The organism is Paenibacillus xylanivorans, from assembly GCF_001280595.1.
In the GTDB taxonomy this organism is placed as follows: domain Bacteria; phylum Bacillota; class Bacilli; order Paenibacillales; family Paenibacillaceae; genus Paenibacillus; species Paenibacillus xylanivorans.
Genome location: NZ_LITU01000060.1, coordinates 1 through 57,671, shown reverse-complemented (window position 1 = coordinate 57,671; position 57,671 = coordinate 1). Strand labels below are relative to the sequence as shown.

The following is a 57,671-nucleotide window of genomic DNA, read 5'->3' as shown; positions in this document are numbered from 1 at the left end:
AAGAAGCACTATGACAAGAAAGATTATCACCGCGTAATCTCCCATCAGGAAATCCCTTCCGAAGCTCACATTTACAATATTATGGCCTTTTCATTGGATCCCGCTCAATTGCAGCAAGGACGCGAATACTTCAGCTCTCGCTCCGATGTAGCCATGGTGGTATCCTCTGAGCACAACTTCGAAATGCAGCATCCTGATGTATCCAAAGGTAACGCTTTAACTAAACTGGCCGCTCATCTGAACATATCCATGGAAGATACAGCAGCCATTGGTGATAATTTCAATGATGTATCCATGCTGGAAATGGCAGGACTCGGTATCGCCATGGGCAACGCTGAACCGGAGATTCGGGCGCTTGCCAAGGCTGTGTCTTTGACCAATGTGGAGCATGGTGTCGCACATGCCATTCATTGTGTTCTTGAAGGCAAGCCCGTTTCCCAGCAGGAGACCGTCATTGAAGGCGGTCAGTAATCGCTTTTCGTGATGGTTCGGCATTGCGACCTAACGACCTAACGACCTAACGACCTAGCGACACCTTGGGCTCACCTCATATCAACGGATCGAACGTGAGGCACATCCTGCAATAAAATAATTAATTGCTCGGCCCGATATGAACCAGGCAATTGCAGAGTGAATTCAAGCACAGTCTCCTCTCCGGAGTCTGTGCTTATTTGCTGTTCTGTTTTGAAGCCGATCACCGAGATTTTTTCCTGTCCCAGCAAAGACAAAACGGTTTTGAGGGTTTCCCCTTCCTGCAGCAGACGAATGGTCAACGTCTCCGTTCTCGCGGACACCAACCAGCGTGTCGGCCGATGCAGCAGCATCTGGGCCACAACAATAAGCAAAGTCACCCCCGCCCCTGTCCAATACAGTCCCGAACCAACAGCCAGTCCCATCCCTGCAGTCGCCCAGATTCCCGCTGCTGTCGTCAATCCCCGGACCGTGTGGCGCTGTGTGAAGATCATCCCGGCCCCAATGAAACCGACCCCACTAACCACCTGTGCGGCAATCCTCGATGGGTCGAGCGACAGATTCGCCCAGCCTGCCTGATCCTGAAAGCCATATTTGGATACAATCATCATCAATGCTGCACCCACAGCAACAACAAAGTGAGTACGTATCCCCGCTTCCTTCATTCGATTCTTGCGCTCATATCCGATCAACACGCCGCATATGCCAGCTATGAGTACACGCATCAAGTATTCCATTTCCATGTTCATCACCTCTCTTATGTATATGCTTACATGTATCTTTCTTTACTATTTACCCATTCCCTGCTAATAAAATAGCCGAACTCATATATTCCCCGAATGAAGTCTCAAATGAATTCTTAATATAGGCAGAAAGAAGCGGCGCCTTAACTGACCCCACCTCTTATATTCTGGATTACTTATTGGTTGTCTATGCTATTCAAAGTCCAAATACATCACTTCTCTGCCCGAAAACTCTCCCCATGCCTCTCTCCAAGTCCATAATAATGTCTGAAATTATAAATTAAAGGATTCCATTTCTCTGGGTTAATCTTGTTCAAACCGGATATTAGGCGGGTATGAGCGTGTACCTTCAACGTTTTCACTTCCACAATCGCCATGAAAGGTGTATGTTCCGGAATACGAATGTGCTGTACTGCGGCTTCAATCTGGAGCGGACATTCCGCTATTTTATCCGGCTCAACCTGAACTGAATTTTGAGGTGTCAGTCCAGAGGCAGCAAATTTATTATAGCAAAATTCAAACCCCATCTTCCTTTTCTCTACAGGAACGGGATATATCCCGGTATAACGCCCCAGCACCTCAACCTGCTCCCACATGGATGCATCCGGCAGATTAATCACACATTCGGGATGGCGGCTCAGGTTCTCAAAGGCTTTGCCCTGAATCCCTATTCCAAGTACCAAGCAGTCGCCCAGTGCCCAGGATGAAGAAAGTGGAGACAGATTCGTTGTCCCATCTTCATTTAACGTGCTCAGTAACAATACAGGTGTGCCATAGTACAAAATACTTGGAGTCATCACCTCATGCTGCATCAACTCTCTGTTCGAGCCTCGATGATTCTCTGGTTTGGGACCTACTTTCGTCCTGTCATTTGTATCCATTGCTTCTTCCTCCATTCTTCAATCAATTCAATCGGTCTGGTGGGTTGTATTTCATGCACAATTGAATTGTAATACACCAATAGTTCAGGTATCATCGAAGTATGAATACATATCCGAATATTTCTGTAGTTGCGTCGTTAATTGCTGATCCCAGTCGTGCTATTTTTCTGGAAGCTTTGTTGGATGGTCGTGCCCTTCCTGCAGGCGAACTTGCTTACATGGCGGGTGTTACTCCTCAAACGGCAAGCAGTCATCTCGCGAAGCTGGTCGAAGGCGGGCTGCTCGTCGTTGAACAGCAAGGACGACATCGATACTATCGTCTCGCAGGCAAAGAAATTGCTTTCCTGATTGAAACGATGGGTAGTATCGCCGCACCAGTTCAAGTGAGATCCCTCAAACAATCCAATCAGCTTCAACATCTGAGCTTTGCTCGAACCTGTTATGGGCATCTGGCCGGAAAATTGGGGATATCGTTGTGCGAAGCTTTATTGCGGGAAGGTTACCTCGAAGAACCTCAGGATGAGCAGGCCAAGGATTACCACATTACAGAGAAAGGGGTTCAATGGTTCACTTCTTTTGGCATTATACTTGAAGGGAACGCCGGATCTCGTCGCGCTATGGCTCGCAAGTGTCTGGACTGGAGTGAGCGTCGTCACCATATCTCCGGTGTACTGGGAGACGAACTCGGACGCCGCTTGTCTGAACTGGATTGGACCCGCCAGAAGGTAGGTAGCCGTTCAGTTGAAGTTACGGAAGCTGGCAAGAAGGGTTTATACGAGGTATTGGGCATTTCATTGTAGGGCGGCAAATGGGTATACGTGTGTACATTGGTAAAATGACGATACATCAAAAATCCCCCTCTTCACGAACCGTTAATGGTTCGTGAAGAGGGGGATTTTGTTTTGCTTTATTCAGAACGGAGAGAGAGGGATTCGAACCCTCGCACCGCTTACGCAGTCTAACCCCTTAGCAGAGGGTCCCCTTATAGCCACTTGGGTATCTCTCCAAGAATGGCTCCCCGAACAGGGCTCGAACCTGTGACAACTCGATTAACAGTCGAGTGCTCTACCAACTGAGCTATCAGGGAATATCAATCTTGAATAACCTAAATTTATCATGATTAATATTCCAAGTCAACATCTGGAGTGACTTTCTTGGAAGCCTTGGATCTTTCATTTGGACGCATAGAAAAGTCGGTGATACGCTTATTTTATTGCTTCTGCTGCGGTGTATTTTGGAAAATGGACCGTCACTTTAAACAGATCGCCATCAATCTCGATGTTCATTCTTCCTCCATGCAGCTCAACAATACTTTTCGCAATGGATAAACCTAGTCCTGATCCTTCCGTGCTCCGGGAATCGTCGCCCCGCTTGAAACGTTCAAAAATTTCATCTGCTGCAAACTTCATTTCAAATGTAGAAACGTTTTTGATACACACTATCACATACGCATCATCTTCTGATAATTCAATAAACACCCTTGATTTCTTCATTCCGTATTTAGTGACATTACCAAGCAAATTCTCGAATACACGCCATGTACGTTTTCCATCCAACTGAGCGTACATCGGACCATCCCTGCCACTTACTCTGAAAATTAAACCGGACTGTACGATAGACTCACTATATTCCGCCAAAGCCTGATGTAATAAGGCTGCAACATCAACTTGCTCCACATGCAACTCCACATCTCCACTGGCCATCTTGGCCGCCTCAAATAAATCTTCAACAAGTACACTTAGCCGCTTCGTCTTGCGTTGCAGCACCTCAATATATTTTGCCTTTTCCTCGTCAGTACCTTCATTACGTTTTAACAAATCCACATAACTCACCAGCGAGGTCAGCGGCGTTTTTAAATCATGTGAGACATTGGTAATCAGCTCCGACTTCATTCGCTCACTTTTCACTCTTTTTTCGACAGTACTCTGAATTCCTTGTTTCATGCCGTTCATATGCATCGTCAGTTGGTCAAGCATACCGTTTGTCTGCTGAGGAAGCTGAACGTCCATACGTCCCAAAGCCATGGCTGAAGCAGCTTGTGTTAATCCTTGCAAACCATGAATGATTCGCACGATCTGACCTAGGATAATCACACTGCACGCCACGATTACCAGCAAGATTGGAAACCTAAATTCCTCTAGCACGAACGCAATGATCAGCAATACGAATTGAGATACAAACCAAACGATAAGTGTTTTGATGATCCTATTTTCAGTTGGGGTCGCATGTTTCAGTTCATCCCGCAGCATATGGATCGTCTTGCGTAACCATAATTGATTGACGGTCTGACGAAACGCGGCTCGATCCGCGATCATCCGAATCCCCGCCCTACCATACTCCCCCGCAAAACAGAGCAGCACGGATGACAAAAGAAATGCAGATATATACATGACAATGTCGTTGATCCACTCATGTTGGCTAACCCGTATGCCGTTCCCCTGCATGACAATAACCGTTCCACAGAACAGCGGTATACCAATGACAAAATAAAGCAATATTTGTACATCCATAGCCACTCCAACCGAAATCCAATTCTTCATCTTCACATATCTGCTACCCTTAGGCAGTGGTAATCGGTTGCTAAACACAAATAAAACAGCGATCAGTAACAAACATATGATTAAAGACGGATCATTCTGAATACCCCAGCCTCGAAAAACAAAATCAATATTCTGGAAACTTCGTGAGATGACATAAAAAAACATAAGGGTACTGCAGCTGATCAAAACAAATCGAATCATATAAGGGACCACATTAACCTTCCATCTTGTAGCCAATGCCCCACACCACCTTTACATACTTCGGTTCTCTGGGATTAAACTCAATTTTCTCCCTGATTCGGCGAATATGCACAGCCACCGTGTTTTCTGGCTGAAAGGCTGGCTCTTTCCAAACACGTTCATAGATTTCATCAATGGCAAAAACACGTCCCGTATTCTCCATCAACAATTTCAAAATATGAAACTCCGTTGGAGTCAATCGAATCTCTTCACCGTCCAGCGTTACTTTTTTCCTCCTATTGTTAAGCACCAGTTCCCTGACCTCAATTTCTTGTTCATCGTCCCGATCGATTTGCTGTGTTCCAAGCCCTGTAAATCGACGCAACTGGGATTTCACTCTGGCAACCAGTTCCAAGGGATTGAAGGGTTTGGCTATGTAATCATCAGCTCCAATATTTAGACCAAGAATTTTGTCGTAGTCCTCCGTTTTGGCAGACAAAATAATAATCGGTACATTGCAGTTCTCACGTATTTTGAAAGTTGCCTGTATCCCATCCAAATTGGGCATCATTACATCCATTACAATGAGGTGAACTTCTTCTTCCCTGATTTTTCTTATCGCTTCCTGCCCATCTGCTGCCTTGCACACTACAATTCCTTCACTACGCAAATAAATCTCAATCGCATTACAAATATCGGGATCATCATCCACAACAAGTACATTATATACTGTCATTCCTCGCTCCTCCTTAGTCCATGCAATTCATTATCCGGACTACACCAGCTTACTATGAAATAATGACAAGGAGGTTTATAAAAATATTACAATTTTCTTAAGATCGCTTATATATGATTCGGAAAACAATATTTTCATTATATTTCGCGCAATAGCAACTTTCCCGCACAACGACCGCAGCGGTAACGCTTCGGGTCAACTTTGCGTTTACGCAAATATTCCGTGCCACAGCTCTTGCACACCAGCTTGTAGCGATAGGGTAATGGCTTTCTGCCCTTTCCATCCGGAAGGGACTGACAGAACCGGGAACCGCCCACCTTCTGCAACAAGGCTTTGAATTCAGGGTCCCGGTGTTGGTATCCCCGTCCACGGATGTGCAGATGGTAGTGACACAGTTCATGCTTGATGATCTTCTCAACCTCTTCCCGCCCATAGACTTCGAGCTGATGAGGATTAATTTCGATGCGGTGACTCTTGAGCATATAACGCCCACCTGTAGTGGTCAGACGACGGTTAAACAGTGCCTCGTGAGTGAACGGAACCCCGAAATGATCCAGTGACACCTGCTCAATCCATTGCTGCAATTCCTCATTTTCCATCGGTTTTCATTCCTTTCTCACCCTTGGGGCCATTTGTTTTCCGCCATAATACTTGAATTTTAACCGTTTCGTAGGCTACACTGTCAAGTAGAATGTATGAGGGGAGATTATTACTCGTTATGCCTACAATGCGCTACGTCATCCTGCAGCAGGAACAGCACTTGCAGTTTGTGGAAATGCCCGCCGATTACGCTTATCAACTCAGTGCGCTCAACCTGCGCCTGCACAAAGAAATTGACAAACTTACCGCAGCAGATGTACCTGTTCTGCCTTGGGCAATCGCTGAATGTGACAATCTTGACCTTCTGGACGAGCAACTCTCCATCATCGGAGGCCTTGATTACATCAATGCGCTTGAACAAAGCTTCGCAGCACTTAGAGAGAGTGAATATCCTTTGATTTCACTGCTCACTGAGATCCGGGCGCTTCAGGCCCAATTAGAGCAATGGTATGAAGAAGAGATGGAATCACTCTAATCCACTTATGAACTTTTTATTAATTCAGGATGGAACCAAAAGCATATCTCCTAAAAGCGGGAGTTGTGCTTTTTTTTTCGCCCTTTAATCCATATCCGTATAGATATTGAATTTTCCGTGTTCCTCACTGGTTAATCCGCACAGTCCAGGCTATTGCCACATATGCTAACGTACAGATGAATTATGCAAGAGGAGGAGATACCCTTGCCTCAATGGCTTTGCAATCAACTGATGCGTGCATTTCACAAAAAGGACAGCAGACAGATCAAGCTGCTGAACGAATGTTGGTTCTTTTACAGAAACAAACCGACAAGTGGCACCCCGCGCAGCGCGGACAGCGAACTTTAAGCATCTGACACCACTCACTTTCGTCCACTTCAAGCTCTCACTTCTTTCATAAAATCCCTTCGATGAATACAGTACGGGCAACAGTACTATTATAACTGACAACAAACAGCCTTCCCATTCACAGGGAAGGCTGTTCTCCGATCATTGTGTTGCATTAGGAAGACTGCTTAGAAGAAGTAGGCTTCTTCATCGTGAGGCCGACACGGCCTTTTTTGGTATCCACGTTCATAACCCAAACCGTTACATTATCCCCGACAGATACAACATCCATCGGATGTTTGACGTAACCGTTGCTCAGCTGTGAGATATGGACAAGTCCATCACTCTTGATGCCGATATCTACAAAAGCACCAAAGTCAATCACGTTACGAACCGTACCTTGCAGCTCCATACCTTCCACCAAGTCCTCAATTTTGAGCACATCGGTGCGGAAGATCGGTAGCGGCATTTCCTCACGCGGGTCACGACCCGGACGCTGCAAGCTGTCCAGAATGTCACGCAGTGTAGGCACACCCACATCCAGCTTCACAGCCAGCTGTTCCGGTTGTTGCTCAGACAAGAGTACAGACAGTTCCTTGCTTCCCAACTTGTCCAGCGCAACCTGAAGCTCCTTAAAGAGCTGATCAACGACCTTATACGATTCAGGGTGAATCGGTGTGCGATCCAGCGGATTCTCGCCTTCCCCAATCCGCATAAAGCCTACGCATTGCTCATAGGTTTTGGCACCCAGACGCGGTACCTTCTGCAACTGGCGACGATTCGTGAATCGGCCGTTCTCTTCGCGGTATTTCACGATATTTTTGGCAATGGTGGCATTTACGCCTGCAACATAAGACAGCAGTGAAGGTGAAGCCGTGTTCACATCCACGCCCACATGGTTAACTGCGGATTCTACTACAGCCTTTAAGCTTTCTTCCAATATTTTTTGAGATACGTCATGCTGATATTGACCTACACCAATGGATTTTGGATCGATTTTAACCAGCTCAGCCAGCGGGTCTTGCACTCGGCGGGCAATCGAAGCAGCACTTCGCTCTGCAACGTCCAGATCCGGAAATTCTTCCTGCGCCAGCTTGGAAGCGGAATACACACTCGCCCCAGCTTCATTGACGATCAAATACACGAGACTCTCATCGCCGTTCTCCTGAATGATCTCAGCAACAAATTGTTCCGACTCACGGGATCCGGTACCATTACCGATAACAATCAGTCCAATATCATATTGCTTGATCATCCGATGGAATACTTCGGCAGCTTCACGCTTTTTGTTATGTGGCGGTGTTGGGTACGTAACGGCCACTTCAAGCAGCTTGCCCGTATCGTCTACTACAGCAAGCTTACAGCCAGTACGATAGGCTGGATCGACACCAAGCACCCGTTTGCCATGAATGGGAGGTTGAAGCAACAGATTGCGCAGATTAGCCGAGAATACGGATATCGCCTGATTCTCCCCTTTCTCCGTCAATTCCGCACGAACCTCACGTTCAATCGAAGGAGCAATCAATCGTTTGTAAGCATCTTCAATCACGGCACGCAAAATGTCCTGAACCGCAGATACACCCTTGATGATTTGTCCTTCCATATGACGGTGAGCCGGTTCAGACTGCACGTCCAGACCCACTTTCAAAATGTTTTCACGTTCACCGCGGTTAATTGCGAGAATGCGGTGAGGAGGCATTTTTTTGGCTAATTCACGATAATCATAGTAGTTCTCGTAGACTGACTCCTGCTCAGCATCCTTCGCTTCTGAAGTCAGCATGCCATGATCAAGCGTATAACGACGAATCCATGCACGAATAGCAGCATCATCTGCAATATTCTCAGCCAAAATGTCTTTGGCTCCCTGAAGTGCTGCCTCTGCATCTTCTACCCCAAGCTCAGCATTGATATAACGCTCAGCTTCCTCCAGGGCATTCCCTTGCTTCGGTTGACCCCATATCCATACAGCGAGTGGTTCCAGACCTTTTTCCTTCGCTACACTGGCACGGGTTTTCCGCTTCTGACGAAACGGACGGTACAAGTCCTCCACTTCCTGCAGCTTAACTGCCTGGGTGATGGACCGTTTCAGTTCTCCGGTCAGCTTGCCTTGTTCCTCTATAATACGGATGACTTCCACTTTGCGGTCTTCCAGATTACGCAAGTATACGATGCGTTCTTCAATGAGCCGCAGCTGGTTCTCATCCAGCTCTCCAGTCATTTCTTTACGGTAGCGGGCGATAAATGGAATCGTATTGCCTTCGTCCAGAAGCTCCGACGTTGTGCGGACCTGCTTCAAGGACAGTGACAGTTCCTTGGCTACCTGTTTGATGATTCGTTCATGGCGTTCTGCCTTTATTGTTTCTTCATTGGGTTCCAGAACCGTTTCCTGTTCAGACAAATAAATCCCTCTTTCCTTCCTGAATCGTTCAGTTGAAGCTTGTTCAGGGCAGCTTTGCTGCTGTAATCACAGTATTGAACCTGCATTCATGCAGATTCCTCTCCCCTATATTATCACAAAATCCCGTTCAGATTTCCAGCATTCGTCCAGGTTACAAGTTCTTACAATTGAGATTACGTATCAAACCTTCGTCTCAGTCATGAGAAAAGACCGAAAAACGTCTGCCCGACGTCTTCCGGTCTCCCCTGACAAACACTGCATTCACGCCAGTTTATTATACCCGTTCGAATCGGAACATTTCACTCAGATAGTCTCCAGATATACGGCCTACGGAGATCCCTCCATACATCAGCGCATCCCCGGTAAACGTCTCGGAACCACCTTTCAAGCGGTAATCCGCATCAGGGTCCAGGCCCTTCAGCTTCAGACGTTGGAGCGGAGCATTCGGTTCAGACAGCACACGGAAGTAGAATACGACGGCTTCGCTGCCATCTGGAGCAATAAACATCCATGCCGTTTCATTCCCCTCAAACGGACTTAGCAAGCGACGGAACGTCCCATATTGAATGGTTCCCCGAATTTCCTTGTACAGCTCAACCTGGGCCTTCACGATGGCATTCTCTTCCTCTGTGAAACGAGTCAAATCCAACTCGTATCCAAAGTTACCGGACATGGCGACATGTCCACGAATCTCCAGAGAAGTAATTCGATTAACCTGGTGATTGGGAACCGCTGAGATATGTGATCCCATTGAACTTACCGGATATACCAGACTTGTACCATACTGAATACGCAGACGGGATATCGCGTCCGTATTATCGCTGGTCCACGTTTGCGGCATGTAATACAGCATACCTGGATCAAAACGGCCGCCACCACCTGAACAGCTCTCGAACAGGATATTAGGGAATGCTGAAGTAATACGTTCCATGACTTCGTACAATCCAAGCATATAACGATGCGCAGTCTCACGCTGTCTGTCTGCTGGCAGCAATGCAGAACCTACCTCCGTCATATTCCGGTTCATGTCCCATTTCACATAAGTGATAGGCGCAGATCCAAGGACATCGCTTAGCATGCGTACAATCTCATCACGCACATCCTGACGGGAGAAATCGAGTACCAATTGTTGGCGCCCTTCCGTCCGGCGGCGATCCGGCACATGCAGACACCAGTCCGGATGAGCACGGTACAATTCGCTGTCTGGCGAAATCATCTCAGGCTCGAACCATAGTCCGAACTGCATGTCCAGACTGGTTACCCGGTTGGCCAAATCATCCAAACCTTGTGGCAGTTTGTTCTTGTCCACAATCCAGTCACCGAGTGAGGAGTTATCGCTGTCCCGATGTCCGAACCATCCGTCATCCAGTACGAACAGTTCAATGCCAAGCTTCTTCCCTGCCTGAGCGATCTGCTCAATCTTATCTGCGTTGAAGCCGAAATAGGTCGCTTCCCAGTTATTGACCAGAACCGGACGCTCTGCATTACGGAACTTGCCACGTGCAAGGCGCTCGCGATACAGTTTATGATACGACTGAGACATGCCATCGAGACCTGCATCCGAATAGACCATAACCGTCTCAGGTGTCTGGAATGACTCCTGCGAATCCAACTTCCAGCTGAACTCAAACGGATTAATTCCCAGCGATACACGAGTGGTGTGGAACTGATCCACTTCTGCCTGTGCAGTGAAGCTGCCGCTATATACAAGGCTGAACCCGTAGACTTCACCCTGATCTTCGTCTGTACCCGGTGTCATCAGTGCAATGAACGGGTTCTGCTGATGACTGCTTGAGCCGCGACGGCTCTCGATGCCTTGCAGGCCGGAAGCAAGCGGTCTGCGAACGATGTCCCGTTCACGCGTCCATGCTCCTGACAGTTGCAGCAATTCGTAATCGGCATGCGGGAAATCAACGGAAGAACTGAGCGCACGTGCAATATTCACCGAGGTAGCGCTTTCATTAACGATACGCATGGAACGCGTAATCGCATTAAATGTTGTAAAGGCCGTGTAGCTAAGTTCAATCTTGATCCCTGCAACACGGTCTTCCAGTTCAACGATGAGTGTCTCGGCCTCATCGTCAGACTCAACATAAGTTGCCGGCAGCCCGGCAAGCGCTGCCTTTCCTTTGATCAGTTGATGTCCTGTATACGTAAACTCCGAAACCGTTGAACCGTTCTCAAGCTCCAATTGGATTGCCGGATTACGGAAATCACTTGTACCGTATACTGGCAACTCTTGCGCCAACGTGTCGAAGGAGATCGTCCGGTCTTCCGGTACCGGATTGGGACTGAAAGAAGCACGCTCCGTGCGCACGTGAAGCCAGCTCAGATCGGTATCACGCAGTCTTTTGCCATAATACAGATGTACCAAATACCCCGAAGGCAGTACCTGAAATACGTAGCTAGCCTTTGGAGTCTGTAGATGAAATTGAAGCTTCTCCTGATCAATATAAATGCTCATATGTCTCCTCCACCTCTATATATGTCGATTAACGTAAACGGTTTCTCAGGTATCATTATAACGAAAAGCCTCTAAATGTTCTACGCTTTCATGAAGCTTTAATCAAAAGAGCGTACCCCGGCCGTTAGGCTGTTGTACGCTCTTTTGATTGCTGTCTGAAATTGTGTGTTCCTGCAAGGAACATCCATTGCCTACGGGTGGCACGGCAGAACCAAGAAACAACTGCCTTATACCTTAAAAATCGATTAAACCCAGGCTGATCTGTAAGGCTTCGTTGACCAGTTTCATGGTCTCCTCGTCCAGATGGGTAATCTTGTCGGTCAGCCTCTGCTTATCAATCGTCCGTATTTGTTCGAGCAAAATAACCGAGTCCCGGTCAAAGCCGTGTGCCGCCGCATCAATTTCCACATGCGTCGGCAGCTTTGCCTTTTGGATCTGGGCGGTGATCGCCGCCACAATACAAGTAGGACTAAATCGGTTGCCAATGTCGTTCTGGATGACCAGAACCGGCCTGACTCCACCTTGCTCGGAACCGACAACGGGAGAAAGATCCGCAAAAAAAACGTCACCGCGTTTTACGATCAATGTCTACACCCCGCTAACTAAGCGGTCCAGAGTGCTGTCCGCATCTTCCTCCGCGTGAAAGGCCTCGGATGCCATGGTGAGGTTAATCTTCGCCATCTCCATGTACCCTCGCTGCATCGATTCACGGATGTAACGTTTCTTACGCTCCGTCAAATACAGCTTCATGGCCTGCCTAATCAATTCGCTGCGGTTGGAATTCTCCAGCGCTACGATGCCATCCACTTCTTGCAAAAGATAATCAGGCAAACTGATCATGATCCGCTTGGTGTTCTGCAAGTTGGCCACCTTTCTTCCACCCCCACAAACCTTTCGCCATTGTGAACCAGTATTACGTTTTTCCAGAACTTTTATACAAAGGAATATATATGCCCCGAGTATATCAAGTATGCTGTACTCCATTATAAACACGGGGAACATTATTCGTACAGACCAAACATCTCTTTTCAGGATTTTTCATCCCAGTCATCATTCATAATTCGAGATGCTCCGACAGTTTTCCTTCTATTCTGAAAAAAAGTTTATTGGAAATAGCGTCCAGTTAACCTGTTAGAATGTCAAAAGAGGATTGATTCTGGCGATTACTGCTCCACTACGGGTATAGACCCGAGGGATTCGATGCGCCATCATGCAGATCACTTCGTAGGGAATCGTACCGAGCTGAGATGCCACCTCTTCTGCAGTTATAACTGCATCCAATTGGTGACCGATGAGAACAACCTCTTCGCCGGCTTGAATTTCTTCTGCTTCTGCTGCAAAAGATTGTAGCGACACCATACACTGATCCATGCAGATCGTACCGACGACGGGAACACGACGGCCGCGTACAAGCACTTGTGCTTTACCTGACAGCATTCTTGAAAATCCGTCTGCATAGCCGATAGGCAGGGTCGCTATTCGTTCGTTCCCTTGTGTTACATAACGGGTTCCGTAGCTAACACCCCAGTGGGGTGGTAGCGTTTTGACCAGAACCGCCTTCGTCTTCAGTGTCAATACCGGAGACAGCTTTACTACCTGATGATTCACCTCTGCCGAGGGATACAATCCGTACAGGCTGATCCCTACACGAACCATATCATCCGACAATTCCGGTGTGTCAATGGTAGCGGCGCTGTTCGCCGTATGTATAATCGGGATGACACATCCCTGATCCCGCAGCGCATCAACCACGCCTTGGAACCGTCGATACTGCTCCAGTGTATAGGTCTTGTCTTTTTCATCCGCCTTGGCAAAATGGGTAAACATACCTTCCATTATGACCTGCTTCAGCTTGGATGCTTCCTGAATGAAAGCGAGTGCCTCTTCGCCAGGCAACAGGCCAAGCCTGCCCATGCCGCTGTCGATTTTGATATGAACCTTTAGCTTGCGAGTGGATATGCCCGTCTCCAGATGTTGAATGGCGTCGAGTACTTCCTTACTGAACAGCGTAATGGTTACATCATGTTTCCATGCTTCAGCGATGCCTTCTGGCGGCGTGTAACCCAATACCAGAATCGGAAGGGTAATTCCGTGTTGTCGCAATTCAAGCGCTTCGTCAAGAAAAGCTACACTTAAGTAATCCACGCCAACTCGTTCCAGTTCTCTGGCCGTCTCCACTGCCCCATGTCCATAGGCGTTAGCCTTCACACAGGCGAGCAGTTTCTTGCCTTGCGGCAATGCTTCACGGAAAGCTTCTACGTTGTTGCACAAATGATCCAAATTGATTTCCGCTTGGGTCGGCCGATATTGTTCTTGCACGTTAAGTCACCTTCTCTAATCATCTTAATCCGGCTCACGTCAGACTCCATCGTAATGCTCAAGCATGTGACTGTCAAATGAACGGCAGATCTGCAGTCCAAAACACATACAGGAACGCTAACCTGAAGCCGGGAGCAAACGCAGAATAAGACTTATAAGCCAGACCATGAATGAGATATTCATCTCTCCATAACTTAACTTATCTGCTTATAACGTATTATTTACCCGGTTCCTTCCGCGTAGAAGCGTGTTTTGCATTATTGGGTGCACTGGACCTATTCCTTGCTTATCTTACGCAGGATTATTGCCTGTTGATACTAATACCTTCAACTGAAATTAAATCCTGCAAATTACTGATATAAAACAGGAACAATGACCTGTGTATGCAGCAAAGCACCGGAGAAATCATCTCCGATGCTTCTTAGCATTCCTTATGTTAGGACGACTATACTTTCCAAATCATTTCCCTGACTCTTCCTGCATCGATGTCGCGATCTGTACCATCTCATTTTCTGGCAGATCTGCGCTTGTAATTCGGTATTCCACTCCATCTGTCATCCACGTGAGTGTCTGCAAAGCATCCCCGCTCATCATTCCCAAGGTGAATCCAAGATCCACAACACGAGATGGCGCAAGCGATACGGCTCTGTCCTGTGGCCGTGCTTCAAAAATTGTATAGTTATACGTTCCTTCGTAACGAAGCATCACTGAATAGTCTCCTGATCCTTCTACGATCTGATCGTCTTTCAGTTTGACTCCTTCCGGTGCATAGGTCGGCTGAATTACCCCGAAGCTGCCTGTACCTTCCGGCTCTGTCGATGTCGGTTCTTCCGTGCCTTGCCCACTGGCTGGGTCTTCCGAACCTTGCTGCTCGGCGTTATCGCTTACACCCGTCTGTCCATCACTAACGGTTCCGCTTGGATTCGATGCAGAACCTTTCTCTGTTGCAGCTTGAGGATTGGTAGTCTCTTTACCATCCCCAGCAGGAGCCGCGCCTGAGTCAGTACCGGCCTTGCCACCATTTTCTGAAGCAGCTGTCATATTACGCTGCATGTCAAAAGCGTCTTTCTCAAATTCGGCACCAAATTTGAAGCTATCGAACTTCACATCCACGACCACATTGGCATTCGAATCAGATACTTCTACCTGCTTCGGTGCGTAATCGCTTTTGTTTAACCATATTTTCTGTCTGACCAATGCATGTGTATTGTAGTTGGCAGCTACATCGAATACATAGCTTTCCTTCTCATCGGCAAACTGGCGGGTCGAATCACCTGTTATGCTGCGGATCAGCGTCTCGTAGAGGTAAACCTGGCCTTGGTTATCTGGCCAGTTACTCTGGAAACGGAAGCTTTTGTTCTGGCTCGGCGTCAGGACAAATACGCCTTCATCATTGCGCAGTACAATTTGCGTTACATCCTTTTTGGCATTCGTTAACGCGATACGATAATACGAAGGCTTTTGATGCCATACCTCGACCTTGTACTGCTGCGGCGTATCTCCGGTATGCAGCGTCATAACGCCTGCCCCCTGATAACTTTCCATTTCTCCTACGACTTCGTTCAGATCTTTGACCACGGCTGCCGCATCCTTCTTCCCGCAGGCGGCAAGTAAGGTCGATAAGACCAATACCATGGCAAGCATCCATGATATTCGGCGCATGACATCATCCCCTTTAGCACATGTTTTCACTTCAGGATTGTGCGTACAGCAGAACCCCTACTTGATTAGTACATGTTATGAGGGACTTGTTCGATATATGCGGACTAGTTTGACAAGCATTCCCTTTTCAAATGCCGCAATACTCTATTGGGTAACAAAATCAGTCTCGGGTAGGATGTAAAATTAAACCAGATTCTTCATAGTAAATACAGATAACAACTCAACCAAAGTAATTACATACTCATACGATGCAGCTTAATGATGTACAACTCTATTTTAAATTGGAGGAAAATAATGAATACAACCTATCATCACTCATTGCTGAATGGATTGGATGATTTTGTGGAAGAGCAGCTTCAACGTTGGAAAGGAGTAGGTGTGGCGGTAGCGGTTATCCACAAGGATGAAGTCATTTTGCAAAAAGGATACGGTTATCGCGATCTGGAGTCCAAGCTTGAAGTTACACCCCATACACTATTTGCGATCGGTTCGAGTACCAAAGCCTTTACAGCATCAACTGCCGCCCTGCTCGTCGATCAGGACATTCTAAAGTGGGACACGCCTGTTAGAACGTATTTGCAAGACTTCAAAATGTTCGATCCCGTAGCAACAGAACGCCTGACCATCCGCGATATGCTCTGTCATCGCTCCGGACTTCCAAGGCACGATTTGATGTGGTACAACTCACCACGGAGCAGAGAAGAACTCCTAAACGCACTTCAATATCTGGAGCCAAATGAAGACTTTCGGAACAAATGGCAATATCAGAACCTGATGTATATGGCCGCAGGTTATCTGGTGGGGCAACTCAAAGGAACTTCATGGGAGAATGTTGTCCAGGATTCCCTGTTTAACCCTCTCGGGATGAATTCAAGTGTCTTCTCTGTCGATGAGATGCAGAATCAACCTGACTTCGCCTTCCCTTATATGGATCAAAACGGAGAGAGTACACGGATACCTTTTCGAAAAATAGATGCCGTAGGCCCTGCTGGCTCCATTAACAGCAATCTGGTCGATATGATTGCCTGGGTGCAATTTCAATTGAATCAAGGACAACAGGGTGGGAAACAACTCATTTCCAAAGAACAGTTGGCTGTTATGCACAGCCCGCAAATGGCTTGTGATTCACCATTCCACAGCAAAGAGCTGCCTGTTAGCACGTACGGTCTGGGCTGGATGATTGATTCTTATCGCGGACACGCCATGATTCATCACGGCGGAGCAATCGATGGATTCGCTTCACAGGTCGCCTTTTTACCGGAGGAACAGATCGGTGTTGTTGTCCTTTGCAATACCAATGGGAGCGTTCTTCCCTACACGATTTCTTTTAACGTTATTGATCGTCTGCTTGAAGTGGAACCTGTGGATTGGAGCCGGAGATTAGCCAAATTAGTGGCTGGAGAATCGAATGAATCTGAAGCAGCCACAGATACCATAGAAACACCAACTACTTCAGAAACCTCTGTTGAGGAAAAACCAGTGGAAACCCAGGTTCATCCCCATGATCGTCCTTTACATGCGTATGCGGGAAGCTATATCCATCCGGGTTATGGCGAAATCGTTATTCAACAGACGAACGATGGGTTACAGGCCACCCTCAATGCCATAGAAATGCCTATGGAATACACAGGGAATGATACTTTTTCCGTGGAGCTCACCCTATTTGGCCTGAAGATCACTTTTACGTTTAAGACGGATGAACAAGATACCATAAGCTCTCTATCCATTCCATTGCTGCTTGAACCGGGCACGAATCCAATTGAATTTATAAAGACACCTTCAGTATAAAAACATCCCCTCACTGGCTTATCCCATTGTGTAGTTACATACTTTACCACAATGGGATATACGCCGGATAACTCGAATTCTCTTCTTCTGTATTCAGACTTCTCTTCACCTACATTCGAAGCAGATCTGGCATGCCGAATGCAACTACACGATAATCCTGTAGCAAAGAATGATGTGCATGTTCCTCCCTGATCAGCAATTGGGCCTGGCTGCTACTATCTTGAAACCTTTCGTGCCAGTAATCAGTAATAAACAGGGAGAGTCATTTTACAAAATTTTCTTTAGAAGGAGCGTTTACATGCATTTATCCAATCGAAGCACCCGCTTCAGGCTCACCTCCCTAACCGGGGCGTTCATGGCGTTTGTCCTGTCACTCAGTCTATGGGCACCTGCCGTTCAGGCGGAGACCGCACCCGCTGCGGTCAATGAAAAGGGGAAAGCAACAGCACTGACTACTGAATCCGCTGCAGCTTTTCTCGATACATTTTTCGATTCCGCCGAAGCAAAGGCCCAGTATGTTGGTGCTTCCGTAGTTGTTGTCAAAGATGGAAAAGTCGTGGCAGAGAAAGGGTATGGATATTCCGATCTGGAGAGCAAAACGCCCGTTGATCCGAAAAATACCACCTTTCGTATCGCCTCGGTTTCCAAAACATTCACCTCAGCCGCTGTCATGCAGCTTGTGGAGCAAGGCAAGGTAGATTTGAAGGCTGATTTTCAGACCTATGTAAAAGGACTGGAATTCGATAATCCTTTTGACAAACCAGTAACGGTGGAGAATCTGCTCACACACACCACCGGATTCGAGATTCGCGACCCACAGCAGGAAGACATTCATAATGACTTCGATAAAAGCGTATCGATGGAGGATTATGCCAAGTTACATATGCCACCTGTCGTTCGAGAACCTGGTAGCGCCTACATGTACGACAACTTCTCCTTCCTGCTGCTTGGCATGATTGTGGAGAATGTCAGCGGCGAGCCGTTCGAAACGTATATGCAGCAGCATATCTTCAAACCTCTGGGTATGGATAACAGCAGCTTTATGCTGAACGGCAAGTTCAAAAACCAACTTGCAACAGCCTATGATGCGGCTCATAATCCACTTGGCCTGTATACCCTTTCCCCAACACCTATGCCTCAAGGCGGCATGCTCTCAACGGCAGAGGATATCGGGAATTTCATGATTGCTTTCCTGAATGATGGTGTGAAGGATAACGAACGAATTTGGAAAGAATCTACGGTAAAAAGTATGGAACAATACCGTTCTTCCATTCATCCGCTGCTACCAAATACCACTTATGGATTCGAAGCTGCTTTTCAGCTTCCCGGTGCAGGCAGCAGTTCCAAAATTATTACCAAAGCTGGCGACCTAATCGGTTTTAGCTCTTATCTCTTCCTTATACCTGAGCAAAACACAGGTGTCTTCCTTACCTACAACCAGACGGGAGCACTTCGCAATTTCTTCTACCCGGCCTTTATCCAAACGTTCTTCCCGCAATATGCGGAGCCGGTCAAGTTCAAGGAATATACGCCTAAATCTGCGGATGAGCTGCAACGCTTCGCTGGGCTTTACGCGGATCTGCGACTGAGCACCATTGTCAGCTCCCTGAAAGATGGCGGCAAAGAACCCGGAAAATTAAGCATTTCCGACGTCTTCCTCGGCCCACGTACCCTGACTCAGGTTGAAGAAAATCTCTTCAAGGATGAGTTAACAGGCCAGTTCACGGCGTTCAAGGAGAATGCTGATGGAACCATCTATATGAAAGAACCTTATCTTAACCCAATGGGCTATGAGAAAAAAGGGCAAAAGCCTCAAGGTTTCCGGGATGTTCGTGAGAACAGCCCTTATGCTGAAGCCATCTATGGATTACAGTCGCTTGGATACTATACCAATGATGCAAGTGAAGCTTTCCAACCCAAAAATGCCGTTACACGGGCTGAATTCATTGAGGACGTCCTTAAAATGAGCGGGCTGAAAGCCAGCAAAACGACGCCACCTGCGGATACCGACTGGGCAACTCACCCTGCTGCCGGTTACATTCAGCTAGGTTATGAATCTGGCATGATCACGGGTGCGGATGAGAAACAGTTCAAACCGGATCAGGTCATCACCCGTCAGGAAGCCATGGTGATGATCTGGAGAACTCTCCAGCTGCAATATCCGAACGAACTGTTCGAGGATGTGAAGCTGGCCGGGCAGACAGATGCCTGGGCTGTGCCTGCGATCCAAATGATGGTTAAGCTCGGCATTCACGGTCCTGAAGTGAAGGTGCTGGACGACGGATCAGTCGACTTCCTTTCACGCAAACCCCTGATCCGCCAGGAAGAAGCAGCAATTATGTACCAACTGTTTACACAGCCAACTGACAAGATCGTAGCTGATCTGATGACAAACCAGCCTCCAACGGAGCCTTTAACAGATGTGGAACCTACCGAAGATACAACCGCGCCTGCAACTGTGACTCCTGAATAACCTGAATAAAAACTTATATTCACGGTAGAAAAAATGATAAACAGGCTTGTTCAAAGGAGAATAACCCTCCTTCTGAACAAGCCTGTTTTGGTTAGATGCGATGACCGTTTGGAGTACCCTGCTATGCATACGATATTATCCGAGTGGTCTTCACTTTGTGATCACGTTTTGAAGAAATCCAATGGTATATAACAAACTCAGTACACGCTATCCGGTGGAATTCCACCATCTCAGGGTTGTAATGAAACTTAGCAGCATAATACTGGCTGATAAGGTGTGGTCAGTTCCTAGCGCAGTTTAGTAGAATAAACTAACTATACCTCGCTCAACATGGAAGAGACATGTTGATTGCCATTTCGTCGATCATATTTGTCTGCGGCTGATTTGGCATACGCCGCAAAATAATCGGCCAGTTTATGCAAATCTCCCGGATCTCCTTCATAAGGGAATGAAGCAGGAAGCCGCAATCGGTATCCTGGAGATTCATCAGCCCAGCGGCGTAACAGTTGTGCTGCTCTGGCATAGAACATCATTTTGGCAAACGGATCTTCATGATCCATCGCGAGCACCAGACTTTCTTCCAGTACATCAATACCCTTTGCCGGGTTTGTGCGTGCAAGGTAATCCATCTGCTCGGCAAAGCTCTGCACAAAATCATTATGTCCTTTGATCATGCGGTAGCCTTTGGGCTGATGTTTGTCAGCTTCATCCATCTTTCCAAGTCGGTATAATGGCATCAAAATCTCCGATAAGGTCAAGTGTGGAATTTCCGCACAACTCATCCGCCCTTTCAAAATGGGCTTCGCCGCTTCCAGTACCTTCTCATTATCTCCAACAAGTATCCAGTAACGCATAATCTCGTCCTGCTCACAGGCTTCGCAATCACTCATAAAGTCACGATCCATACTTCGGAACTTCGTATAGCTGTTTCCAGCCTCCTCCAAATCCCCAAGATCCATGGATATGCGGAACCGATAATACCAATACGAACGCTCGCTGTACCCGAATGACTTAAAACGACGTCCAAAGTCCTCCAGCAGCTCCATCATTTTATCGCGAGATACTTCCGGAAAACTGGATAACTCGCCCAAAATCCATTTATACGACCACATTAACGTTTCTTCGTCATAGCGTTCAGGCTGTTGATCAAACTTGCCCAGCTGCCAAGAAAAAGCAATCAGTGCTTTCATCGGATAACCGCAGAATGTCGCAGTCTCCACGATCTCCGAACGCGCTTCGTACGCTTCCTCCTCCATGCCGTTCACATCGGCTACTCTTGCCGCTTCCTCCAGCATGCCCAGCTTCGCTGTTCCATTAGGAAGGCCATAGGCCTCATCCATCAAATCCTCAAAGTCCATTTCGGTCTTCATCAGGCATCCCCCTTACGATCTGTATTTGCACGCAAACCCCAATCTATAAACCGAACGATACCCTGATTGAGCACCTCAAGCTCCTGCCGATTCATTGCATAATGCCCCATCATCAACGCGTTGACATACAACATCTCAATGGCAATCGGCGTCATTTGGGCATCTGGTGAAGTCAGGACCCGCTGAATAATTGGATTGCTGATGTTTAGGTACAGGGTCGAATAACCTGCTGAACTAATGCCGGATGACAATGATCCAAGGACGGAAGAGAACAACTCTGTACTCTCCTCACTTGCTTTTTCCAATGCACGCAGCGTAGAAGATTCCTGCGAGAGCGTGAACAGCACCGGCAAATCGGCTGGCTTGAAACCCTTGACCTCTGCACGGCAGCGGAAACGTTGCAAAGCAGAATCAGCGAGGCGCAAGGCATCATAATACTGATTCCGTTCAGCCGGCGGCACGTCGGTGAAACTCATGGATACTTCATCTGGCTGTAATCGTTCCGTCTGTGCATGCTGCACCGCCAATGGCAGCATGGCCATCAAATCGCTGTCGTAGATGTATCCACCGTTAATGACCAGCATCGATTGGGCTGAAGCGACATGATGAATCTGACGATACTCATCCACCGTGGTAGTGAAGTACAACGTCTCTCCCTCACTCATCAGCTCGCCCAGTTCCCGATGACCGCGGGTGCTTTCAAACGGCAGCCAGCGGTGAATCATGGCATAGAACTCCTGATCCTGCACAGCCAGTGCCTTCATCGACAGCGCATGTAGGCGAATCAGCTTCTGCAGCCGCTCCGTCTGGCTCTCAGCCATGTCGGCCAATCCCTTACGAAGGGCATCGCCGAGCTCAAATCGTACGTCTTCCAGCTTTTCATTTTCATAAAAGTGTTCCCGCGAAGCCGTCGGTTGAAGCTCGTCTGTCCAGATCAGGCATTTCACGAAGAACGCCCAATCCGGCAAAATATTTTCTGCCTTCTCCGAGATCAGCATTCTCTTCAGATACACCCGATGGGAACGCTTGGCATTCAGATTGACTGCATGCGGCAAAACAAAGGCAATGCCCCCTGTACGACCTGAATCCGTCGTCAGTGGAATGAAATCTTGAAATTTCTCTCCAAGTAATCGTTCACCAAAAGCCAACACTTCCGCTCTGCGTCCACGTGCGAGTTCGGGCTCCATTAACCAAATCGGTGACTCGCTATTTACGATATGTTGAACACCGTCGCTATGCAGGATGACTGGATAAGGCAGTAGCGCTCCATAATAAAACAAGGCTTCCTGTACATATTCCGTTTCAAAATAATGAGCTGCATCCGGCGTACATCGCAGATACACTTTCGTTCCCGGAGACAATTGTGTCTCCAATTGCCGAATCGTATAGGTGCCATCAGGCTTGCCCCGCCACTCCATGGAAGGTCCACCCTTCGCGGATTGCGTCAGCATGACAATTTCATGACTCACCATGAAACAGGACAATAATCCGATTCCGAATCGCCCGATAAACGAAGTTTCTCCATCCAGCAACGCCTGCTGACCACGCTTGGATGATTGACCAATCATCGCGAGAAACTCATGGATATCCGCTTCCGTCAAGCCAATGCCGTTGTCCTCCACCATCATCGTACGTTGGTCACCCGTTCCGGTCAGTTCCACACGTACTTCACCCTGAAATCCCGGTTCCGCCTCTGTTCGAGCTGTAATGGCATCAGTCGCATTTTGCATTAGTTCACGCAAAAACACTTTGGGGCTGCTGTACAAATGGTTCGATAAAATCTGGATCATACCGCTCAGGTTTACCTGAAAGCGATACTCATTGGATGCTGTCATTTCGCTCACCTTCCTCTGGGTCCAAACACAACTGATGCTCCTAATTGAAGTGTTCATCTGATGTGTTAGACGAAATAGTTATGTAGTCACAAGAATGGAGACGTTCCATTGATGGATACGCCAAGTAACGACGTCAAACCGGCCTTGGCTAACCAAGACCGGCGTTAGATGAATATTCAGGCGTTCATAATATGTAAGAGGCCTTAAGTCTAATTACCACGTTATGGATGGCAATGAAACGGGATATTGCATCCTTTTAACCAGAATACATGGTATAGACCACAGTGAAAACAAACCTGAGACCCGATTTACCCGGACTTTAGGGTGAAGTTACTGCCTGTGTTTGGGACTAAAGACGGAGAAATTTTATTTTCCGGCCCATCATTTGAACGATATGGCTCTTCTGAACGTATAATCTCCAAACTCAGATCGGACGGTGAAGGAACATGATTGAAGTTCGCAACATTTCCAAGCAATTTAAAGTACATCAGGCACTGAACGATGTCAGCTTCACGGTTGAACAGGGTAGTGTTACCGGGCTGATTGGGCCCAACGGTTCGGGCAAAACCACCCTGATCCGTATTATGAACGGCGTTCTCGGCGCCTCGGGCGGGCAAGTACGAATTAACGGTCTGGACCCCTTCCATGAAACGGAGAACGTACTAGCTATATGCGGAACATTAACGGAGCAAAGTGGATTGTATGAAAATATGAGCGGACGGGACAACCTGATCTTTTTCGCTGAAGCTTTTGGTGTACAACATGCCAAAGCACGGATAGACGAGCTCGTGGAACTGTTCGAATTGCATGAATATCAACATCGAAAAGTGGGCACCTACAGCACAGGTATGAAGAAACGAGTAGGTCTAGCGCGAGTGCTTTTGCACCGCCCTTCCATTCTCTTTCTGGATGAGCCAACCAATGGGCTTGATCCGGACGGGATTCAGATGGTCCTCCGTATCATCCGTCGGCTAAATCAGGAGGAACAGATGACGATCCTTGTATCGTCTCACGTGTTATCCCAGCTATCAGCCGTATGTGACCGGTATATTTTTATGGAAAAGGGGCGCAAGGTTGAGGAAGGTACGGAGCAGGAAATCATCAACCGTTACCTAACTTCACCCCGAATTGAAGTTGAAGCGACCATGCCGAATGGATGGCAAACGGTAACAGGTTATACACCGGAGATGTTCTCCGCAAACAAAGCGGTATTCCAGCTTCAAAGCCGTGAAGATATTCCATTGCTACTGCGACAGCTGACCGAGCGTGGACAAGTCTATCAGGCCCGGATTACGGGCAGCGATCTGGAGAGTATTTATTTTGCCATAAGGGAGGCACACCATCATGAATAACCGACAAGCCATACGCGCACTTGTTCGCAAAGATATTCGAGCCATTACAGCCAGCGTGCAGCTCTGGCTGCCCATGTTGATCGTTCCGCTGGTTATCGGAATCATCATGCCTGGGATACTCATCTGGGCAGCCTCAAGGATGGAGCTTGCTTCCCTCGGCAATATGAGCTTCCTGCTTGATACGCTGGATAGCCTAACCCATGCCGGGCAGATTCCACAGCTCGCTTCGATGCCTACGGATAACCATCGTATTGTCTATTACCTGGCGTTGTACATGTTCGCACCGCTGTTTCTCATCATTCCGGTGATGGCATCCAGCATTCTGACGGCCAACAGCTTTGCAGGCGAGAAAGAGCGCAAGACCCTAGAAGGTCTTCTGTTCACTCCGATGAGTATGGATACTTTGTTTAAAGGCAAGGTGTTAGCAGCTCTTATTCCTTCTCTGTTATTATCCTGGATTACCTTCATTATCTACGGAATTATTGCCAATATCCTGATGTACCCCATGTTCGGAGCGTTGATGTTCCCCAATCTGAACTGGATCATTCTGGTTCTATGGGTTGTTCCAGCGTGCAGTCTCGTGGTCATTCTGTTGAATGTACTGATCTCGGCGAAGGTGCGTGGATTTCAGGAGGCCTATCAACTGGGAGGATTGGTCGTGATTCCATTGCTTGCGCTGATTGCCGGTCAGGCGAGCGGCATGCTGCTTATCAGTCCTCTCATGCTGATTTTAGTTGGAGCAGTGCTTCTGCTCATCAGTTTCGCTCTGCTTCGTCTGGTCACCTTGTGGAACAGCCGTCAGCAGCTCGCTGAAAGTCAGATTTAAGTTTCGCACCGCGTGCATCTCCTTGCGCGCGGTATATTGTTGTTTGCCGCAAGTCAGACGATAGGCTATGAGCATGCGCAGATGCCTTCCAGCGTGGGATTTTAATGAAATTCAATTTCATACCTGTTCATTTTATCCGACTGAGATGTATAACATATTTTCCATAGTTTACCGATATAACTTAAGGTGTTAAGGTATTTATTACATACATAACGAAGAAGGGTGACGATTGATTTATGAACAAATGGTTTACACGCATGCAACGCACGGTTTGCACCCTGCTGCTGTTTACACTGATCGCGGCAGCAATGCTTGGAGGCGGAGCCGGTGCTCATGCAGCTTCCCTCAGCCAAACTACGGTATATTATGATTCCGATGGTGTATTGTACAAAGTATCCGGTGACGGCAGTGGAACCACAGAGGTATTGCTTGATTTCGAAGGAGATGGCCTTGCTGCGGCGGGATCCTATCTCTATTACACCCGTTCCGAGTCTTCCACAACGCTGCTTCGCGTTCCCAATGACGGTTCCAGCGATTCGGCTGAAACGTATGCGACAGATGTGTTGAGCTACTTTACGGATAATGGGTTCATCTATTATATGGATTCCAAAGGAACGATCTATCGTGCAAATAGCAATAGCGAGGTTTCCGCTGCCACCAAAATTGCAGACAAAGCGGATACCGATTTCCCGCTACTCGCTGTAACGAAAGGCCGTGTATATTATAACGGGCTCGTTAATGGAAACCCCTGGATCGTTTCCAAAGCGTCCAACGGTAGCGGAGCCGTGCAGCGGATTGCTGCTGGCGCAGTAGAAAGTCGTTATTTTATGAATGCTGCCAAAAATGAACTGCAACTGATGGTTAACACTGACCCGTACGAGCAGTTTTACTCTACCAACGCCATTCTCATGTACAAGGTAAACTACAATACAGGCAAGGGTACAGCCGTTAATCCAAAAGCAAAGCTGGATGTTAACGCTGTCTATGCCGGCGGTTGGGGCAACAATCTTTATGTGTATAACAAAGGCATCAAGCTGGACAGCAACAAGGATTATAATTACTCAACAGGTAAAGCCTTTGCATTAACCACTTCCGGCAAAACACTTCAGATTCATAGTAAGAGCATCCGGGAGGTCAGTCCACTGGGTACGGATAAGGTTGTCGTTGTGGATGCAGACAAAAAGGCATATGCCAAAACCATCGCCGGAAACAAGGTATCCAAATCTGCCAACCTGAATTTGAACAGCGTTTCTTTCGTAACTGCACAGTTGACCAACGGAACATCAACGCTTGCATATCTATCCGGTACAAATGGTCTTTATTCCGTGAGCACAGCTCTCAAAGTAACCAAGCTTGCTGGAGAAGAATGGGCAACGTTCCAGCTTCATGACGATGTGCCAGGAATGTTCTACATTAACGCAAATGATCTCTATCGTCTGTATCATGTTCAAGCCAATGGCACTGGCAAAAAGGTGCTAAGCGACGTTTTCCTGGATGATATCCTGTTGGTCGTGCCACAATAACCCACGCATGTTGATAAAGGCTCATAGCCATCTCAACATTTTGTCCAAAATTAAGAGGATACCCCTGAAGCCACAACGGCTCTTGGTATCCTCTTTTTTCATGTCCAAAACTATTTTTCAAAAACATCTTCCATATGAGAATGATAATTGTTATCATTAAGAAAATAAGACAAAAGGATGGTCCGTATGACTGAACAGCTTCCCTTCATTTCTGAAACCTCATCTCTACCGCTCCTCTCTTCCATGTGCCGTGTACGGCGCGGGGAGCATTTCCGTATGCAAGGCAAGACGGTGTCCCGGCCCATGCTCTGTCTTATTTTACAAGGAGACGGTGTCCTGGTCCTCAACGATACGGTCTATACAGCCGAAGCCAATCAACTGTACGTTCTGAAGCCAGGAACAACGATTGAGGCGGCTGCACGCTCGGCTGTTACGGAGTTTATACTACTTAGCATGGATACGGTATGTCTACAGCAAGTGCGCGGTCAATGGAAAATGTCCTCCTCCTCTGGTTTCCCGCTGGATTGGGAGACAGGCAGACTGATGGTTCGCCATGACCAACAAGTCAGAGCACGATTTGAACAACTGGTTGAAGCTTATCGCGGCGTTCACCCCGATCACTTTATCAGTATACATAGCCAGCTCCACGAGCTTCTGCAGTATCTCTCGGAGAACCGGCTTGAAGAAAATTATGAGAAGGTTGATCCAGCGCTTGAACGCAGCATAATGTATATGAGACGATTCATGAGTGAAGGTATCAGCATGGATCAACTAGCCAAAATTGCCGGATTGACGCCAAGCTCATATTCTCGCAGTTTCAAGAAAGCCAAAGGCATGTCACCTACCGATTATCTGAATCGATTACGGATTGACGAGGCCAAAAAACAGCTCAAGCAAGAATCATGCGTACTCAAAGACGTCGCCGTATCTGTTGGTTATGGCAATGAATATTATTTTAGCCGCAAATTCAAACAAACCTTGGGGATCGCACCCAGCCTATATATGAAAAAAGATCAAATTCGCGTGGCTACGGCGTCCATGATTGGACTTCATGAGAACCTCTCTTCGCTCGGATTACATCCCGTAGCTACAATGGACGGATTCCATGATCGGGAGCTTGATGAAGTGGAGCAGCAACAGCGGCTAGCCTCACAATTGGAGAAATTACGTCAGGCCAAGCCGGACCTGATTATCGGTGACTTTTATCATAAGCCCTTTTACGATAAGCTCAAAAGTATTGCACCTACAGTTATCCTGGATCAGGCCCATGACTGGAAAGAAAATCACTTACGCTTGGCTGAACTGGTCGGACGGGAGCAACAGGCCTTGCAAAATTTCAAACAGCTGGAACTTCGCAACATGGACATCGGACTTCGTTTGAAGCACCACTTCGGGCAAGAACGTATTATGCTTATGCAGGTTACAAATCAGTCTATCCGGCTCCAGGAAAATGCCGAGCATCCATTACATCGCCTTATATACGGTGAACTGGGACTAAAGCCTGCGCAGATCATATCAATAGATTTAATGTCAGACGAGTATGCAGCAGATAGCATCCCCATGCTGGACACGGATCACCTGTTCATGAACCGCATCTCTAATTCACCTGCCAGTGAGAAACTGCTTCGGCGCATGAAACAAACTACCGCTTGGAATCGCTCTCCAGCCGTGCTGAAAGGTAATGTACATGATATATCCGATTGGTCCGTTCTATCCTGGACCCCAAGCGGACGCCATCAGATCATGGACGAACTGGAACAGATCGTACATCAACTTGTGACCTTATCCCATGTGGGGTTAATCGGACAATTGTAAAGGATACATCTAGATCAACCCTGTGTTTTTCTTTTTCTACATTATAAATGTACAAGTGCATAACTAACCAAGACAAAAGAGCCCTCTCCGATTCGGAAAGGGCCATTTGCGTTGCTGTTATTAATGTTCCTTGATCTCTTCTTTCGGAACCAGTTTGTATATTTCCTCATCTTCCATGGTATCAATCAAGCGATCCAACCATTTGTAATAGGCCTCTGCTTGAAGCACCTTATGCTTGTCTTCCCTAAGAATATGAAGAAGTTCAGCATCTGCTTGTTCATCCAGATCAGAAATCAGACGATTCATTTCTTCAATGGATTTGCGCAGTACCTGAAGGTTACTCTCCACGGCTTTTCTCCATTTAATAACAAAATAATCCGTAAACGTCTGATGCCAGTCATACTCCACTTCATATAGGTCTTTCCGGGAGCCTTTGCTCCATACTTTATTTACCATTTTTAGATCCAGCAGTGTACGTACGCCGGTACTCATGCTCGTTTTGCTCATTTCCATTTCCCGTCCCATATCGTCAAGGGTCATAGGTTTGTCTGCAAAAAAAAGCAATCCATATAAGTGTCCCGTGGACAGCGTAACGCCGTAGAGATCCATATTACGCCCAATGGCTTCAATGACGCGTTTACGGATTCTAAGAACGGTTGCCTGCTGTTCCTCTTGTAAATGGTCCAAGCTCATGCTTGCAACCTCCATTCTGAACATTCCCAGTCTCGGCAAAATAATTGCAACTGTTTAAGATCCGGCTTACATGGGAACGTATCCGGCAGGACATCCTATATGCCAACGGGCTTTAGGTTACCCAATGTATATCATGGGAGCTTACCAAGTTGCAAACGCCTACGACTATCTTTTAACCAAAAGAAAGTGCTTAGATTCAGCACATTTTCTATTGTAGGAAAAGCGATATCAAATGTAAAGGTATCTTATTAGCCAGAATAAGGAGAATGACGGAGCATATGGACGGAAAACTTTGTACAGTTTTTACTGTACAAACATTATGTACTGTTTATTCGGTTGCTATACGGGTTAAGTATTGTTAGAATACAAAACGTTACCCAGAAAGACGGGAAGCGAAGCAACGATTACCGGATTTCGTGGCTGGGCGCACAAGTGTATGGGCTTGTGGATGCTGAAAGCCGTTCGAAGTGCACAACACATCAGAAGGGGTGAAAACATGACCATACTTGAAGTAAAGAATGTAAGTAAACTGTTTGGCCCCCAAACCGAGCAAGGTCTGCAATTACTGGAGCAAGGTTGGGGTAAAGAAAAGTTGGCCAAAGAAAAACAGATAACGGTTGGTGTCAACCGGGTCAACATGGAAATTCAGGAAGGTGAAATTTTCGTCATCATGGGACTGTCCGGAAGTGGTAAGTCTACACTTGTTCGAATGTTCAATCGTCTGATTGAACCGACATCCGGAGAGATTCTTGTCCATGGTAAAGATTTACGCAAAATGAACAAAGAACAATTGCGCGAAGTGCGTCGGAAAACGATCAGCATGGTATTCCAGAAGTTTGCGTTATTCCCGCACCGTACCGTTCTTGATAATGTGGAGTATGGGCTCGAAGTTCAAAAGGTTGATAAAGATGAACGTCGGGAAAAAGCAAAAACGTCGCTTGAACTGGTTGGCCTTAAAGGCTGGGAAGATAAAATGCCGGATGAGTTGAGTGGCGGTATGCAGCAACGTGTAGGTTTGGCCCGTGCGCTGGCCAATGACCCGGAAGTTCTGTTAATGGACGAAGCATTCAGTGCACTTGATCCACTGATTCGACGTGATATGCAGGATGAGCTGATTGAGCTTCAGGATAAAATGAAAAAGACCATTATTTTCATTACCCATGACTTGGACGAAGCGCTGCGCATCGGCGATCGTATTGCCCTCATGAAGGACGGCGCAGTCGTGCAGATCGGTACTCCGGAAGAAATCATGATTCAACCGGCCAACTCATATGTGGCCCGCTTCGTCGAAGACGTGGACTTGTCCAAGGTCCTAACTGCAGCTCATGTTATGCGACGTCCTGAAACGATTACTCTTGACCGTGGCCCTCGTGTTGCCCTCGAATTAATGCGCGAACGTGGTATTTCCAACCTGTTTGTCATTGACCGTTCGATCAAACTGCTTGGTGTCATTACAGCCGAAGATGCAACCCGTGCGATGCGCGAAAACAAAGTATTGAACGACATTCTGATCACGGACGGACCGACTGTGTCGCCTGAAACCCTGATTCATGAATTGTTCGAAATTGTAAGTTCAGCCCATGTGCCGCTCGCTGTTGTTGGCGAAACTGGCCGTCTGCAAGGTGTTATCGTCCGCGGTGCCCTGCTTGGAGCACTAAGCGGTGAAGTTGCAGTAAAGGAGGAACTTGCGAATGATTCCCAAAATACCACTAGCATCGTGGATTGAAGCGATTGTTGACTGGATGAGCTCCTCGCTCTCCGGATTATTTAAAGTCATTTCTGTTGTTATTCAGGATGTTGTCGGATTTTTCTCCGGGCTGTTCATGCTCCCGCATCCGCTCCTGTTTATTGTAATACTTGGTGTACTGGCCTATCTAGTCGGACGCATACCATTAACCCTGTTTACAGTTATCGGTTTCTTGCTTGTAGATAACCTCGGGTACTGGTCCCAATCGATGGATACACTGGGTCTCGTTATTACGTCAGGCTTGATCTCGATCCTGATCGGTGTACCTGTCGGTATCTGGCTCGCATACAGCAAAACCGCAGCCCGCATTATTACACCGCTGCTGGACTTTATGCAGACCATGCCTGCATTTGTCTACTTGCTGCCAGCGGTAACCTTCTTCAGCCTTGGTGTGGTTCCCGGTGTTATCGCGTCCGTTATATTCGCGATTCCGCCAACGATACGTTTGACTCACCTCGGAATCAGACAGGTATCTAGCGAATTGGTGGAAGCTGCCGATGCTTTTGGTTCAACTTCCATGCAAAAATTGTTCAAAGTACAGCTTCCACTTGCATTGCCTACCGTAATGTCAGGGATTAACCAGACCATCATGCTGTCGCTGTCCATGGTTGTTATTGCTTCCATGATCGGTGCACAGGGTATTGGTGCGGAAGTCTATCGTGCTGTAACACAGTTGCAGATTGGTAAAGGTTTTGAAGCAGGTTTGGCTGTCGTGGTACTGGCAATCGTGCTTGACCGTTTCACTCAAAATCTGTTTATGCCAGGACGTAAAAAGAGCTCCCGGTTCTCAACGAAACAAAAAGCCTGGATCACTGCTGCAGCAACACTGGTTGTGCTCGTAGCTGGTTTTTCACAATACTTCATTGGTGGAAATAGTAATTCTGCCGGAGGTAACAACACACCAGCTAATGCTGTAGGTGAAGAAGTCAATTATCAAATCATTGGTATTGACCCGGGTGCAGGCATTATGAAGTCCACTGCTAAAGCCATCGAAGATTATCATCTGACGGACTGGACTCTTATTGAAGGATCTGGTGCAGCGATGACTGCCACACTGGACAAAGCCATTAAAGCCGAACAACCGATCATTATTACAGGCTGGACTCCACACTGGATGTTCAACAAATATGATCTGAAATATTTGGATGATCCCGAAAAATCTTTTGGTGATGCAGAAGAAATTCACACCATCGGACGTAAAGGCTTGAAAGAGGATCACCCGGTTGCTTATGAATTCCTGTCCCGATTCCAATGGACATCCGATGATATGGGCGAAATGATGAGTGCCATCCAGAGTGGTACATCACCAGAAGAAGCCGCAAAAGACTATGCTGAGAAACATGCAGACCAGATTGACGAATGGACCAAAGGTCTGACGCCAGTTAACGGTGATGCATTTAAACTTAGCTATGTAGCCTGGGATTCCGAGATCGCAAGTACCAACCTGTTGAAATATGTCATGGAAAGCAAACTTGGCTATAAAGTTAACGCCCTGCAAGTTGAAGCTGGACCCATGTGGACGGGTGTCGCCTCAGGCGACGTAGATGCCTCTCCAGCAGCTTGGCTGCCATTGACTCACGCTGACTACTGGGAACGCTACAAGGACCAGGTGGATGATCTGGGTGCCAATATGACCGGTGTACGCACAGGTCTCGTTGTTCCTGCGTATATGACAGACGTTAATTCGATTGCTGACCTGGAAACAGGTGCTTCTTCCTCTACTCCATCAGCGAGTGCCGATGTGGGAAATGAAGTGAATCACCAAATTATCGGTATCGATCCAGGTGCCGGAATTATGAAATCTACAGCGAGCGCTATTGAGAAATACGGTTTGTCTGACTGGAAACTGGTTGAAGGTTCAGGAGCGGCAATGACAGCTACACTGGATAAAGCCGTTAAGAATAAGGAACCGGTTATCGTTACCGGTTGGACACCGCATTGGATGTTCAACGCATATGACCTGAAATACCTGGACGATCCGGAAGGCGTCTACGGTGAAGCAGAACAAATTCATACCATTGCCCGCAAAGGGTTAAAAGAAGACAAACCTGTCGCTTATGAATTCTTGGATCGCTTCTCCTGGACACCTGAAGACATGGGTGAAATCATGGTCGCCATTCAAGACGGTGATGATCCCCAAAAAGCCGCAGCAGCTTTTGCCGAGAAGCATAGTGACAAAGTAGCTGAATGGACCAAAGGTCTGACCCCGGTGAATGGAGATACAATTAAACTGAGTTACGTAGCCTGGGACTCCGAGATTGCAAGTACGAACTTGCTGGAGTACATTCTCAAAGAAAAACTGGGTTACAAAGTAACCTCCCTGCAGGTAGAGATTGGTCCAATGTGGACCGGTATCGCCAACGGTGATGTGGATGCAACTCCAGCCGCATGGTTGCCGCTCACCTCTGCCGATTATTTCAACAAGTATAAGGATCAGATCGTTGATCTCGGTCCAAATATGGACGGTGCCAAAACAGGTTTGGTTGTACCAACCTATATGGACATCAATTCCATTGAAGATTTAAAAGATAATTAAACCAGATTGAGATGGATAAACCTGAATTTGGTAAAAAGCCCACCGAAATTTTTTCGGTGGGCTTTTTTAGTTGAGTTCCTTAGAAAATCGTCTACCCATTCTCCAGGATAAGTAGACTTGGGCTTCAAGACTTTTCAAAACGCTAACCTTCATCATCATTTAGCTTGCCTGAATTGAATTTAAGGACACACCCTAATTAACTTTGAAAATCTCAAGGATAAAGCTAAACATACTAATCGTTACTTTCTACATTAAAGGCTGTGAAACTGAATTATGTACGCAGGCTCTGCACCTTTCTTTTCTTTTCTACGTTTACCCAATCAGCAACAATAGTACGCCAATGGTAATCAGCACAATTCCCAGAATACCATACACCACTCTTGCACCCTGGCGTCCAATTGTTTTCACAAAGAGACCTGCTCTAAAACTCTTCATAAACCAATCCCAATTGTTGATCCCACCCAACAAACTGAAAATCCCTGCGGCAATAGCCAGTAGTGCGATTAAAACCGGTTGATCTTGCATACTTAACACTCCTTCATTATAATCCTGTCTACTATACCTTCCTCTGGTGAAAATTAACAGTCATTAATTAGTAAAAAAACGGCTTGCAGATGAGAGTCTGCAAGCCGTTTTCGTTTGAATATCGGAGTTAGCCGTTCAGTAAAAAACTGAGTTTTTGCTCTGCTCCGGTGGCACATGATTCGATCTTATTGCTTGGGCTGTAGCTCACTTGCTGACATCAGCAATGTCACAACTTCAGCACGAGTTGCTTCAGTGAGCGGATTAAACATGTTCTTGCCTGTACCCTTCACCAGTCCTGCGTCGTATGCAGCTGCGATGTAAGGTGCGGCCCATGCAGGTACTTTTTTCGCATCTGCAAAGGTTAATGTGGGATTAGACTTAACCGGAAGACCCAATGCTCTTACAAGCATAACGGTCATTTCCACACGCGATACTTTGCCGGATGCACGAAACGTCTCATCCGTATATCCACTGATGATTCCCTGTTCTACAGCTTGAGCAATAAATGATTGGGCCCAAGTCGGAATTTTGGAAGCATCCTTAAATGTCAACGTCTTGCTGCTGGCTGGAAGTTCAAATGCTATTGCCAGCATCACAATGAACTCGGCGCGTGTTGCCGGTGCATTTGGACGGAAATTACCGTCCTGATATCCATTCACAATTCCCCGGGAAATGGCCTGCTCAATGGCCGCTGCTGCCCAGTGATTGCCGATATCTTTCAAAACTGTACCCGGATTGGTTGGTGTAGTACCACCACCGTTTCCATTACCCGGGACAGATGGTGTTGTAGGTGTGGTCGGTGTTGTAGGATCCGTTGGTGTTACAGGTGTAGTCGGTGTTGTTGTACCTCCACCACTGCCCGGATTACTTCCATTATTTCCACCGCCATTACCAGGAGTGCCTCCATTACCATCACCCGGAAGAGCGGAGCCCTTCAGATCAGTAATGCGGCCTTCCGTCATCTGATTTACCGTACCTACACGGTCCAGATGTTCATGGAAGATTTCATAATCGACCAAGTTCAGTTCATAGTATCGTTTGTCATCCTTCGCTGCTCTCATGGCGCGGTAGAAGTCTCCCCCGTTCGCCATAAACGAGTTCGTTGCTACGATGTAGTATCCGTTTGGATCGATGTCTGTGTACGTGCCATTGGCATTCTTAATCTGTACTTTGAGCACCCGTTGACCGACTTGGGTTACCGTATTGGTTATCGCATCAATTTTCTCGCTCTGCTTCGTGGAATCGTAGTAGAAACGCATGCCTGAAACTTGCGGGAAGCGCCCTTCTCCTGTTTCCACACCGCTCACGCCATTTTCCAGCGCAGCCGTAATTTCCTTACCTGTCATTTTCAGTGCAGAAAGGTTGTTGCCGAATGGCATTACGGTCAGCAGATCCCCCAGCGTGATATCTCCTTTTTGGAACGAAGCCCGAATACCTCCACCGTTTTGGATGGCGACATATCCTTTAACGTCGTTTTCCTTCACGATGGATTTCACTTTCTCCAGCATGCCGTCTGTCATCAGGTTACCAAGGTTTGTTTCCTGCTTGCGTACACTGCCGCGTTCGCCATCCAGAAGTACATTCGTTTTACCGATGACTTCTTTTTTGAACTCGGCCAGTGGTCCTGCATAGCTTTCCAGTTTCTTTGCTGCTTCCTTATCATCTGCGTATACATATTGACCGGAAGTATCTTTCGCATCCAGGTTCAAAAGTTTGCCGTTCCATGTTTTCAACACGCCTGCTTCATCAAACGTAACATCCAGTTGACCCAGGGAAACGTCATATTCTCCTGTCTGTACGACCAGCGTCGGATCGGTGTGTGTCTCTACAACCACTGGTTTGTTCAGAATGGTGTGTGAATGACCACCAACTACGATGTCGATGCCTTCCACCGCTTCTGCCAGCTTCAGGTCTTCCGAGTAACCCAGATGCGTCAGAGCGATGATTTTGTTGATACCTTCATCTTGCAGCATGTTCACTGTTGCCTGAGCACTTGCTTTGTAATCCTTAAACTTCAGATCATCTCCCGGCGAGGACAGTGATACGGTATCCGGTGTCGTCAAACCAAAGATTCCGACTTTCTCGCCGTTTACTTCCGTAATAATGGCCGGATAGATTTGAGAATTCTCGCCTGGATTTCCGATATTACTGTTGTACAGGCCACCCAAACTCGCATCCTTCGTATAGTCAATATTGGCACTCACAAATGGGAATTCCGCTTTTTTAATAAATTCCTTGAGCACGCTTGGGCCTTTATCAAATTCATGATTTCCGAAGGTCATGGCATCGTATCCGATCATGTTCATGAATTCCAGATCCGCCAGACCATTAAAGAGATTGAAATACAATGTACCCGAGAATACGTCCCCGGCATCCAGCACCAGGGTGTTATCGTTGCGTGTTTCTTTAATCGCTGTTACACGGCGCGGGATGTTATCCAGATGCGCGTGTGTGTCATTCGTATGCAATACTCGCAGGTTAAAGTCGCCTTCTTCCGCTGCGCTTCCAATGCTCAGCTGTGCAAGCAACGGATCATGGTCACTGACACGTCCATGTGAGTCTTCGAAATCAGCATTCACATGTACGGCTTCAATTGCTGCGGTATTCGACAGGTTTTTGCTCACCAGAATGTGATCCAGTGTCTGGGAATTTCCGTCATAAATGTATGAATAACGTTTGTTCTCTGGCAGTTTGTTTACCAGATTGTCCAGTTCATTGCCTTGAACAATATTCAATGTTCTGGAAAACTGGAAGTCATTGAAGTCTCCAAGAACAGCGACATTGATCTCAGGGTCTCTTTCGATTAATTCAGTTACAAATTCATTGACAATCGTTGCTTGCTGCGCACGTTGCACTTCACTGCTGCGGGTTGAAGGCTGGACATTACCAAATGGGGCTAAATCTCCACCCTTCGAATTGAAATGGTTAGCGATAACAACCACACGTTCACCATTAAATTCAAACTCTGCCGCGAGCGGTTTTCTTGAAGTTTTGAAAGCCACATTATCTGGATGAATGCGCCCTGGATTCAGCGATAGGTTCCCACTTGCATCAAGGGCCAGTGCGGTTGTTGCATCGCCTTTGGTACCTGCTTTTAAGGATACCCGATCCGGATTGTACAGGAAACCTACACGAATATTGCCTCCGGTTGCTCCACCATCCATATTATTTACTGGCGCAATATCGGTATACTGATAGCTTGGTCCATTATTACTTTTAATTGCATCCAGAAGCGTTTTGAAACTCTCACTTGCATCTGTGTTTCCGCTATCTGTTGCGCCGTCGTTATCCTGAACTTCCATAATCCCTATGATGTCAGGGCTTTTCAGATTGTTCACAATAATTTTGCCGATCTTATTACCACGTGTCGCATCTTTTTTACTAAAGTTCTCCACGTTAAACGTCGCAATAGTCAGCTTGTCTTGTTGCGGTTCAATTGAGGTTGTTGCCTGTTGTAAACCACTGGACGTAATCGGAGGCAAGTCGCCTTCCAAGGTCACCTTATAATTACTACCCGAATAAGAAAGCACACCATTAATCGGACCTGTAAATTTATCACCCGTGGTCACAGCTTGAGAAGGTTTTTTATTAATGAACAAGCGTTGAGTATTTAGAGAACTCTCAAACTCTCCTGCTCCGTCTCCACGTAAGATCAATCCTCCTGCCGGAGTCTGCAATGGATTATTAGGTTCGTTGTTTATCGTCACTGCTAATCCAGGATTGTAGGAATAAGGTCCAAGAATAGTAGCATTATCTAACTGAATGCGCATGCCTTCCAGACTTTCATAGAAATCAATGGCATCCACGTCCGGGTTGAATTCGCTCAATCCATCCGAATCAATGACATTCGGAATTACGCGACCACCTTTTCCAATGATTACGGGTTGTGGCAATTCAACATTGGGTTGTTCCACAGTAATCTCAGAAGCAACAATTTCAGTGGTTGGCAGGTCTGTTGCACTTGCTGCATACTCTTTGACTTGACCCGAGACTTTTACTTGGTTCTTAACTTTCATTCCATGATCTTTCTTATAAATCAAGATTCCCTCAGAGGTTGCCGGATCTCCATCTTCCTGACCAGGAATGGATTGCATATAGAATGAATCTGCGTTAACTAGAGATGTAACAATCCCTTCTACATTCTGTACTTTTAGTCCGTCATAAATGGAATAATGGCCTGCCCCCTGAATTTCATGAATCCGTACACCATCCACTCGATCCACCGCAGTATACTCGAAAGAAAAAATGGCGCTTACTCTGCTATCAGCAGTGGCAACAGCTTTAATGATTTGATCTTCATTAATCGTAATAGGCTGTGTGTATTCCGTCGAATTCACGGTTGGTTCAGAACCATCCAGTGTATAAAAAATTTGGGCAGCGACATAGGGAGAAGACAACGTAACTTCTGTTCCTTTTACAATGCCACCCGAAGGTGTGCTCGCTGTCACGGAGAGCAAATCTTCCAGAATATCCGACGCCGTTCGAGGAATCAATTCCAGACCGTAAGTGGAATGGTAAGTCAAGACCCCTGTCACTTTATGATACGATTTGCCAACGGAGAGAGCAGAAGGGCTGTTCTTGGCATAAATCAGCATTTCCCCGCCTTGTTTATCTGTCGCAGTGTAAGTAGGTGTGTTGCTTTTTGTCACTTGAATATTGTTTACTTCGACAAGCATCCCTTCATACTGCCCTCCGGTACCCTTGCTTCCTCCCGCACCCGGAGCAAAATGGGATGAGTTGAGCGGTACAGGTGAAGGTAGATCCTGTGACTTTTCGACAGTCCGAATATAGCCACCCTGAAATCCAGATTTGCTCGCTTCAACCTGGACAAGGCCGTTGTAGATCGTAATTGGGCCGTAGGCTTCAATCCGGTCTCCTACTTCCACACCAGAAGCATTACCGCGCACAACGATCCCGGCATCGTTGTCTTGAATATACAGATTGAATACACCAGATAATTCACTGTAGGTTACTATGCCTTGAACGGTAACAGTCGTATTTTCAGTTGCTTTTCTTGCCTCGGAGATTGGAATAGGGGTTGTGTCGACGAGGGTGTAATCGAAACTCGTAACGTCACTATTGTCGATCCCCTCTTTGACCGCGTAGGTTTCAATGTGAGTTGCATCATTTACCGTGATGGGCACGGTGTAGGGAAGATAATCAACATCCGTATTCTGCTTGTAGTATACAGCTGCACCGACTGTGGCTGTTTCCAAGGCCACCTTGGTCCCTGTTGGAACTGCGCCTGATGCAGGATTGGCTGTGACGTTTGCCACTTTAGTTACAGGAGTTTCATCGATCAGTTGGAAGGTTGTTGAGTTATTGTAGTGTATACCTTTGGAGCTGAAGTACTCAGCTATATTACCATTGCTAATACGAACTTTGGCTTTATACAAGGAAGGATTACTTTTCAGTCCGAAAATACTTCGAGGTGCAGAGGTGGGTACCTGAACAGGCATCATTTTGCTGATATTTGTTTCATCAGGACTATCGGCTATTGCAAAATTGGTATCCAAGGTGAAATCCGGGTTTAACCTTACATTTGGGCCACTACTGTAGGTTCCTACAACATATCCTTCGATTGAAATGTTCGAATCTCCAAAATTAAGATTAAGCGCCTGAGCAACGGTCAATGGATCGTCCGCCGCAGCTGCCTTACTGCTGAACAATCCAGCCGGAATGGCACCTGTGATGAGCAGGACCATAGCCAGGAACAACCTGAGCCACCTCTTCATTTGCAGAACATGCATCTTTTACCTACCTCCATATTTTAAATTCGTAATCATTTGTTCATGAAGCTTGTACATTAGTTCAAATATAAGATAACTGAAGTTTTATTACATGTAAACAATATTCTTTTTATGTGATACAAAATAGAACATATACATCACAAAAACTATAACTAAAATAAAAAAAGTAAAAAAGTACTACTTAACAGCTTTCATATGTCATATTAATTACTTTTACAGCAAAAATCCGTGTATAAAAACCTATTTTGAGTAACTTAATCTTACATGTAAAGGGTGCGAATCTCTGTATTCGACATTTATTGACAGATCTCCCTGTGCCCCATTCGCCTGAAAGCGATTTTGTTCAAGCTCTTTTCACAGCAAAACGATGCGACAGTCTGGGGTGACCATCGCATACGTCTTACTCGTTATGACATCCTAAGTTAAGCTATACATTTCAACTTTGCTAAACCCAGCTTGAATTTTTCCTATTTCAAGCAATATGTTACTTCTTCACCGTGCTGTTATACTGTGCAATCTTGTCTGTAATTTGCTTCGCTGCTGCATCCAATACGTCTTGTGGTGTACCTTGTCCATTCAGGACCGTTTCGATCGCTCCTTCGACAATTTGACGGGCTTCGGGGAATACACCCATTACGGCCCCGGATGTTGCTGTCGAATCAGCGGAAGCATGCAATTGGTCGACTGCTGTCTGGAATTGCGGGTACTTCGCCATATTATCCTTTAATACTTGTTCATCGTAGGCTGCTGTCGTAATAGGGAAGTATCCTGTCGCAACGCTCCAGTTGGCTTGTACCGCAGGTGTAGCCAGATACTTAATGAATTCCCAAGCGGCTTGCTGTTGAGCTTCGGATTTGTTGTTCATGATATACAAGCTTGCGCCACCCACCACGACGCCGCCTTCTTTGGCATCTGCAGGACGAGGCAGGAAGCCGGTTCCCAGCTCAAACTTGCCACCAGCACCCTCTACAATTTTGCGCAATCCAGCGGTGGAATCCAGCGTCATGCCGATTTGCTGTGCGGTAAATGCAGCGGTCGTATCGTCTGTGCTACGTCCCAGATTGGAGACAGTTTTCTCATCCATCATTTTTTTCCACCATGTCAATGTCTTCACTCCGGCTTCGGAGTTCAGCGCGGATTCAGTGGCTGCACCGTTTCTTCCGTTACCATTGTTTACATAATCTGCATTCTGGTTCGCGAAGAACTGTTCCATAAACCAGCCATAGATCGCCATGGATGCGCCCGGTTTACCGTCTTTCGCCAGTGCCTTCGCTGCTTGCTCAAACTCTTCATATGTCTTAGGCGGGTTCTCTGGGTCCAAACCGGCTGCTTTGAACATGTCCTTGTTGTAGTAAAGAATCGGGTTCGATGTGTTAAAAGGCATTGCGTTCAATTTTCCATCAATAGTGTAATAACGGATAATGTTTGGTTCCAATTGGGACAGGTCAAACTTATCTTTATCAATAAATTGCTGTACTGGCGTAATCATGCCCGAGTCGATCATGAACTTGCTGCCGATCTCGTATACCTGGATAATGTCCGGGCCGCTGTCCGAGCCCATGGAAGCTTTGAGTTTGTTCAAACTCTCATCGTATTTCCCCTGATAGATTGGCTTTACCTGAATATCCGGGTGACTTGCGTTGAAATCGGAAGCGAGCTGGTTAATGGCTTTTTCCCCTGCACCCGACATCGAATGCCACCATGTCAGTTGTACCGGTTCAGCTGCTGCGGCATCTGCCTGGGCTCTGCCCGTTGTGCTTGTCGTTTCGGTTTTCCCGCCACAAGCGGCCAATACCAGCATAAGTGCAGCCAACATCAATGCAAATGTACCTCTTTTTTTCAAACGAAACCCGATCATAATCGCTCTCCTTTTTTTGGGCTCACGTCACAATAAAATCTTGGAGATGTCACGGAGTGGTCGTTACGGTTACGAATCGTTCTTTCGATCGCTGTTATCTCCGGATTTTTTTTCATTCCCCGTCAGAGGGGAAAATCCGGAGATAAAGGCGAACGCCTCGCTTCTTCAGAATCGATTTCGTTCCCTCCACTACTACCGTGGTTTATCTTCTCAACATCTTATTTCAAGAGTGAGCCTTGTTTATTCGCTCCTGGGTATCCAAACCGCCAACCTTTTAAATCCTTAAAACAAACCTTACTCCCACTACCCCTTCAGCGCGCCCGCGGCCATACCGCGGACAAGCTGTTTCAAACCGAAAACCAGAAGCAGCAGCGATGGCAAAATCACCATAGCCGTACCGGCAAACACCAGATTCCATGCTGTGGATTCCTGGAACTCCAGCATCGAGATTCCGATTTGTACGGTCCTCATCTCTGGCGTATTCGTGACAAGCAGCGGCCACAGATAGGAGTTGTACATACTCAGGAACGAATAGATCGCCAGTGTTCCAAGTGCCGGACGTGACAAGGGTAGGACATGGGATACAAAATACCGGATATGCCCGCAGCCATCGATCTTTGCCGCTTCAAACAACTCTTTTGGCAGCAGCATGAAGAATTGTCTCAGCAGGAATGTACCAAACGCCGTTGCCAGGAACGGTATGGTCAGCCCTTGATACGTATCCAACCAGCCCCAGCTGCGCACCGTCAGATAGTTCGGGATCATGGTGACTTCCCAAGGAATCATCATCGTCGCTACAAACATGCTGAAGATGACGTTCTTGCCCTTAAACTCCATTTTCGCGAATGCATAGGCTGCCATGCTTGCTGTAACCAGCTGACCAAGCATCGTAAGTCCTGCGACCAGGAATGTATTGCCGATAAACGAACCAATTGGAACGATATCGAATACTTCCGTGAAATTGGACAGGTCTATGGATTGCGGGATGATATGAGGCGGATACGCACTGGCATCCTCCGGCGTCATTACCGCCATGAAAAAGGTGTACAGCACCGGATAAAGTACGAGTGCCGCACAGATTGTAAGCAACACATACAGCAATATTTTGGTCCATGGTGATCTCATTGGTAATGCACTTTCCTTTCCACCCATTTGAACTGAATCAGGGTCAGCAACATAATGACCGCGAACAGGATAAGCGCCTGCGCACTGCCCGTCCCAAAGCGGAAATTAACGAAGGCTTCCTGATAGATGGAATAGACGAATACATTGGTACTGTCCATTGGGCCGCCCCGGGTAAGAATATTGATCTGACCAAATGATTGGAACGCACCAATGATCGATACAACTGTGACGAAAAACAGGGTTGGCGACAACAGCGGCATCGAGATTTTGCGAAAAGTAAGCAACGGACCTGCACCATCAATCTTTGCGCTCTCATAAATTTCTTCCGGTATGCCCTGTAATCCGCTGGATAGAATAATGTAATTGAATCCGAGATTCATCCAAATCGTCATGATGGAAATCGATATTAACGCCCAATCCGGGCTGGTCAGCCAGGGAATTGGATCGATTCCAATTTTTCCTAATAAATAATTCAGCATGCCCAAGGTCGGATGGAACAAAAACTTCCAGATGACCGCCGATGAACCGACAGATAATACCACGGGCAGAGAGAATACAAACTGGAATATACGCATTCCCTTGAAACGGTTGTGTGTTAATGCCGCTAGAATCAGAGCTGCCAGCATGCCGGTTGGCACGGTAAACAGGACAAATAGCAACGTTACTTTCATGCCTTGCAGGAACAGTCCTGACTGGAATACCGCCTTGAAATTGTCTAGTCCGACATAGGCTGCAATCTGTCCGGTAGGGTCCGTGGAATGCATACTCAGGTACACCGATTTAAACATCGGATAAAACAGGAACACTGCGAATAAAAGCAGCGATGGTGCCAGGAAACCATAGGCCAGCATATTTTCCCGCATCCGCTGCACACGCAGCGATGCTGTTCGGCGCTGACTCGTATTGGATACGCGCCGTCTGGCAGCAGGCAAGCTGATCCGGTTGTCAAGCTCACTCATCGGATTTTCTTCCCCCTTGATCTACGCATTCGGTGTGTGAACTCATCACCCACGTTATCTAGTGTAAAAGCCAACTGTCACAGCAGAATCTGTTCTGAATCAACGCAGCGTTAATCGTGGACAAGCGACTTTACCAAACAAGGGAGGTTAAAGAGGTTTGAAACCGGGGGCTGTACACAGCAAAAAACCGCAAGAACTCCCTTGATTCGGGAATATTCTTACGGTTTTATCTGTAAAGGGAAGATGAACAATGATTTGATATAAACTCAATAAATTTAACAGAAAACTGGATATTTAACGTTAACGCAAAACGATCAGTTGAAATTTTATAAGAAAATGGATGGCATATAAGCACATTAAATACTCTTCTCATGCCATTGCCCATTGTAGAAGAATCCCACTAACGATTGAGGTGGTACGGCACAGTCGTGACAATCACATCTTTATAATTGATCAGGTAGGCTCGAATCATAAAGCTGGTCTGGTTATGCAGTACATTTTGCCACCAATGCTTGGTGATGAACTGTGGAATCAGAATCGTGATATGGTCCGTCTCGGCCGTTTTCCATTCCACGGTATCAATAAATTTCTTGAGCGGTCCCATAATGCTGCGATATCTCGATTTGATCACAACCAGGCGAACGCCCGGGTTCCACTCTTCCCACTTCTGCTCCATTTTACGAATGGCTTCATCATCGAACCCGATATACAAAGCAACCACATGATCTGACATCGTCTGCGCGTAACTGATCGTATTCATCACGACCCGGGTAATGCCAGCCACCGGTATGATAATTGTATTGCCCTTTCTCACCGGTTTCTCCAGTTGGATGTCAATCCGCAGTTCATCCGCGATGTTGCAGTAATGACGATGAATGCGCATGAACACATAGACGACGAGTGGCAAGAAAATAAAGATAACCCATGTTTGCGTGAACTTGGTGAATATAAATATCAAAGTAATCGACAGGGTGGTCAGCATACCAATCGTATTGACAAGCAGCTTCACACGCCAGCCAGATGGTTTGACTTTGATCCAGCGAATCATCATGCCCAGCTGCGACAGGGTGAATGGAACGAACACGCCCACTGCGTAGAGCGGAATCAGGCTTTCCGTATTTCCTTTGAATCCGACAACCAGTAAGGCAGACATCACACTGAGAAAAATAATACCGTTCGAGAAGCCAAGGCGGTCTCCTCTAACCATAAACATATGCGGCATATATTTATCCTTGGCCATCATGAAGGACAACAGCGGAAAAGCGGAATACGCCGTATTCGCTGCAAGGAACAGGATCAGTGCCGTCACACCCTGAATAATAAAATACATTGTGCCCCTGCCAAATGTGGCTTCGGCAATCTGGGAAATGACTGTGGCTTTGGGATCGGGCTTCACTCCGTAACCATAAGCAAGTAACGTGATGCCGATAAACATGGCTCCCAGAATACAACCCATAAGCATCAAAGTTCCTGCTGCATTTTTCTCAGCTGGCTGCTTGAAGTTCGGAATGGCATTACTCACCGCCTCAACCCCGGTCAAAGCCGAACAACCCGAGCTGAATGCCTTCAGCAGCAGAAACAGACTCACATGAGACATACTCGTTCCGAATTCAGGAGCCGCAGCTTCCATGCCACCAGCGAGAAATTTGATCCCCCCGGATATAATCAGAATCGCAATGGAAAAGATAAACAGATATATGGGGATCGCCAGTACGGAAGCAGATTCCGTCACTCCCCGCAAATTCATTATCGTCAAAAATACAATCATGATCAGTGCAATGACTATACTGTAATCATGAAGCATCGGAAAGGCAGATGTAATTGCATCGGTCCCTGCAGACGAACTTACCGCAACAGTCAGAATATAATCGACCAGCAGAGATCCTCCGGCAATCAGGCTAGGAGCCGTACCGAGGTTATCCTTGGCTACGATATACGCGCCGCCCCCTGTTGGATAAGCAAAAATCGTCTGGCGGTAGGAAAAAATTAAAATGACGAGTAATCCCAACACGGCAATGGAGATTGGAACAGAGTACCACAAGGCCGCGAATCCGGCCGCAACGAGCACCAGTAAGATCTGCTCCGTACCGTAGGCAACGGACGATAGGGCATCGGAGGATAGAATGGCGAGCGCCTTCCATTTCCCCAATTTTTCTGCATCCAATTCAGCCGATTTCATAGGCTTGCCTATTAAGATTCTCTTCATTTTGCCAAGCATGATCATAACTTCCTTCCATCAATCATCTGTGAAGCATTGTTATTATGCAAAATCGCTGAGCCATTGACAATACGTCATTTCACCTCAATTTCGTCAGCTCGTGATAATGCATTCTACGATTCAATAATCGATAACAAAGCCTCGCTTTATCAGCTTTTTGAACTTTTTTGAACTAAAACGGCGTTTGTTCGCCGAAAAAAAGGAAATGGCCTTCGGTTTAATAAACCAAAGACCATTCCGTATTAAGCTGCGTTGGAGCTCTTTCTTTTATACGAATCTCGATCCGTCAAACCTATATATTCAAAATGCCAGGACGTGGAGTGACACCGAAAGCTTCGGCCAATGTAACTAGCTGCTGATCCGTAATTCTCTGTCTGATCTCATGACCTGCAACCAGCATATACACCTGTGCCGCCTTCTCTATGGTCTCTATAAGTCCAAAAGCTTCATCAATCGTTGTACCCGTTCCAAAGATCCCATGCTGCGGCCAGATGACCGCGTGGTATTCCTTCATTTTCTCAGCCGTTTCCCGTCCAATTTCATTCAATCCAGGCACCATCCACGGAATAATACCAACGCCGTCAGGAAATACGACAACACATTCCGTACACATCTGCCACAGCGTCTTTGTAAATTTCAGTTCATCCAACTCATGGATAAATGTCATCGCCAGGACGTTGGTCGCATGGTTGTGCATGACAACCCGGTGTTTCGGGTCGACTTTCAGACGCTCGATATGACTCATAAAATGCGTAGGCAATTCACTCGTTGGGTTCGCCCCCGACTTTAGCCCCCACAGCACTTCCAGCTCCTGTCCATCATTAGATACACGCAGCAACCCCAGATTGCTCTCTGGATCAGCCAGTACATTTTTGAAATATTTGCCTGAAGCTGTCACGATAAAATACTTGCCTGCCAGCTCCTGCATCGAAAAGGCAGGTTTAATCTTGCGGATCACATGGTTGATATCGATATATTTGGCGACCTCCTCTTCCTCTAGCAAATAGCTGACATTGCCGCCATTGCGTTCATCCCATCCATTTTTCCACATATGTTGAGTAATCTCCGCCATCTCACGGATAAATGGAATATGGAATCCAGCAGCCTGAGTTGTTTCATTCGTAAGGGTCACGTTCATCATCATTCTCTCCTCATGATAAAAAATAGAATGGCTGTCACGTACATAGTAAGTTCCTTTTTTCACATTGATTATACCTTTGTTTATCTTTATAAGTCAATAATTCAAAGGTTTATTCACTTCTTTTATTTTTGTTTATGTTTGTTTTTTGTATTTTTATAAAAATAAGCAAAAAAATACCTCACCGGCGTCCGGCGAGGTCAGTCACACATCTATCTAACACGAGAAGGGGTTTACAAGAATAATCTTACCTCTGCTACCTTAATAGAAGCTGAAAATGAAATAAAAAAACGATGAAAACCCATTTACCAAAAAATTACGGTCATCGCCGCTGTTCATTCAATCAAGCTATATGCTTAAAGACTCTGAGTTACCCTGAATGTACAAAGTATTTATTCCTTTTTCAACAAATAGGATGGGTGCATCAGCCCTGTCGGTTCATAACGCTCATCGCGTACATATTGAAAGCCCAGCTTGGACAGCATGTGACGTGACACTTCATTATCTGGATGATGGCCGGCAAACAACGCTTTAACCTTCAGTTCTCCAAATGCATAGTCAATCACTGCCCGTGCCGCCTCCATGGCGTAGCCCTTACCCCAGTAATCCCTGGTAAGATGAAATCCCAGTTCATATATCTCTTCTTCCGGAGAATACGGGCACAAGCCGCAGCAACCAACGAAGACTTCCGAATCTTTCTCAAAGAGAGGCCAATATTGCACTCCCACCTCTTCTTGCCTTTTTATTTCCTGCGTCAACCGAGCTTCCACTTCATCCTCGCTAAGAAATCCCTTGCTGCTAATCCACTTCGTTACCTCATGATCTCCCCATAGAGCTGACGCCAGAGCACGGTCTTCTTCATTCCATGTCGAGAATACAAGCCGCTCGGTTTCAAGGAACGTTGTTCTGTTCATGTCCAATAACCTCCTGTTTCACAACATCAGTCTACTACTACTTCTACAATGAATTACTCGAATAGCTGCCTCAGTAAACAAAAATTTGATTGTACCCGTTATATTTCTAAGAATAATAGCTATAATTTCTGAGCCAGTTTCTCAAACTGATTAATATGAGGCTTAATCTCTTTTTCTACACTTTTGATAAAAGAACTAAATTGCTTCTGACTGAATTCATCTCCAACACCGACATCTTTGTATACTTTTCCTTTTTGGTATGTAAATGAAAAGAAATAACCGACCTTCAATCCATCTAAAATATTTTCTGCACCGCCCAGTATTTTAAGACTTAAATTTGAATCCTTGTACGCAAAGTAATAAGGTGGGTCATACTCTCCATGTCGAACATCATACCCTGAGACCCACTGATCCTTAGCAAAGGTCCCTTTCTGAATACGATTTTCAAGCATAACTGCTTCGTAGGATATTTCTCTGATCTCCAGTTCACCCTTTCCATCCTTTTTGTCATTCTTCCAATAGCCGTCGTACTTGAGGTCTGTAACACGGTCCTTATCACTTGTCACTGCTTTGTAGACACCATATCCTGAACGTTTGCCCGCTACCCAGTTTCCTTTATAAGCCTTGCTCTTTCCCCAGGTCATCGTCCCATAGCCATGGGGCTTGCCATTCTTAGTTTCACCATAATAAGTTACTCCATTTCCAAGCTCCAAGGTGCTCATTGAAGAGGCTGCATCTAAATTGTGTGGAGACATGAATAATGATAAACACAAGGTTAATCCCAAAACGTACAACAACATCCTTTTCAAAATTACAATCTCCCTTTCGTTTTGATATAAGAATATCAATCATTCTTATAACAACTAATTAATTTTATAAAGACCCTAGTATAATATCACTTCCACCCCAAATACATCCATAAAAAAAAGAAAAAACCTCTGCCGACAACATGTCCGACAGAGGTCCACAAAGCACGCGACATTCATTAGAAATCAGATGTTGCGATCTGAATCGTGCCTGTTGAAGCACCTGCGGGAGTAGTCAACAAAGCAGCTACGAGCAGCAAATCAACAGACAACGTAAGGCTGTTGCCAGCAGGGACCAAATATGTGATCACTGGAGCGTTAACACGAGTTACAACCAGGTCTACCGGAAAAGGACCAAAATTGTTCACTGTGATGCTGGCATTCGTGCCTCCAGCAAGGTTTTCATAATACGATTTACCCACACTAGCCGCTAAAGCATAAAATTGTTGCGGTAAAAGGATGGCCATGGAAATCACCTCCTTTTGCTTTGATACGGTATTCTATGTTTGGAATCTATTAATGTAACGGTAAAATGACCGTGTTATAACGTCCATTTTGATAGAGATGCTAGACTAAAGTAATCAAAAAGCCCCGCCAGATCATCCGGCGGAGCCACTTACACGAAACTCATATTCTAAGATTCTTAAGCATACAGCATGAAAAAGTTCAACTCATGCCCCTGCTGTTTGAGATAATTATACAACTGTGAACGGTGATGGAACACATGTGTTAGCGTTTCAATCTGCCATTGGACTTGCAAATGACCATGCTCCATATAGAAAGCTTTGGTTGAGCGGTTCAACAGATCTTCTTCGCTCAGTGATACAATATAAGCTTTGTAGGCTTCCAAATTGGCCCAGAGTGTTGCCTCTAGTTTTTCAATGTCCTCGATTCCCGACAGGTTATTTTCCACCACGCCTACCTCTGCTTCGCTCTTCTCTTGCATAATCGCAAGGTCCGATGCGGTGATCTGAATAAAATGATGGACTAGTTCCACCAGTGAACGCATATTCTCCTGCGGGCGATAAGCCCAATCCTCTGGACGGATCAAGCGGATCAGGCTCGCCCCCGTACGCACTCCCGTCTCCAATTCATGGAGCAGATGATCTCTAATTTGCAATGTTCCATTCATATATGATATCTCCTTTACTATTCATTCTCACGATTTTAGTATAACGGAAGAGGCAATCGAGTTATTGTACAAATCGGACAACCTTTGTTGATGTTCTTTGGCAGCAGTCAGCGGGGTTTCTCCATAGAACTTACGAAATTGACGAATCAAATGGGCTTGGTCAAAAAAACCATGATTCAGGGCCAGTGCTACCCAATCTGCCGTATGCCCCTGATGAATACTGTCCAGGACACGGTGAAAACGAACCACCTCACTAAATCGCTTCGGACTAATTCCAATCCATTCTGCAAACTTCCGATGCAGCTGGCGTTCACTAACAACCTCTCGCATCGCCAGCTCACTGACGCTCATGCGTCCCCCATCGGTAAAAATGCGATGCAGCACGTTTTTCATCAGATCATTCTCGTATGAATTGGTTTGCACGGATAGTGGACTCAGATAGGTATTCATCACGTGTACTCGTTCTTCAAAGCTTTTCGTTCCAGCCATCCGCTCCTGAAGCTCACTCAGCTTGACTGGCCAACACTCCTCAAGCGGAATTCGTCTGTCCGTTAATTCTTCCAATGGTAAACCATGAAAGACATACGCCCCACCTGGAAAAAAACGCACTCCAAATGTGTAATTTTCGGCAGAAGCGGGCACATCAACTGGCTCAGGTACAGCGAACGGATGCGTATAATTGCCACAGTAACCATAGGAGTGTACCGAATGGATCGAATCATATGTAATCAGCATGTCCGTGCATCCATCCGGCAACACCCGAGCGGGTACAGACACATAAGGTTGATCTATACCTCCATCCATATAAGGATCCTTGGTAGACTGTAATGTGCCTGCCTCTTTTCGGGTCGGATACATATCTATTGCTGTACTCTGATTCTCTCCCGCGTGCGGAATAGAACCCGATTCCCAATAACAGGCTACATGAGCCATGAGGGAAACAGAAGGGATTTGCTCCATATAATACGTGTTTCCATCTGTCCCATTCATCTGAATGGGTCTGAACAGCGGATGCAGGCTGGGGTCCACGAACCATCCCTCCGTTACTAGCATTTATGTATGCATCTATCATACCATCAACCGATGAAATGTAGAAAAAAAGTGCCCCGCCGGACGATCCGACGGGGCTAGTCACACATCTATTTAACACGAGAAGGGGTTTACAAGACCTATCTTACCCCTGCTACCTTAATGGAATCTGAAATGGAGATGAAAAGAACATCAATTTTTATGGGCAATGTTGTTGCAGACATTTATTGCTCCCATGAAGGATTAAGCACACTAGCCATGGCCCGGATATAATCCTGGCTAGCCCGCTGGCTAACTTCCGCATCAGGTACAAACACTTCGAAGCAATGATAAGCACCGGGATAGAGGTGCATTTCGACATCCACTCCCGCTGCCGCAAGGCGTGTCACATATTCGATTGTCTCGTCTCGAAACAGATCAAGCTGGCCAACGCACGTATACATCGGAGGTAACCCTGCCAGATTTTCAGTTCTTGCTGGGACAGCGTAGGAAGGCATGTGGTGTTCTTCGTTCCCCTCCAACCTCTCCTTCTCTCCTCCAAGGTACATACTCCACGCCTCCAGGTTATTAGTCCGGTTCCATGTGGCATTTTGCTCCGTAATTTCATGGCTCGAAGCCGAAATATTCTGATCGTCCAGCATGGGGTACAACGGCATTTGGAAGATCAGGCTCGGCCCACCTTTATCACGGACCATTTGAGCAAGTGCCGCAGTCAGTCCTCCACCTCCGCTTGCTCCGGCAATTGCCACCCGGCTAAGATCAATGCCGAGTGACTCTGTTTCGTCCGTCATCCATAGCAGACCTGCGTAGCAGTCATGAAGGCCAGCAGGATAAGGATACTCAGGAGCCAGACGATAATCGACCGATACGACTACGCAATGAGCCGCTTGTACAAAGCGTTCACATAGCGCATCATCCATATCCGGATGTCCCAGCACATAACCTCCTCCATGAATCCACAGCATCGCCGGCAGCTTATCTCCAGTACGCTCAGACGGTTCATATATTTTGACTAGCATATCTCCTGCTGCCCCAGCAATCATTCGATTTGCGGTGCGTACGTCGTCCGAATTCTCGATTGGTGGGTTCACGAGCATCGCCCGGCTAACCTGCAATCCCCCCTTCAAATTAAAGCCCGGAAACTGGGATAATGTATCTCTTAATTCAGGTACCACCCGATCTACAAAACTCATTTACAATTCCTCCTTCAATGTATGTTCTCTATGATTTTTGTCATTCTCAGCTTCCCATTCGGCCAATTCTTCCCGCACCCGTGGTGCTACCTCTGTTCCGAGCAATTCGATCGCTCTCATCACCTGATCATGCGGCATCGTTGCAATGGGAACGTACATCATGAAACGTTGTAATGCCCACATTTTTGCGAAGGTGAATGATCTTCCGGGCAACCGTCTCTGGATCACCTACATACAGAGCACCGTCGTGGCTACGTGCGGCATCAAAGCTGGCACGAGTGTAATGCCCCCATCCCCGTTCCTTGCCGATTTTGTTCATGCCCGCCTGGGTAGAAGGAAAGAACAGATCAGCCGCCAGCTCGGTATCTTCAGCCACAAACCCCAGTGAATGCGACCCTACGGTAAGCTTCGAGACGTCATGTCCGGCATGTGTCGCTGCCTGCTTGTACAACTGCACAAGGGGCCCAAAATTCCGTCCCGGGCTCCCGCCAATAATAGCCAACGTCAACGGAAGCCCCAGCAATCCTGCACGAACCACCGATTCCTGATTACCCCCGCTGCCAATCCATATGGGCAAAGGACTCTGCACAGGCCGTGGATATACGCCCAGATTATGGATCGCAGGTCTATGCCCGCCTCGCCAGTTGACTATTTCGGACTTTTGCAGGTTAAGCAGCAGTTCCAGATGTTCATCAAACAGCTCATCATACTCACCTAGTTCATACCCAAACAAAGGGAATGATTCAGTAAAAGAGCCCCGCCCTGCCATAATTTCCGCACGTCCGTTCGAAATGCCATCCAGGGTGGCAAAATCCTGGAATACACGTACCGGATCAGCAGAAGAAAGAACCGTCACTGCACTAGTCAATCGAATGCGTTTGGTCAGGGATGCGGCTGCGGACAGCACCATAGCAGGGGAAGAAGCAGCATAATCTTTACGATGATGTTCTCCTACTCCAAATACATCCAGCCCAACTTGATCGGCAAGTACGATTTCTTCCACCACTTCACGCAATCGCTGTGCGTGACTTATGACCGCACCTGTTCGAAGATCGGGTGTTGTCTCCACGAATGAAGTAATTCCTAACTCCATATCTCATTTCTCCTCACTATTGGATTATCATTCACCAAAATAAATTACTGATCGGTATGTTATTTAGGTAGTTAATATATCTCAGCATTTCGCTTACTGTCAACCTATTTATTTTCATCAAACTCTATATCTTATTTGTTGTCTACATCATCAAAATGACCTTCGTTTGACAAATTATCGAGAGTTCTATAATATATATCATACTGATGAGTAAGAAATATTAACTATCAAAATACGATCCACATATCTAATACGAAATGATCTATACTTGAGAAAATATAAGTAACAAGGAGTATTCATTATGGCGAGAACACGCGAATTTGACGAAGAGAAAGTACTGGATGCAGCGATGCAGCTTTTTTGGGAAAAAGGATATGAGGCTACCTCATTAAGCGATCTGACTTCGAGGATGGGCATCCAAAGACCCAGTATATACTCCACTTTTGGAGATAAAAGAGAACTGTTCGAAACGTCTCTACGGAAATACACGATGGCCCGTGCCGCAGAGATGCGGACCAGACTGGCGGGTATTGCGTCGGTAAAAGAAGCTTTTCGTACTTTTTTTGCAGAAATCGTAGATGAAGAATACAATGCAGATCGACTCAGTCGTGGATGCTTTTGTATCAATACGATGGTTGAGCTTGCACCCCATGATGAGAAATTCGAAATTCTCACCCGGGAACATCAGATGTACCTTTCGGTTATTTTTCAGGAAAATATCGAGCGGGGAATGCGATCAGGTGAGCTTGATCATTCCATGGACGCCAAGGCTGTGGCGCAAGCGCTCATTGTATCGTTAATTGGACTGACCGTTTTCATGAAATCCCGCCCCAATCGTTCATTTATAGAAAACTCAATTCGAGTCACACTCTCCTTGCTGGATTAAGCCCAAGCGATGATAAGAAAAATAGCACTGCTGGCAAAAACGCCGGCAGTGCTTCATTCGTTTCACTGTAAACTTGACTCTCTGCGAGTGGCTGACAAACATACTACCTCATTCGGATTTTCCCAAATAATGTATTTTAGGTCGAACGCCCAGTCGTTCGGTTAGGCGATCGCATAGGATGCCGTATAAATGATTTGGGAGGTTTTTTTCTTGAATAATTATCCAATGATGCATCATCCAATGGCTAACTCACATTATGTGCCCCACATGCCTCATAACATTGTCGTTCATCCAGTGGATCATTGCGTAGTCGAAAGTCTAATGTCCCTGGTGGGAAAAGTCGTTATCCTGGAAACGACTCGCGGTAGACTGGATGGATGTGTCGTTACTGTTAAACATGACCATGTTGTACTGGAGGAAAGAAACAGGAAGTTTTTTGTGCGTATTGCCGAAATCGTCTGGATTATGACTGAGTAAATACCGATTGAGGGCTAACGAACCGAACACCTCTTAAAATGGAGGATTAGAGCACACTTAAGAGATGATTCCTGTACTGCACGGGGGTCATCTTTTTAGTCTGCTCGCTCCACTGTTCATATTTTTTAAAGAGACGAGTACAGGTTTAAAGTTTCCCAAAGGAACATTATAATGAGAGTACGAAATAACGATGCATTACGAGGTGAGAATTTGCAATATCTATTTACAATACTATTCATCATTAGCTTTATAGCTTTCTTCGTATTTCTTCTTTTGATGATCATATCCATGAGGAAACATAACCGGATAACAGTAAGGCACGTTATGCTAACAGCGATATGTTTTGCAATGGCTTCGATAGGAATGTATGGTATGTTGGCTTTATCTTCAAATCCTCCGCAATCATCTGGAAAAGATCAGACGGAAAAACACGAATCAGGCACTGCCACATCAGAGGAAGACCACGCACCTCTAACCCAAACGAATGCCTCTAGCTTCCATATGACAATGGAGGAATTCAAAAACAAGTTTAATGGCGCCGTGGGAAAATACCGACTGAATGGCTTGAGTATTACCCGCTTGAATATGAAAGACTCTTCAGAACAGGACACTGGCGCTTTCGAGTATGTATTCAATGATAAATTAAGATTGGTTGGTACATTAAATTCAGATCAAAAAGTACAAGAAGTCAGGTTGTACGGAACTGGTGATGTCAGTGAACCAACGGGTGGAATCCTGTTGACTGCTATCGCTACTCTTGTTCTGACAACCAATAATGAATACACATATAATGATGCGCAAGACGTGATTCAGGATATTGGCTTATTGGATCGTGATGTAAGTCAAAGTGAATTTGATGGAACGACTGTTCGAAATGGACTGGAATATCGCTTCAGCATACAGGATCATGATCACTCTACTTTTGAAATAACTGTTGCGAAATGAGACCCCAATGTGAAAGAGGCCACTCCATGAAGGAACGGCCTAACGTGTGATATGTACTGTTTGGATAGTTCAGTGTTTGTAATTGTGATCTTATCTTTTTAGGGGTCTTATCTTTGAAAGTGATCATCAAACAAATAATGCATATCCACGCAATTAATAGTTGCCACCAATCCAATGATGAACACCTCCACAATGCGAGAGTTACTCAATGATGTGTCTTACCTTTGAATCACATGATTAACGATCCTCTGAGCATCGTATTTAACCCATCCCAACAGTGCTGAACCTCGTGATGTTTGCCAAGGCAGCCCTACAAGGTACAGTCCAGCAACCGGTGATACTCCTCTCTCGTGTAAAATTTCACCTCGGGAATCAAAAGCAGTAGCGATATCAATCCAACCATCATTTCGTTTAAACCCAGTAGCCCAGATAATATTGTCTATCGGTGCCTCACTCCCATCCTCATATAGGATGCGGTTATCTATTGCATTCATAGCACGTGGACGCTTGTTAACTTTCCCTTTAGTGATCAACTCTTTTAACTCATAGCCATATACGTACTCAGGCTGATTTCGTAACCATTTTCCGACCATACGATCTGCACTTGCACGTAATACTCCGAGCTTTTCGAAATACCAGAATATACTTCGTTTCATGATATGCAAAGGTCTAAATGTTATATTTCGAGCTATGGATATGTATACGGTTTGTTTATCATCTGATGCTAACTCTACAGCAATTTGGGCGCCTGAATTCCCTCCGCCTACCACTACTGTTGTTCCAGGAAGCAATTGAGAGATATTTTTATATTCTGATGAATGAAGCTGAATTACATTCGCAGATAATGATTTCGCAAAATGAGGAACATTCTTGGTTTGGAAAGGTCCTGTCGCAACGATAATATTGCGCGCTTCAATTATTCCATCATTAGTTTCAGCATAGTACACCTCATCTTGCTTCGAGAGACGAGTGATTAAACAGTTTAATTTTATAGGAAGATGCATTTGTTTGGCGTAACTTTCAAAATAATCTGCAATTTCATCTTTGCTTGGCAGGCTGTTTTCATTTCCAATAAGAGACATTCCAGGTAATCCGTCATACATTCGTGGGGTAAAAAGACGCAAGGAATCGTACCGTTTACGCCAAGATTCCCCGACAGATGAGACATCGTCAACGATTAAGAAGGTTAACCCCGACCTCTGAAGATAGTAACCTGCTGCCAAGCCTGCTTGCCCAGCTCCGATAACCAATACATCATACATATGTATCATCTCCAATATCGCTTACGCATTAATATATGAGCACTTATTCATATATTTATTTTACTTAACAACTGTCTATTTAGCAATAGAAGAGAACATCACTACTTTTTTTTAAAAACATCAATATTAAAAAGACTCCCTCACGGGAGCCTTTAATCAGTTTATCCTAGTTTGCCTGTAACGTATCTATGATGCTATTCCTGATATGTTCGTTATTTATTACCTCGTGTATCGATCGATGTCATCGATCGCAGACTGGTGCTCTCTTCTATGATGATCTTCATGCTGACGAACGTCGTTTTTTAACTTGGCTAAGAATCCCCACCCCATAAATACAAGTAAAAGTACGGTAATCAGTGCATAAGCGAAGCTATATAGATTCATATAGAAGTTGATGAAAATTGCAGCGAGCATCAAGCCCAGAATCAACAATGTCCACTTTGTACCCTTTCTCAAATCATTTCCTCCTCCAGTCGTTACTGATAAGCTGTCTATGTATCATAAGATACGAGGTTTCAAACTTAGGGCTAGCATAAATCAGGGCACCTTTCTGCTTCAATGAAAAAAGACTCCCGATAAGTAAAGTGTACCCTTTGTAAAGGACATT

Annotated in this window: 44 protein-coding genes, 2 tRNA genes and 1 pseudogene (1 of these 47 running past the window's edge); 15 read left to right on the top strand and 32 right to left on the bottom strand. The window is 46.2% G+C overall.

What is annotated here, in order from left to right; translation table 11 throughout:
- Positions 1-471 carry the 3' portion of a Cof-type HAD-IIB family hydrolase gene (locus AMS66_RS15580; RefSeq protein ID WP_053781685.1) on the top strand. 426 nt of this gene lie to the left of the window's left edge, so the window shows 471 of its 897 coding nt (coding positions 427-897); its start codon lies off the left edge, out of view; its stop codon occupies positions 469-471.
- A 71-nt stretch (positions 472-542) separates the two neighbouring features.
- On the opposite strand, the gene AMS66_RS15575 is transcribed toward AMS66_RS15580, so the two are convergent.
- Together AMS66_RS15575 and AMS66_RS15570 are read right to left on the bottom strand one after the other, a co-directional pair.
- Complete coding sequence (locus tag AMS66_RS15575) at positions 543-1,214, bottom strand: MgtC/SapB family protein (RefSeq protein WP_053781684.1); 672 nt, start codon at positions 1,212-1,214, stop codon at positions 543-545.
- 212 nt (positions 1,215-1,426) lie between these two features.
- Positions 1,427-2,026 (bottom strand): flavin reductase family protein, encoded by a 600-nt coding sequence (locus tag AMS66_RS15570; RefSeq protein ID WP_053781800.1) that lies wholly within the window; start codon positions 2,024-2,026, stop codon positions 1,427-1,429.
- 170 nt (positions 2,027-2,196) lie between these two features.
- On the opposite strand from AMS66_RS15570, the gene AMS66_RS15565 reads away from it, so the two are divergent.
- Complete coding sequence (locus tag AMS66_RS15565; RefSeq protein WP_053781683.1) at positions 2,197-2,895, top strand: ArsR/SmtB family transcription factor; 699 nt, start codon at positions 2,197-2,199, stop codon at positions 2,893-2,895.
- A gap of 117 nt (positions 2,896-3,012) precedes the next feature.
- On the opposite strand, the gene AMS66_RS15560 is transcribed toward AMS66_RS15565, so the two are convergent.
- The 5 genes from AMS66_RS15560 to AMS66_RS15540 all read right to left on the bottom strand — a co-directional run bounded on the left by AMS66_RS15560 (position 3,013) and on the right by AMS66_RS15540 (position 6,150).
- Positions 3,013-3,101 (bottom strand) — tRNA-Ser (locus tag AMS66_RS15560).
- A gap of 5 nt (positions 3,102-3,106) precedes the next feature.
- Positions 3,107-3,182 (bottom strand) — tRNA-Asn (locus AMS66_RS15555).
- 118 nt (positions 3,183-3,300) lie between these two features.
- Entirely contained in the window at positions 3,301-4,635 is a 1,335-nt protein-coding gene (locus tag AMS66_RS15550; protein ID WP_236703424.1) for a HAMP domain-containing sensor histidine kinase, read from the bottom strand.
- Between the two features lie 214 nt (positions 4,636-4,849).
- Entirely contained in the window at positions 4,850-5,551 is a 702-nt protein-coding gene (locus AMS66_RS15545; RefSeq protein ID WP_053781681.1) for a response regulator transcription factor, read from the bottom strand.
- Positions 5,552-5,688: 137 nt separating this feature from the next.
- Positions 5,689-6,150 carry a SprT family protein gene (locus AMS66_RS15540; RefSeq protein WP_053781680.1) on the bottom strand — a complete coding sequence of 154 codons (462 nt, stop codon included), beginning with the start codon at positions 6,148-6,150 and terminating at the stop codon, positions 5,689-5,691.
- Positions 6,151-6,269: 119 nt separating this feature from the next.
- On the opposite strand from AMS66_RS15540, the gene AMS66_RS15535 reads away from it, so the two are divergent.
- Together AMS66_RS15535 and cmpA are read left to right on the top strand one after the other, a co-directional pair.
- Positions 6,270-6,626: a hypothetical protein gene (locus AMS66_RS15535; protein WP_053781679.1), complete on the top strand. Its 357-nt coding sequence runs from the start codon at positions 6,270-6,272 to the stop codon at positions 6,624-6,626.
- A 204-nt stretch (positions 6,627-6,830) separates the two neighbouring features.
- Complete coding sequence (cmpA, locus tag AMS66_RS32345; protein ID WP_090808144.1) at positions 6,831-6,974, top strand: cortex morphogenetic protein CmpA; 144 nt, start codon at positions 6,831-6,833, stop codon at positions 6,972-6,974.
- 154 nt (positions 6,975-7,128) lie between these two features.
- Here cmpA and AMS66_RS15530 read toward each other — a convergent pair whose 3' ends face one another.
- From AMS66_RS15530 to AMS66_RS15505, 6 genes are all read right to left on the bottom strand, one after another.
- Complete coding sequence (locus AMS66_RS15530; RefSeq protein ID WP_053781678.1) at positions 7,129-9,351, bottom strand: Tex family protein; 2,223 nt, start codon at positions 9,349-9,351, stop codon at positions 7,129-7,131.
- Between the two features lie 274 nt (positions 9,352-9,625).
- On the bottom strand, positions 9,626-11,815 hold the full coding sequence (locus tag AMS66_RS15525) for an alpha-galactosidase (protein WP_053781677.1): 2,190 nt from the start codon (positions 11,813-11,815) through the stop codon (positions 9,626-9,628).
- A 234-nt stretch (positions 11,816-12,049) separates the two neighbouring features.
- Positions 12,050-12,400, bottom strand: a complete 351-nt coding sequence (locus tag AMS66_RS15520) for a type II toxin-antitoxin system PemK/MazF family toxin (protein WP_024630714.1) — start codon at positions 12,398-12,400, stop codon at positions 12,050-12,052.
- 3 nt (positions 12,401-12,403) lie between these two features.
- Positions 12,404-12,685 carry a CopG family ribbon-helix-helix protein gene (locus AMS66_RS15515; protein ID WP_024630715.1) on the bottom strand — a complete coding sequence of 94 codons (282 nt, stop codon included), beginning with the start codon at positions 12,683-12,685 and terminating at the stop codon, positions 12,404-12,406.
- A gap of 261 nt (positions 12,686-12,946) precedes the next feature.
- Positions 12,947-14,134: an alanine racemase gene (alr, locus tag AMS66_RS15510; RefSeq protein WP_053781676.1), complete on the bottom strand. Its 1,188-nt coding sequence runs from the start codon at positions 14,132-14,134 to the stop codon at positions 12,947-12,949.
- Positions 14,135-14,593: 459 nt separating this feature from the next.
- Positions 14,594-15,796: an outer membrane lipoprotein-sorting protein gene (locus tag AMS66_RS15505; protein WP_053781675.1), complete on the bottom strand. Its 1,203-nt coding sequence runs from the start codon at positions 15,794-15,796 to the stop codon at positions 14,594-14,596.
- A gap of 294 nt (positions 15,797-16,090) precedes the next feature.
- Between AMS66_RS15505 and AMS66_RS15500 the strand changes: the two genes are divergently transcribed.
- Positions 16,091-17,584 (top strand): serine hydrolase, encoded by a 1,494-nt coding sequence (locus AMS66_RS15500; protein WP_053781674.1) that lies wholly within the window; start codon positions 16,091-16,093, stop codon positions 17,582-17,584.
- Between the two features lie 298 nt (positions 17,585-17,882).
- Positions 17,883-20,057: a serine hydrolase gene (locus AMS66_RS15495; RefSeq protein WP_053781673.1), complete on the top strand. Its 2,175-nt coding sequence runs from the start codon at positions 17,883-17,885 to the stop codon at positions 20,055-20,057.
- Between the two features lie 314 nt (positions 20,058-20,371).
- Here the strand turns inward: AMS66_RS15495 and AMS66_RS15490 are convergent, their stop codons facing one another.
- Positions 20,372-21,427, bottom strand: a complete 1,056-nt coding sequence (locus tag AMS66_RS15490) for a hypothetical protein (RefSeq protein ID WP_053781672.1) — start codon at positions 21,425-21,427, stop codon at positions 20,372-20,374.
- Positions 21,427-23,262, bottom strand: a complete 1,836-nt coding sequence (locus AMS66_RS15485; protein ID WP_053781671.1) for an HSP90 family protein — start codon at positions 23,260-23,262, stop codon at positions 21,427-21,429. Before AMS66_RS15485 ends, AMS66_RS15490 begins: the two co-directional genes overlap by 1 nt.
- 446 nt (positions 23,263-23,708) lie before the next feature.
- Between AMS66_RS15485 and AMS66_RS15480 the strand changes: the two genes are divergently transcribed.
- From AMS66_RS15480 to AMS66_RS15465, 4 genes are all read left to right on the top strand, one after another.
- Positions 23,709-24,614, top strand: a complete 906-nt coding sequence (locus tag AMS66_RS15480; protein WP_053781670.1) for an ABC transporter ATP-binding protein — start codon at positions 23,709-23,711, stop codon at positions 24,612-24,614.
- Positions 24,607-25,440, top strand: coding sequence for an ABC transporter permease subunit (locus AMS66_RS15475; protein ID WP_053781669.1), 834 nt, complete (start codon positions 24,607-24,609; stop codon positions 25,438-25,440). Before AMS66_RS15480 ends, AMS66_RS15475 begins: the two co-directional genes overlap by 8 nt.
- Before the next feature lie 236 nt (positions 25,441-25,676).
- Positions 25,677-26,963, top strand: a complete 1,287-nt coding sequence (locus AMS66_RS15470) for a DUF5050 domain-containing protein (RefSeq protein ID WP_053781668.1) — start codon at positions 25,677-25,679, stop codon at positions 26,961-26,963.
- Between the two features lie 186 nt (positions 26,964-27,149).
- The gene (locus AMS66_RS15465; RefSeq protein WP_160319695.1) at positions 27,150-28,778 is read left to right on the top strand and encodes a helix-turn-helix domain-containing protein; all 1,629 of its coding nucleotides are present in this window, start codon (positions 27,150-27,152) and stop codon (positions 28,776-28,778) included.
- 120 nt (positions 28,779-28,898) lie between these two features.
- On the opposite strand, the gene AMS66_RS15460 is transcribed toward AMS66_RS15465, so the two are convergent.
- Positions 28,899-29,471 carry a GbsR/MarR family transcriptional regulator gene (locus AMS66_RS15460; RefSeq protein ID WP_053781666.1) on the bottom strand — a complete coding sequence of 191 codons (573 nt, stop codon included), beginning with the start codon at positions 29,469-29,471 and terminating at the stop codon, positions 28,899-28,901.
- Positions 29,472-29,967: 496 nt separating this feature from the next.
- Between AMS66_RS15460 and AMS66_RS15455 the strand changes: the two genes are divergently transcribed.
- Together AMS66_RS15455 and AMS66_RS15450 are read left to right on the top strand one after the other, a co-directional pair.
- The gene (locus tag AMS66_RS15455; RefSeq protein ID WP_053781665.1) at positions 29,968-31,197 is read left to right on the top strand and encodes a quaternary amine ABC transporter ATP-binding protein; all 1,230 of its coding nucleotides are present in this window, start codon (positions 29,968-29,970) and stop codon (positions 31,195-31,197) included.
- Positions 31,163-33,754 (top strand): glycine betaine ABC transporter substrate-binding protein, encoded by a 2,592-nt coding sequence (locus tag AMS66_RS15450; RefSeq protein ID WP_053781664.1) that lies wholly within the window; start codon positions 31,163-31,165, stop codon positions 33,752-33,754. The genes AMS66_RS15455 and AMS66_RS15450 overlap by 35 nt, the downstream gene beginning before the upstream one ends.
- A 312-nt stretch (positions 33,755-34,066) precedes the next feature.
- On the opposite strand, the gene AMS66_RS15445 is transcribed toward AMS66_RS15450, so the two are convergent.
- The 14 genes and pseudogenes from AMS66_RS15445 to AMS66_RS15380 form a co-directional block, all read right to left on the bottom strand.
- On the bottom strand, positions 34,067-34,279 hold the full coding sequence (locus tag AMS66_RS15445; protein WP_053781663.1) for an immunity 17 family protein: 213 nt from the start codon (positions 34,277-34,279) through the stop codon (positions 34,067-34,069).
- Positions 34,280-34,464: 185 nt separating this feature from the next.
- On the bottom strand, positions 34,465-40,029 hold the full coding sequence (locus AMS66_RS15440) for an S-layer homology domain-containing protein (RefSeq protein ID WP_053781662.1): 5,565 nt from the start codon (positions 40,027-40,029) through the stop codon (positions 34,465-34,467).
- Between the two features lie 484 nt (positions 40,030-40,513).
- The gene (locus AMS66_RS15435; protein ID WP_053781661.1) at positions 40,514-41,887 is read right to left on the bottom strand and encodes an ABC transporter substrate-binding protein; all 1,374 of its coding nucleotides are present in this window, start codon (positions 41,885-41,887) and stop codon (positions 40,514-40,516) included.
- Between the two features lie 303 nt (positions 41,888-42,190).
- Positions 42,191-43,012 carry a carbohydrate ABC transporter permease gene (locus AMS66_RS15430; RefSeq protein WP_053781660.1) on the bottom strand — a complete coding sequence of 274 codons (822 nt, stop codon included), beginning with the start codon at positions 43,010-43,012 and terminating at the stop codon, positions 42,191-42,193.
- Positions 43,009-43,875: a carbohydrate ABC transporter permease gene (locus AMS66_RS15425; protein WP_407944549.1), complete on the bottom strand. Its 867-nt coding sequence runs from the start codon at positions 43,873-43,875 to the stop codon at positions 43,009-43,011. The genes AMS66_RS15430 and AMS66_RS15425 overlap by 4 nt, the downstream gene beginning before the upstream one ends.
- 496 nt (positions 43,876-44,371) lie before the next feature.
- Positions 44,372-46,189 carry an APC family permease gene (locus AMS66_RS15420; protein ID WP_053781658.1) on the bottom strand — a complete coding sequence of 606 codons (1,818 nt, stop codon included), beginning with the start codon at positions 46,187-46,189 and terminating at the stop codon, positions 44,372-44,374.
- A gap of 292 nt (positions 46,190-46,481) precedes the next feature.
- Entirely contained in the window at positions 46,482-47,327 is an 846-nt protein-coding gene (rhaD, locus tag AMS66_RS15415) for a rhamnulose-1-phosphate aldolase (RefSeq protein ID WP_053781657.1), read from the bottom strand.
- 392 nt (positions 47,328-47,719) lie between these two features.
- A complete protein-coding gene (locus AMS66_RS15410) occupies positions 47,720-48,241 on the bottom strand; it encodes a GNAT family N-acetyltransferase (protein WP_053781656.1) in 522 nt (173 codons plus the stop codon).
- Between the two features lie 119 nt (positions 48,242-48,360).
- Positions 48,361-49,041, bottom strand: a complete 681-nt coding sequence (locus AMS66_RS15405; RefSeq protein WP_236703439.1) for an MORN repeat-containing protein — start codon at positions 49,039-49,041, stop codon at positions 48,361-48,363.
- A gap of 185 nt (positions 49,042-49,226) precedes the next feature.
- On the bottom strand, positions 49,227-49,514 hold the full coding sequence (locus tag AMS66_RS15400; RefSeq protein ID WP_053781654.1) for a hypothetical protein: 288 nt from the start codon (positions 49,512-49,514) through the stop codon (positions 49,227-49,229).
- Positions 49,515-49,690: 176 nt separating this feature from the next.
- A complete protein-coding gene (locus AMS66_RS15395) occupies positions 49,691-50,179 on the bottom strand; it encodes a DinB family protein (RefSeq protein WP_053781653.1) in 489 nt (162 codons plus the stop codon).
- A gap of 27 nt (positions 50,180-50,206) precedes the next feature.
- A complete protein-coding gene (locus AMS66_RS15390; RefSeq protein ID WP_053781652.1) occupies positions 50,207-51,208 on the bottom strand; it encodes a helix-turn-helix domain-containing protein in 1,002 nt (333 codons plus the stop codon).
- 224 nt (positions 51,209-51,432) lie between these two features.
- Positions 51,433-52,401 (bottom strand): alpha/beta hydrolase, encoded by a 969-nt coding sequence (locus AMS66_RS15385; protein WP_053781651.1) that lies wholly within the window; start codon positions 52,399-52,401, stop codon positions 51,433-51,435.
- Positions 52,402-53,494: pseudogene (locus tag AMS66_RS15380) on the bottom strand (LLM class flavin-dependent oxidoreductase).
- A gap of 301 nt (positions 53,495-53,795) precedes the next feature.
- On the opposite strand from AMS66_RS15380, the gene AMS66_RS15375 reads away from it, so the two are divergent.
- The 3 genes from AMS66_RS15375 (at position 53,796) to AMS66_RS15365 (ending at position 55,802) form a co-directional block, all read left to right on the top strand.
- Complete coding sequence (locus tag AMS66_RS15375) at positions 53,796-54,380, top strand: TetR/AcrR family transcriptional regulator (protein WP_053781650.1); 585 nt, start codon at positions 53,796-53,798, stop codon at positions 54,378-54,380.
- Between the two features lie 210 nt (positions 54,381-54,590).
- Positions 54,591-54,857 carry a DUF2642 domain-containing protein gene (locus AMS66_RS15370; protein ID WP_407944546.1) on the top strand — a complete coding sequence of 89 codons (267 nt, stop codon included), beginning with the start codon at positions 54,591-54,593 and terminating at the stop codon, positions 54,855-54,857.
- 348 nt (positions 54,858-55,205) lie between these two features.
- On the top strand, positions 55,206-55,802 hold the full coding sequence (locus tag AMS66_RS15365; protein ID WP_201782182.1) for a hypothetical protein: 597 nt from the start codon (positions 55,206-55,208) through the stop codon (positions 55,800-55,802).
- A 218-nt stretch (positions 55,803-56,020) separates the two neighbouring features.
- Here the strand turns inward: AMS66_RS15365 and AMS66_RS15360 are convergent, their stop codons facing one another.
- Positions 56,021-57,064: a flavin-containing monooxygenase gene (locus AMS66_RS15360; RefSeq protein WP_181014127.1), complete on the bottom strand. Its 1,044-nt coding sequence runs from the start codon at positions 57,062-57,064 to the stop codon at positions 56,021-56,023.
- A 219-nt stretch (positions 57,065-57,283) separates the two neighbouring features.
- Complete coding sequence (locus AMS66_RS15355; RefSeq protein ID WP_053781647.1) at positions 57,284-57,520, bottom strand: hypothetical protein; 237 nt, start codon at positions 57,518-57,520, stop codon at positions 57,284-57,286.
- Positions 57,521-57,671: the final 151 nt, after the last annotated feature.

Bases quoted from the DNA above. Each gene is read 5' to 3' on its own strand.
- AMS66_RS15575 (WP_053781684.1), bottom strand. From the start codon at position 1,214: ATGGAAATGGAATACTTGATGCGTGTACTCATAGCTGGCATATGCGGC.
- AMS66_RS15570 (WP_053781800.1), bottom strand. From the start codon at position 2,026: ATGCAGCATGAGGTGATGACTCCAAGTATTTTGTACTATGGCACACCT.
- AMS66_RS15565 (WP_053781683.1), top strand. From the start codon at position 2,197: ATGAATACATATCCGAATATTTCTGTAGTTGCGTCGTTAATTGCTGAT.
- AMS66_RS15550 (WP_236703424.1), bottom strand. From the start codon at position 4,635: ATGAAGAATTGGATTTCGGTTGGAGTGGCTATGGATGTACAAATATTG.
- AMS66_RS15545 (WP_053781681.1), bottom strand. From the start codon at position 5,551: ATGACAGTATATAATGTACTTGTTGTGGATGATGATCCCGATATTTGT.
- AMS66_RS15540 (WP_053781680.1), bottom strand. From the start codon at position 6,150: ATGGAAAATGAGGAATTGCAGCAATGGATTGAGCAGGTGTCACTGGAT.
- AMS66_RS15535 (WP_053781679.1), top strand. From the start codon at position 6,270: ATGCCTACAATGCGCTACGTCATCCTGCAGCAGGAACAGCACTTGCAG.
- AMS66_RS15525 (WP_053781677.1), bottom strand. From the start codon at position 11,815: ATGAGCATTTATATTGATCAGGAGAAGCTTCAATTTCATCTACAGACT.
- AMS66_RS15505 (WP_053781675.1), bottom strand. From the start codon at position 15,796: ATGCGCCGAATATCATGGATGCTTGCCATGGTATTGGTCTTATCGACC.
- AMS66_RS15500 (WP_053781674.1), top strand. From the start codon at position 16,091: ATGAATACAACCTATCATCACTCATTGCTGAATGGATTGGATGATTTT.
- AMS66_RS15495 (WP_053781673.1), top strand. From the start codon at position 17,883: ATGCATTTATCCAATCGAAGCACCCGCTTCAGGCTCACCTCCCTAACC.
- AMS66_RS15490 (WP_053781672.1), bottom strand. From the start codon at position 21,427: ATGAAGACCGAAATGGACTTTGAGGATTTGATGGATGAGGCCTATGGC.
- AMS66_RS15485 (WP_053781671.1), bottom strand. From the start codon at position 23,262: ATGACAGCATCCAATGAGTATCGCTTTCAGGTAAACCTGAGCGGTATG.
- AMS66_RS15480 (WP_053781670.1), top strand. From the start codon at position 23,709: ATGATTGAAGTTCGCAACATTTCCAAGCAATTTAAAGTACATCAGGCA.
- AMS66_RS15475 (WP_053781669.1), top strand. From the start codon at position 24,607: ATGAATAACCGACAAGCCATACGCGCACTTGTTCGCAAAGATATTCGA.
- AMS66_RS15470 (WP_053781668.1), top strand. From the start codon at position 25,677: ATGAACAAATGGTTTACACGCATGCAACGCACGGTTTGCACCCTGCTG.
- AMS66_RS15465 (WP_160319695.1), top strand. From the start codon at position 27,150: ATGACTGAACAGCTTCCCTTCATTTCTGAAACCTCATCTCTACCGCTC.
- AMS66_RS15460 (WP_053781666.1), bottom strand. From the start codon at position 29,471: ATGAGCTTGGACCATTTACAAGAGGAACAGCAGGCAACCGTTCTTAGA.
- AMS66_RS15455 (WP_053781665.1), top strand. From the start codon at position 29,968: ATGACCATACTTGAAGTAAAGAATGTAAGTAAACTGTTTGGCCCCCAA.
- AMS66_RS15450 (WP_053781664.1), top strand. From the start codon at position 31,163: ATGATTCCCAAAATACCACTAGCATCGTGGATTGAAGCGATTGTTGAC.
- AMS66_RS15445 (WP_053781663.1), bottom strand. From the start codon at position 34,279: ATGCAAGATCAACCGGTTTTAATCGCACTACTGGCTATTGCCGCAGGG.
- AMS66_RS15440 (WP_053781662.1), bottom strand. From the start codon at position 40,029: ATGCATGTTCTGCAAATGAAGAGGTGGCTCAGGTTGTTCCTGGCTATG.
- AMS66_RS15435 (WP_053781661.1), bottom strand. From the start codon at position 41,887: ATGATCGGGTTTCGTTTGAAAAAAAGAGGTACATTTGCATTGATGTTG.
- AMS66_RS15430 (WP_053781660.1), bottom strand. From the start codon at position 43,012: ATGAGATCACCATGGACCAAAATATTGCTGTATGTGTTGCTTACAATC.
- AMS66_RS15425 (WP_407944549.1), bottom strand. From the start codon at position 43,875: ATGCGGGAAAATATGCTGGCCTATGGTTTCCTGGCACCATCGCTGCTT.
- AMS66_RS15420 (WP_053781658.1), bottom strand. From the start codon at position 46,189: ATGCTTGGCAAAATGAAGAGAATCTTAATAGGCAAGCCTATGAAATCG.
- rhaD (WP_053781657.1), bottom strand. From the start codon at position 47,327: ATGAACGTGACCCTTACGAATGAAACAACTCAGGCTGCTGGATTCCAT.
- AMS66_RS15410 (WP_053781656.1), bottom strand. From the start codon at position 48,241: ATGAACAGAACAACGTTCCTTGAAACCGAGCGGCTTGTATTCTCGACA.
- AMS66_RS15405 (WP_236703439.1), bottom strand. From the start codon at position 49,041: ATGTTGTTGTACGTTTTGGGATTAACCTTGTGTTTATCATTATTCATG.
- AMS66_RS15400 (WP_053781654.1), bottom strand. From the start codon at position 49,514: ATGGCCATCCTTTTACCGCAACAATTTTATGCTTTAGCGGCTAGTGTG.
- AMS66_RS15395 (WP_053781653.1), bottom strand. From the start codon at position 50,179: ATGAATGGAACATTGCAAATTAGAGATCATCTGCTCCATGAATTGGAG.
- AMS66_RS15385 (WP_053781651.1), bottom strand. From the start codon at position 52,401: ATGAGTTTTGTAGATCGGGTGGTACCTGAATTAAGAGATACATTATCC.
- AMS66_RS15375 (WP_053781650.1), top strand. From the start codon at position 53,796: ATGGCGAGAACACGCGAATTTGACGAAGAGAAAGTACTGGATGCAGCG.
- AMS66_RS15365 (WP_201782182.1), top strand. From the start codon at position 55,206: ATGGCTTCGATAGGAATGTATGGTATGTTGGCTTTATCTTCAAATCCT.
- AMS66_RS15360 (WP_181014127.1), bottom strand. From the start codon at position 57,064: ATGTATGATGTATTGGTTATCGGAGCTGGGCAAGCAGGCTTGGCAGCA.